Source organism: Paraburkholderia sp. BR10141, from assembly GCF_056155635.1.
The window spans coordinates 113,585-169,257 of sequence record NZ_JBMIQH010000010.1 but is presented as its reverse complement, the minus strand read 5'-3'; the positions used below and the strand labels follow the sequence as shown (position 1 = coordinate 169,257).

The following is a 55,673-nucleotide window of genomic DNA, read 5'->3' as shown; positions in this document are numbered from 1 at the left end:
CGCATCACCGTCGCTTACGCACCGTCCGGCGTCGCCGCCGTGGTCGACAGCCTCTTTCTCCCCGCATGCGCGCTCGTGCTGCTGCGCGTGCTCATCGGCGCCAGGAACAGCCACAACATCTTCTTGCCGGTCGCGCTCGGCATGCTCGCCGCGCTGAATGTGGCGTTCCATCTTTCGATGCTGGCGGGCCGCGCGGACTGGGCGCTGCACAGCGCGTATCTCGCCGTGGGCATGCTGGTGCTGTTCATCACGATCATCGGCGGGCGCATCATCCCGTCGTTCACGGCCAATGCCGTGCCCCGTTACGCGGCACAACGCTGGAACGCGGTCGAGCGCGCGGTGATGCCGCTCAGCGCGCTGGCGTTCGTGCTCGACGCCGCGCTCGGCTCCGGCGTGCTCGTTGCGATCGCCGCGCTCGCGGCGGCGTGCGCACAAGGTACGCGAATCTGGGGTTGGCGTTCGTGGCGCGTCGGCAACCGGCCGATCCTGACTATCCTGCACATCGCCTATGCCTGGATCCCCGTCGGCTTTGTGCTGCTCGCGCTCGCAGCAATGGGTTCGGTCGCGCATACGCTCGCCATTCACGCGTTCACGGTGGGCGCTATCGGCTGCGCGATCATGGCGATGATCACACGCACGGCGCGCGGACACACGGGTCGCAAACTGATGGTGGGCGGCTTCGATATCGCCTGTTATGTGTTGCTCGTGCTTGCCGCGCTGATTCGCGTGGCGGGACCCTGGCTCGCGCCGCAGTGGCTCGCGTTCTGGATCGAAGCGTCGGGTGCGTGCTGGGTCGTTGCGTTCGCAGCCTATTGTTATCGCTACGCAGGCTGGCTGGTGGCGCCGCGTGTCGATGGTAAGGAGGGCTGATTCATCGGCCTTGCACAAGGCGTATCGCGCGAGTATGTTGACTGGCAAGGGCTGCACGCGCGTAACGCCTTGGCCCGCCGATGAAGGAGGGTGTGCAATGCATCACTCTGTTCAGATCGCAGGCGCGGCCTGTCTCGTCTTTGTAACCTCGGTGCAGGCTCAAACGTCAGCTTCCGCACCGCCAGCGGCTGCCGTGCCCGAGCGCATGCCTTACGACATTCCTTACGGTTCGCCTATCGGGCTTGATGCAGCGAAGCATCTGCTTGGGCTTGCTGAAGCCGAGGCACGCAGGCACGACTGGAAAATGAACATCGCCGTGGTCGATCCGCATGGCGATCTCGTTGCCTTCGAGCGTATGGATGGCGCGCAATACGCCTCCGTCGAGGTTTCGCAGAACAAGGCGCGCACGTCCGCACGCTTTCGCCGCGAGACCCGCGTTTTCTATAACCAGTTCGAGAGCGGTCATGCCTACGTTGCCACGCTCGTGCCGGACCTCGTGGCTTCGCCCGGCGGCTTTCCGCTCGTCGAGGACGGCAAGGTGATCGGCGCGATCGGCTGCAGCGGCGGCACGGGCGAACAGGATGCCGTCACGTGCAAGGCGGCGGCTTCCACCGTGAAGTAAGCGCGCGGAACGCCGTAGCTTCTTCCGTCAATGCGGCGAGCCGTACCCCTGGACCTTCAGCAGATGCTCACGCATGCAACGCGCGGCGGTTTCGCCGTCGCGCGCGAGAATTGCCTCGACGATGGACTGGTGCTGCTGTGCGAAATGATGGCGCGTGGCCTGATCCGTGGTCTTTTCACGTTGGGTAGGCTTGACCCGCATGCCGTTGATCACTTCCATCAGGGCAATGATCGCGGGATTGCGCGAGGCCTGTGCGATCAGCAGATGAAAGCGCTGGTCCCATAGTTGCCACTCCTCATCGTTTTTTGCCGTCGCGTTCCGTTTCGCGCACTTCTCCAGTTCAGCCAGATCCTCGGGCGTGGCCTTGGCGGCGGCAAGCCCGGCTAATGCCGGCTCGAACATGAGGCGCATCTCCGCGATGTCGGCCGGGCTCGTACGCGAGCGCAGGCCGCGCAGCGTGGGCGCGAACTTCAGCGGCCGCGCGCCCAGATACGTGCCGCGGCCCACGCCGCGCCAGATCCGGCCCGATGCCTCCAGCGAGGCGAGCGCCGTGCGCAGTTCGCGGCGGCTCACGCCGAGGTCCTCGGCGAGCTTGCGTTCGGGAGGCAACGCGTCGCCGTCTTTCAAGCGGTGCTGTGCGATGTAGGCAAGCAGACTGTCGAGCACGGACCTTTCCATGATGTAGCGTGAACCAATATTAATTGGTTTGATTCTATCAGTTGTGCTGCGCCGCGCAACCGTGCGCTCGTCAAATCGACGTAATCCACGGTACTCCATAGATTTACAGGGTTAACACGGGGTGCAGCCAAAAATCTTCCTTCGTATGCTGATCGTGAAAGGTTTTGGAACCAATCTAGAAAGGTTCGACTACGGGCCGAACCTTTCACCCAGGGAGTGGAAGATGTCGTTTACAACGCGTCCGGAGCTGATCGGGACCTTCGGGATGGTGGCGTCCACGCATTGGCTCGCCAGCGCGTCGGCGATGGCGGTGCTCGAGAAGGGCGGTAACGCGTTTGATGCGGCTGCTGCTGCCGGCTTCGTGCTGCAGATCGTCGAGCCGCATCTCAACGGCCCCGGCGGCGAGTTGCCCGTCGTGTTCTACAGCGCAAGGGAAGACCGTGTGCGCGTGCTGTGCGGCCAGGGAGTGACGCCGGCGACCATGACGATCGAACGCATGCGCGCGCTCGGGCTCGAAGTCGTGCCGGGCACCGGCCTGCTGCCCGCCGTGGTGCCCGGCGCGTTCGGCGCATGGATGATGATGCTGCGCGACTACGGGCAACTGCCGCTCGAAGACGTGCTGAGCTACGCGATCGGCTACGCGGAGAACGGCTATCCGGTGCTGCCGCGCATGTGCGCGTCGATTCTCGCGATCAAGGACTTTTTCCTCAGCGAATGGACGACCTCCGCCGAGCAATGGCTGCGCGACGGCGACGCCCCCGCTCCGAACGCGTTGTTCGCCAATCCCGCCATTGCCGCCACGTACCGCCGCATCCTGCGGGAGGCGAGCGCGAAAAGCGACCGCGCGGAGCAGTGCGAACTCGCGCGCTCGGCGTTCTACCGCGGCTTCGTGGCCGACGCGATCGACCAGTATTTCCGCTCGACCGACGTGCTCGACACATCCGGTCTTCGCAATCGCGGCCTGCTCGATGCGGACGATCTCGCACGCTGGGAGCCCACCTACGAGGAAGCGCTCTCGTACGACTACGCGGGCCTGCGCGTGCACAAGACAGGACCGTGGGGCCAGGGGCCGATGTTCCTGCAACAACTCGCGCTGCTCAAGGGCTTCGATCTGGACGCGATGGATCCGTTCGGTGCGGATTTCGTGCACACGGTCATCGAAACGTCGAAGCTCGCGTTTGCCGACCGCGACGTGTTCTATGGCGACCCGCACTTTGCCGACGTGCCGATGCAAACGCTGCTGAGCGACGCGTACAACGACGCGCGCCGCCGTCTCGTCGATCCGCACAAGGCCTCGTTCGAATTCCGCCCCGGGCCGCTTCTCGACAGCGAAGCGCGCGCGGCGCGCATCCTCGCCAACGCAGGGCGCCAGCAGCCGGGCGGCTTCGGGCAGGGCGAGCCGACGTTCGCACCGCTGCCCGAATTGCGCGGCGATACCGTTCATCTCGACGTGGTCGATCGCTGGGGCAACATGGTCTCGGCCACGCCGTCGGGCGGCTGGCTGCAGGCGTCGCCGGCGGTCCCCGGCCTCGGTTTCAACATCACCACGCGCGCGCAGATGTTCTGGATGGAAGAGGGCTTGCCTTCGTCGCTCGGGCCGGCCCGGCGTCCACGCACGACACTCTCGCCCACGCTCGTCACGCGCGAGGGCGAGCCCTATGCGGCGTTCGGCACGCCGGGCGGCGATCAGCAGGATCAATGGTCGATGCAGCTGTTCTTGCGGCACGTGCATGCGGGCATGAACCTGCAGGCCGCCGTGGATTCCCCCTCGTTCCAGACCGCGCATTTCCCCGGCTCGTTTTATCCGCGCTCGATGCAGCTCGGCAAGATGTCGGCCGAGTCGCGCTTTCCCGAAGCCACGCTCGCCGAATTGCGCGCGCGCGGCCACGCTCTCACGGTGGCCGAGCCATGGGGGCTCGGGCGCGTGTGCGCGGTGGGCATGCGCAACGGGCTCATGCGCGGCGCGGCCACGCCGCGCCAGATGCAGGCCTATGCGATCGGCCGCTGACCACGCGCCACGCTCAACCGGAACCGACCCACCATGTCCACCGTCGCCGCCCGACTCGAACGACTGCCGCTCGCGGGCTTCCATCGCAAACTGCTGTTGATCGGCGGGCTCGGCTATATGTTCGACGGGCTGGACTCTTCGTCGCTCGCCTTTTTGCTGCCGGTCGTGAGCAAGCTATGGCATTTGACGAGCGCCGAAACGGGACTCGTCGCCAGCAGCACGTATATCGGCTATTTTTTCGGCGCGTTTCTCTCGGGCGTGCTGGCCGACGTAATTGGCCGCCGCCGCATCATGATGAGCGCGCTGGCCATCTACTGCGCCGCATCCATGGCGAGCGCCACGGCGCACGACTGGCATACGTTTTTCGCGCTGCGCATGCTCGCGGGGTTTGGTTCGGGCGCAGAAACGGTCGTCATCGCACCGTTCCTAGCGGAATTCGTGCCGCGACGCTATCGCGGCATGTTCTGCGGCGCGCTGGTCGGATTCATGTCGTTCGGATATCTAAGCTCGTCGATTCTTGGCTATACCGTCGTGCGCAATTTCGCGGACGGCTGGCGCTATCTCGCCGTGCTGACCTCGCTGCCGGTCGTGATGCTGCTCTGGTGGCGCAGGACGTTGCCAGAGTCGCCGCGCTGGCTCGAAAGCCGCGGACGCTCCGCCGAAGCCGACAGCATCGTGCGGGCGATCGAGTCGCGCTACGAGCAGGAGGGCATTGCGCTGGCGCCGCTCGGCTCGGTGGGCGCGATTCCCGCCGCCGCGCAGGGCAGCGGCAGTGCGCTGCAAAACGTGCTGACACTGTTTTCGCGCCGGCTCGTGGGCACGACGGCGGTGAGCTGGCTGATGTGGTTCTCCGTGGCCTTCGCGTATTACTCGTTCTTCTCGTGGATTCCTGGCCTGCTCGTCAAAGAAGGCCTAACGCTCACCAGGAGCTTCGGCTATTCGATTGCCATCTACGGTGCGCAGATTCCTGGCTATTTCTCGGCGGCGTGGCTCAATGAGCGGATCGGGCGCAAGGGGGTCGTGGCCTCCTACATGACGCTTGGCGGGCTCGCCGCGATTGCGCTGGCTTTCTCGCATACGGGCGTGCAGATCACGGTGGCGGGCGTGTGCCTCTCGTTCTTCATGAATGGCGCATTTGCGGGCGTCTATGCCTATACGCCGGAGGTATTCCCGACGGCCGTACGCACGACCGGCACGGGATCTTCGTCTTCGTTCGGTCGCATCGGCTCGGTAAGCGCGCCCATTCTGGTGGGTCTCGTGTATCCGGCGTTCGGCTTCTTCGGCGTGTTCGCCATGACGACCGCCGTGCTGCTGGCGGGCGCTTGCGTCGTGTATTTCCTCGGCATCGAAACCCGCAATCGCTCGCTCGAAGACATCGAGGCGAGCGGCGCGCAGGCGGAGTTCGATGCGCACAAGCCGCTTGCCCGCGACGGGCTGCGAGGCTGAGCACGCGCCACTCTCACTCTCGTACGCCCCATGCAAACGCCCCTTTCCCTCGCGAACGAACCCTACGCACTCCAACGCGAACTTGCCGCGCTCGCGCGCCTTTCGCACGTCATGCGCCAGCCCGGGCAACCGGACGCGATTTTCCGCGAAGTGTGCGCCGTCGCCGCCGAAGCCATCGGCTTTCGCCTCTTCACGATCATGGCCTACGACGCCAGGAACCAGGAGGTGGAGCGCATGTTCACGAACATGCCCGACGTCTACCCGCCGGGCGGACGCAAGCGGAAAAGCGGCACGCCCTGGGCGCAGCGCATTCTTTCGGATCTCGAACCGTTTCGCGCCACGACGCCAGAGGGCCTGCGCGAAGCCTTCGACGATCACGCGGTAATGACGGCGATGGGGCTAGGCTCGATACTGAACATACCGGTTGCCTATGACGGCCGCTGCGTCGGGACGATGAACCTCACGCACGTGGAGGGCTGGTACACCGCGCAACATGAAGAAACGGGCCTGCTGCTCGGCGCGTTTCTCGCGCCCGCGCTCGTCGCAGATGGCATGTCTTTTGCGGCCCATGCAAGTCTCTGAACGCAGGACCCTTGTCGATGAACACAACGACATCCACCGGAACCGCCAATCGCTGGCTACTCGTCTTCGCGCTCGGCTATCTCGCGCTGCTCGTCGACGGTGCCGACGTCATGATGTACGGCCTCACGCTTTCGCGTATCAAGAGTGAATTCGGCTTGACCAATGTCGAGGCGGGTGCGCTCGGCAGCCTGACGCTGCTCGGCATGGCGATTGGCGGCATTCTTGGCGGCTGGGCGAGCGACTCGCTCGGGCGCGTGCGCGTGGTGGTCTGGGCGATGGTGCTGTTCTCGGTGGGCGCGGGGCTGCTCGGTTTCACGCACAGCTTCCTGGAATTCGCGGTCGTGCGCTTCATCAGCTCGATGGGCATTGGCTGCATGGTGCTGGTGAGTACGCTCGTGGCCGAATACGTACCCATGGCGCGACGCTCGCTGATACTCGGCGTGCTCCAAACGGCGATCTCCGCAGGCTATATCACAGTGATCGCGCTCAGCACGTGGATCCTGCCGCATTACGGCTGGCGCACGTTGTTTTATGTGGCGGCGGCGCCCGTGCTGCTCGCGTTGGCGATTCACTTCTTCGTGCCCGAGCCGCCGAGCTGGCGCATGAGCGAGGCCGCGGCTCGCCCGAGCGGCCGCCGCTGGCACGACAACCGCTACGCGTTGATTTTCGCGGACCGCGAGGCACGCAGGATGTTCATTTTCTGGTCGCTCGCGTCCGTGTTTGCGCTTTCAGGGTTCTATGGCTTGAACAACTGGTTGCCCACGTATCTGGAAAGCGAATTGCATATCAAATTCAGCTCGATGACGGGGTATATGACCGCGACGTGGGTTGTGGCGTTCATCGGCAAGATCGTGGCGGGCTGGCTGGGTGACATCTGGAGCCGGCGCGGCGTGTATGTGCTGGGCTGTATCGGTGCTGCTGTCTTTCTTCCCGTGATCGTGCTGTTCCATACCCGCGAGAACATTGCGTGGCTGATGCTCGTATTCGGTTTTCTCTACGGCGTGCCGCTGGGCACGATCGGGACTTTCATGTCGGAGAGCTTCGAAACGCGCATTCGCGGCACGGCGGTGGGCGGCTCGTATAACGTGGGACGCTTCTGTTCGGGCGCGGCGCCTATTGTGATCGGCTATATCGCTACGCAGTTTTCGATCGGCATGGGTTTTCTTGTGGTCGGCGCGGTGTTTTTCCTGAGCGGCGTGATGGCGCTGTTCATCCCGGACCGCCTGCACGATACGAGCGAAGGCGATCCGGCGCAGGCGAGTGGGGAGGCTCGGCAGGGGACGTTGACGCCGGCGACTGGAAAAGGGTGACGCGTAGTGGGACACACATTGTATCGACTGCGATGCGTCGCTGCATTTACGCTACGCTAACACCGGCCTGAAAAAACTCCGCTCGTAACTCACGATACAACGCTCTTTTGGTCGTTGAAGTAGGGGCTTGGGCCGTGCTTAAAAGGGCAGCCTACGCTTGCGCCATCTCCAGAAGCTTCGCCACGGTATTCATGTTGCGCGCGGTTCCGGCCTTCGCCGCAGCGATCCTGAGCTTCGAGCGCCCGATACCGTCCTTGTAAAACACGTAGATTTCGCGCTCGCCCAGCTGGAATTCTTCCGCCTGCTGACCGCTCACGTTGTCGAACGCGTCCGAGGGCGGCGGCGTGTCGAGAAAGATCGCGACAGTGCGATCAGGCGCGCCAGCGGGAAAGGGGTTGTCATGCAATACGGCGGCCAATTCGGCAGCCGTACGCACCACCACGCCGACGGGTTTGCCTGCATAAGCCTCGAGGCTCTGCTCGAGCTTCTTTTTCACCGATGCTTCGGCCAGCCGGCTCTCGAACACCACGTTGCCGCTCGCGATATAGGTACGCACTTGCGCGAACCCGAGCGCTTCGCACATGCCCCGAAGTTCGGGCATGGGAAGCTTGCCGGTTCCGCCGACATTCACGGCGCGTAGCAGGGCGATATAGACGGGCATGGGTTCGATCGGGAAGCCAGGAGTTAGTCAGGGCGCCGCAAGTCGGTGACGGCGAGGGCCTCGTTTGCGACGACGGCAGGGCGCCTGCGTGCGTTGATCGTCACGAAGACCGTCATCAGCACCATGAAGGCGGCAAGCAGCAAGGCGCTGTTGACGAGCACATGTGCATAGCCGAGCTGAGCGACGTCGATGAATGGATAGGGGTAGAAGTCAGTCTCGCTGCCGCGCCAGAAGGTGACGGCAAGGTAGCCCAGCGGATAGACGAGCCAGGCGAGGCGGTCGCGAGCAGTCAGGGTGAAGCGCGGCACGAACAGGAGCCAATACGCGGCGCATAGCAGCGGGATCAGGCTATGCAGGCTCTCGTTGAGCAGCGCGCGATAACCGTGCGGCGTCCAGAGATGCCGCAGCAGCAGATTATAAGCAATGCCAACGAAGACGATATACACCGTAACCGCGCTCACGCTGCCCGGAGCGCGGAGCAAGCGTGCCGGCCACGTGCGCACGCGCAGTGCGATGCAGGTGAAGGTGAGCGCAACGAGCAGCACCGTGAGATTGGTGAGGTAGGCCGAAAGCCTGCCGATGGCCTCGAACGTGTCGAAACCGCGCAGCACCATGCGCTGGATCGTAATGTCGGTTTGCGCGGCGAGCGCCCCCCACGCGAGCAGCGCGATCACAGCCGCCAATGCGGTGGCATAGGGGCCTGGGGGCTGCGCCGTGTCGGCAAGCGGCACGGCAGCCGCGCGTGCGGGTAGCGGTGGTTCGGACATGCAGCGATGGTAGCGCACAAAGATCATGCGCGCCTGAAGCCGCTTTTCCCGGTGGCGGCTATTTGCCGTCGGCGCGCTCCGCAGCCGCAACGAGATACAGGCGCACGAGATCGCGCAGTTCGGCCATCAGCACGGCGCGCGCCGATGGCTCTTCGTTGGCGATGCTGGCGACGCCCTTGAGCATGTGAATCAGCACGATCGCCATGACTTTTGCCTTGGCCGGCTTCAGATGCGCGATCGCGCGGCTCAGGATGTCGGCAACGCCGCCGCGCATCGCTTCGCGAAAGCGCCTGCGATGGTCGTCGCTGCCGCTGCGGGCGTCGACGAGTGCAACGGCAAAGCTGCGTTGCGATTGCAACAGCAGCATGAAATCGACGAGCGCATCGGCGACGGCCTCGAGCGTCATCTCCGGAACCTGTTGCTCCAGTTCGGCGAGTCCGTTCTTCGCCTGCAGTGCGTAGCGCAGCAACAGCGCTTCGGCCAGCGCCTCCTTGGTCGGGAAGAAGCGGTACAGCGAACCGATCGCCGTCGACGCGCGCGCCGCAATTTCGGTCATGGTGGCGGCGTCGTAACCCTTCTCCGTGAAAACGGCGACAGCGGCGTCCTGGATCGCGGCCACGCGCTGGCGGCCCCTTTCGCGTTTGGGCTCGATGCCGCGAGCGGCTTGCGCAACGGGTGTGGATGACGTCATGGCGTTATCTTCAAATGCGAGGATATGAGAGGAATTCCTCGCATATTAGCACGCGGGATGCCTTTGTCGGCCAGACGCAAGAACACGCCGACATGAAAGGGTGCGTCCCGACCGCTCGCCGGTCAATTGACTTATGAGAGGCTACCCACTACCATGATTTGCGAGGCTGTCCTCGCATTTCGGCGCGGCGGCGATCGCCGCCGTTGCCGCCCGCCGTTGCCGCCATCACGCTGCCCCTTCCCGTTTGAACGTTCGAGGTTATGACATGCCGTACGTGTGGCTCTTTTTCGCTGGCGCGTTCTTTTGCAACGCGATTCCACATCTGGCTTCCGGCCTGCAGGGGCTGCCTTTTCCCACGCCCTTCGCCCGTCCCCGAGGGCGGGGCGACTCGTCGCCCATCGTGAACGTGGTTTGGGGCTTCGTGAATATCGCGATCGCAATCGCGCTGGGCGCTGGACGTCTCGAGCAACCTGCAACGCGCGAGGACGTCGCGGCGCTACTCGCGGGCGCGCTCGTCATCGGGCTTTTTCTTGCGTTCCATTTCGGCGCGGTTCAGCGGGAGAAGCGCGCCGATTGAGGTCGAAACAGGCCGCGGCAAGCTCGTGAAAAAAGCAGTTGCGCAGATTAGGGGAAAACCCTATACTTAACCCGTCTCCTCCATGTCTCCTCCTGATATGGATTCAGCCCGCTCTCTCAGCGGGCTTTTTCTTTTCTGGCGCCAATTCGCTCAGGCCGCCAGCCATCCTCGCCAGTCATTCCTTTACGAACACAAAGTCGCATTTGCGTGCGGTCGTGCGCGAGCCGCTGCCTGAAGTCGCGTCGAACTGTGCGCTGACCTCATACGAATAGGGCGCTCGATTGTTGGCGTGCGGCGATGTGGCAGTCAGGCCCTGGGCGACGAGTGTGGCAGAACCGTCCGGTTCGAGCTTGCCGTCCAGCGTGAGCCAGCCACTCGCGTCCCGTTCGCCGTGTTCTCCGTGGAGGACGTTTTGCTGGATTTCGACGGGGAATTGATATCGGTAAGCCGGTGTGTCGCCGGCGCCCTTGGGGCACGTGAGCGTCACGTTCCAGTCGCCGTCGAAGGTGCCGGCGGCGTGTGCCGCGGGCGTTCCAGCAAGGCCCGCGCAGACGGCGATGCAGCGCACGGCCAACGTTAATTTACCTACCCGCATTGCGGCTCCCGGTGTCGACTCATCTGACACTATTGTGACCGCAATTGGCGTGCCGGTATGGGCGCCGTCGCACAGTGTGTTTCGCGGCAGCTCGGCGCCTGGGTTGTGCTTTTTGTCAGTCCGGCCGCGCCTCATTTGCGCAACTAACTGTCAAGCCCGGCAACCGCAATCGAATTTGGCCCGCGTGGCCGCAAAAGAATCCGACCATTGCCATGAGCGACACCGGCCTCCAGGACGCGCGGCGCAGAAGCGCGGGCGGGCGTGCTGCGTCTTTTCAGACAGTAGACGACTTCCGCCCGGCCGCCACCCTCAACTCCGGGCCAGATTGCGCTGGAGCGCCGCGCAGCCCGCATCCGTGAGCGGCTCGACCATCTGGATCCGCTCGTCGGGCTTGAAGTCGCTGATCCAGACCACGCGGCAACGTTGGGGCGAATCGGATGAGTCCGGCATCACCTGAAGCGTCGCGTGATGATGCTCGAAGCGTCCGCCGCACACGGTGTAGGCGAGGCGCATGCGGGCATCGTCGACGCCGATCACGCGTTCCTCGATCACGGTGCCGTCGACGAACGTCACCCATCGCACGTCGTTTTCCATGCGCGCATCGGTCAGCACGCCGGCGAACACGCGGTCGACGTTGGCGGGATCGCGCAGCGCGGCCCAGACATCTTGCGCCGAGGCTTCAACGGGAACGTCCCGGTAGACGGTAGCCATCGCACTTGTCTCCTTCGTTTTGTGTGGCGAGTGCATCGTGCGCGTGCCACGCGCGGCGGTCCTGGGAAATCTTGACGTCGTTTGCGAGGGAAGCACCGCGACGCGTGCCGCCCTCAATGCGCGTGCCGATGGTGCACGTCGGGATAGTGCGCGTGACTATGCGTGATCGGCGCGTGACGGTGCGCATGCGTGTGCGGCTCCGAGCCGTCCCACGCGAAATCGTGCTCGTGCTGATGGTGTTCGTCGTGCCGGTGCGCGTGGGTGTGCTCGAGGGGTTCGTGCGTATGCGGGTGGTCGTGACGTTCGCGCACGTGCAGCCATACGCCGAACGCCATCAACGCGAGCGCGAGCCAGAAGGCGAGCGCCGGGCGCTCCGGCCACAGCAGCAGTGACAGCGCCACGCCGAAGAGCGGCGCCACGGAGAAATAGGCGCCGGTGCGCGCCGTGCCGAGATGGCGCAGCGAGACGACGAAGAGCACGAGGCTCACGCCATAGCCCGCGAAACCCACGGCCATGGCGCCGCTGACCGCCGGCCAGGCGGGCCAGTGCGCGCCCGCGGCGAGCGCAATGCCGATATTCACCGGCCCGGCCACGAGCCCCTTGGTGCAGGCCACGACCATCGCGTCGTTGGTGGAGACCTTGCGCGTGAGGTTGTTGTCGATGGCCCAGCACAGGCACGCGAGCGCGACGAGCAGCGCGCCGGGCGCGATGCCGGACACGGCGCCGGCATGCGCGCCGGGCCACGAGAGCAGCACGCCGCCCGCCACGATCGCCAGCATGCCTAGCGCGATCTGCGCGTCGAAGTTTTCGCGAAAACAGACCCAGGCGATGAGCGCCGTCAGCACGCCTTCGAGGTTCAGCAGCAGCGCGCTCGTGGCGGCGGGCGTGGTGTTCAGGCCGAGCATGAGCAGGGCGGGCGCCGCCACGCCGCCCGCGGCGATCGCACCGGCAAGCCATGGCAGTTCGGCCAGGCGCAGCGGGTCCTGTGCGGGCTCCTGCGTGGCGGCTGAATGGCTGCGGCGCGCCGACAAGCGGCGTAACACCAGGACGGCCGCGAGCCCCGAGCCGCTGCCGAGATAGAAGAGTCCCGCGAGCATGAACGGCGACACGCTGCCGAGCAGCGCCTTGGCGAGCGGGGTGGTGATGCCGAACAGGGCGGCCGCGAGGAGCGCCGTGAAGATGGTATGCCGATGGGACTTCATTGCAGGCCGGAAGCGGGAAGTGGAATAAAAAGCGTAGAAGGCGCGCGATGGGCGCGCAAGCGGGCCGCGCGCCGAGCGGGCCCTGGACCCATCAATCTTTAACCTGGGCAGGAGATAAGTGCCGATTCTGCCACTTGTGCGAGATGAGAGAAAACCCTGGATCTAAAAACATAGCGGAGTTCCTGCCTACTGGTATGATGACATCATGACGGCATAAGTGATGAGTGTTGAAAGGCAATCACGACCGTCAGCTGGTTGTAGTCAGACAAAGGCGTTTAACCAGACAGGAGACAGCATCATGAAGGCACCCAGGCGTTGGCTTGCGTCGACGTTGATGTCATTTGCGGTTCTCGGCACGGCGGGCGTCGCGCAAGCGGCCAATCTCATCGCCATCATCACCCCCTCTCACGACAATCCCTTCTTCAAGGCGGAAGCCGACACGGCGAACGCGCGCGCCAAGGCGCTCGGCTACGACACCATCGTGCTGGTCCACGACGACGACGCCAATAAGCAATCACAACTCATCGACACCGCCATCGCCCGCGGGGCGAAGGCGATCATTCTCGACAACGCCGGCTCGGAGGCGTCCATCGCCGCAGTCAAGAAGGCGAAGGACGCAAAAATTCCCGCGTTCCTGATCGATCGTGAAATCAACGCGACCGGCATCGCGATCTCGCAGATTGTTTCGAATAACTACCAGGGTGCGCAGCTCGGCGCGCGCGCCTTCGTCAAGGCGATGGGCGAGAAAGGCAACTACGTGGAGCTCGTCGGCCGCGAGGCGGATATCAATGCCGGCATCCGCTCGAAGGGCTATCACGATGTGATCGACCAGTTTTCGAACATGAAGATGGTCGAGCGTCAATCGGCGAACTGGAGTCAGACTGAAGCCTATTCGGTAATGGAATCGATCCTGCAGAGTCACCCCGACATCAAGGGCGTGATAGCCGGCAACGACACCATGGCGATGGGCGCAACAGCCGCGTTGAAAGCTGCGAAGCGCAACGACATCATCGTGGTGGGCTTCGACGGCAGCAATGATGTGCGTGACGCGATCAAGCGTGGCGAGATCCGCGCGACGGTGTTGCAGCCAGCGGCCGAAGCGGCCAACGACGCGGTCGATCAGGCCGACAAGTATCTGAAGACCGGCGCGACGGGCAAACCCGAAAAGCAGCTCATCAACTGCTCGCTCATCACGAAGACGAACGCCAGCAAGCTCGACATGTTCGCCTTGCGTTAAGGCGCGCATCGGTAGCACAAGCATTGCACGAGCGGGGCGCGGCGCGCTCCGCAAGGACATCCGTAACCAGATGGGGTTATGCATGGGAGTGCTTCGGTACGCGGTCATCGCCGTGGTGGCGAGCGGCGCGCTGCACGGCTGCAAGCTGGTGAAGAACAGTGACCTGCAGGGCTCGGGTGGATCGCACGACAACTATGCGTCGGCGGGCTACGACCCGAACGCCATGGTGGCGTCGATGTGGAGTACGAAGATCGTGCCCGACATCGAAAAGCGCGCAGTGGACTATCGGACGCTGCGCGATGCCATCAAGGCGGACCCCGACGCCGCCGGCCACAAGTACGGCTACCGCGGCAAGGACGATGGCGCGCCGTGGAACTTTCCGACCACGCTGCACGGCACGATCGTGGACGTGGACACACAGTCGAGTCAGGGCACCGTGGGCGTGGACGTCGACGGCAGCGGGCAGGCCAGCGTGATTGTCGACATCGGTCCGACGGTGCTCGGGACCACGCTGCGCGATTCGCTCGATTTCATTTCGTTCAGCAATTTCCGCAACCAGATCGAGTATGCGCAATTCGGCACGGCGCTCAATGCGTACGCGGCGAATCACGTCATGAAGCCGCTGCCGCGCAACGATCTCAAAGGCAAGCCGATTACGGTGACGGGTGCGTTCTCGTACGACTCGTCGAGCGACCAGCCGGAGATCGTACCGCTCGCGGTCACGGTCGGGGGCAAGTCATGACCGACGCCAGCAATGCCGACGTAATCCTCCAGGTCGAGGACGTCACCAAGGTCTATCCCGGCACGGTTGCACTGAAGGGTGTGAACTTCTCGGTGCGACGGGGCGCAGTCAATGTGCTCGTGGGCGAGAACGGCGCGGGAAAATCCACGCTCATGAAGATCATCGCGGGCGCGGAGCAGCCGACCAGCGGGAAGCTCGTGCTGGACGGCAAGCCAGTCGCACCGGCTAGCAGCGCAGAGGCACTACGCCTCGGCATCGGCATCGTCTTTCAGGAACTCAACCTGTTTCCGAACCTCACGATCGCCGAGAACATCTTCATCGCGCACGAAATCACGCGTGTCGGCATCGATATCGACGCCGACGCACAGCGCGAGAAAGTGCGCGAGTTGCTCGCGCGGCTCGAACTCGACCTCAGCCCCGACACGCTGGTCGAGGATCTGCGCATCGGGCAGCAGCAGCTCGTGGAGATCGCGAAGGCGCTCGCCCACGATGCGCGCGTGCTGATCCTCGACGAACCCACTTCGGCGCTCAGCGCGGCGGAAGTGGCCGTGCTGTTTCGCGTGATTGCGGAGCTGAAGGCGCAGGGCGTGTCGATCGTCTACATCTCGCACCGGCTCGAAGAACTGGTCAGGATCGGCGACTACATCACGGTGCTGCGCGACGGCCTCATCACGGGCCATCAGCCGATGGCGCAGATCGACGTGCCGTGGATCGTGCGGCAAATGGTGGGCCGCGAAACGAAGGACTTTTCGCGCCCCGTCGGCCACACGCGCGGCGCCGAGGTGCTGACGCTGCGCGACGTCACGCTGCCGCGCAAGGGCAGCGGCTTGCTCGTGGATCATGTCTCACTGTCGCTTCACGCGGGCGAGATCGTTGGCATCTACGGACTGATGGGGGCGGGGCGCTCCGAGCTGTTCGAATGCATTCTGGGTGTGCATGCGCACGCAACCGGCAGCGTGGTGCTCGGCGGCAAGGCGCTCGACGGCAAGCCGATCGCGGGACGCGTCGTGCAGGGCCTTGCGCTCATTCCCGAGGACCGCAAGGCCGACGCGCTGCTGCCCATCATGTCGATTGGCGAGAACATGACGCTCTCGAGTCTCGCGGCACATGCGCGAGGTTTCCACATCGATCCGCGGCGCGAGCAGCGCTCGGTGCTCGATTACATTCGCAACCTCGCGATCAAGGTCGCCGATTGGCGGCTGCCGGTCAGTTCGCTCTCCGGCGGCAACCAGCAGAAGGTGGTCATCGCGCGTGCGCTGATGACCACGCCAAAAGTGCTGCTGATGGACGAGCCCAGCCGCGGCATCGACGTCGGCGCGAAGGCGGACATTTTCAAGGTCATGCGCGACCTGGCCGGCCGGGGACTGGGCGTGCTGTTCGTGACGTCCGATCTCGAAGAGGTGATGGCCTTGTCCGATCGCATTCTCGTGATGTCGAATGGCCGTGTCACTGCTGAATTCGATGCCGCCGACGCTACGCAGGACGCGCTCGTCGCCGCCTCCGCAGTCGGGCACAGGACGGCGCATGCCACCCATGCTGCGCACGAACAGGCGGCCTGAGCAAGCGCGTTCAACGGTCGTCACGGTTCCAACGTTTAGCCTGCATTCATCTGGAGAGCATTCATGTCGCTGGCCATCAAGAGCACGGCACCCGGAGCGAGCTTCAGCGAAGCGCCGCTGCTCCTGCTGCTGAAGCTGCGTACGTTCATCGCATTGTTCGCGGTCGTGGTTTTCTTTTCGTTCGCTGCCCACAACTTTCTGAGCATCGAGAACCTGCTCATCATGTCGCGGCACGTCGCGCTCAACGCCTTCCTCGCAATCGGCATGACGTTCGTGATCGTGGCGGGCGGCATCGACCTTTCGGTGGGCTCGGTCGTGGGGCTCACGGGCATGGTGGCGGGCGGGCTCATCCTCAAGGGCATTCCCATCGGCAGCGAGTACACGCTCTTTCTGAGCGTGCCTGCCGTGATCGTCGTGGCGCTGGTCGTGGGCGTGCTGGTAGGCGCGATCAACGGCTTGCTCATCACCCGGCTGAACGTCGCGCCGTTCATCGCGACGCTCGGCACGCTCTATATCGCGCGAGGCGCAGCGTTGCTGTCCTCGGGCGGCGAGACCTTCCCGAACCTCACGGGCAATCCCGCCTACGGTACCAGCGGCTTTCCGGTTCTCGGCAGCGCGACGATACTCGGCATTCCGCTCACGGTATGGTTGCTGGTCGTGGTGGGCGTGGTCGCCGCGTACATTGCCGCGCGCACGCCGCTCGGCCGGCAGATCTACGCGGTTGGCGCCAACGAGCGCGCCGCCCAGCTCTCGGGCGTGCGCGTGAATCGCGTGAAGATGTTCGTGTATATGTTTTCCGGTTTCTGCGCGGCGATCGTCGGGTTGATCATTTCTTCCGAACTCGTCGCTTCGCACCCCATGAGCGGCGAGACGTTCGAACTCAACGCGATCGCGGCGGCCGTGCTGGGCGGCACGTCGATGTCGGGCGGACGCGGCAAGATCGGCGGCACCATCGTCGGTGCGTTCGTGATCGGCATGCTTTCGGACGGGCTCGTGATGATGGGCGTGAGTTCGTTCTGGCAAACGGTGATCAAGGGCGTCGTCATCGTGGCGGCGGTGGTCGTCGACCAGATCCAGCGGCGCGCGCAGCAGCGCTTTGCGCTGCAAAAGCAGGCCGCAACGGGGGCGTGACCGATGAGTGTGATCACGAGTGCGGCACCGGCGCAATTGAAGGGCGCGTTGATCGGCTGCGGATTCTTCTCGCTCAATCATCTGCATGCGTGGCAGGACATCGACGGCGCACGGATCGTCGCGCTGTGTGACGCGAACCGTACGCGCCTCGACGAAGTCGGCGACAGGTTTGGCATCGAACGGCGTTACACGGACGCGGCCACGATGCTGCGTGAAGAGCGGCTCGATTTCGTCGATATCGCGACCACCGTGCCGAGTCACCGCGCGCTCGTGGAGCTTGCGGCGGCGGCCGGCGTGGCGACGATTTGCCAGAAGCCGTTCGCTTCCTCGCTCACCGATGCGCGCGCTATGGTTCAAACGTGCCACGAGGCCGGCGTGCCACTGATGGTTCACGAAAACTTTCGCTGGCAGAGCGCGATCCAGGCCGTGGGAAGGGTGCTGCGCGAGGGGGCGATCGGGCAGCCGTTCTGGGGGCGCGTGTCGTTTCGTTCGGCATACGATGTGTTTAGCGGTCAGCCCTATCTGGCGCAGGGCGAGCGCTTTATCGTCGAAGATCTCGGCATCCACATTCTCGACGTCGCGCGCTGCCTGTTCGGCGACGTGGCGCGCGTGAGCGCCACGACCGCGCGCGTGAATCCCTCGATTCGCGGCGAGGACGTCGCGACGATCCTGCTCGCGCATGAAAACGGCATGAGCAGCGTGGTGGATTGCAGCTACGCGACGCGGTTGCCGCGCGAGCTCTTTCCGCAGACGCTCATCGAAGTCGACGGCGCCGAGGGTTCTCTGCGGCTCTTTGCGGACTACCAGCTGCAGATCCACACGCGAGCAGGTTCCGAGCTGCGCAACGTCGCACCGCGTGCGCTCTCGTGGACGAGCGAGCCCTGGGTGGCGATCCAGGGCAGCGTGTTCAGCATCCAGTCGCACTGGGTGGATTGCCTGCGGCGCGGCGTCGAGCCGGCCACGAGCGGTCGCGACAATCTGCGCACGCTGGAGCTTGTGGAGGCCACGTATCTTTCGGCGCGCGAGCGGCGCAGCGTCGTGCCGGGAGAGGCGGCGTCATGAGCAATGGGATGAGCAACGCGATCTACTACGGCACGCAGCAGCCGGTGACCCCGGGGCGCCGCCTCGAAGCGGGACCGTGGTCGGCGTGGCTGATCGACGGCGCATTGCATGACATCCGCTATCAAGGCACCGAAGTCATACGCGCCGTGTCATTTCTCGTGCGGGACAAGGACTGGGGCACGTGCCGCCCCGACATCGAACGCATCGATGTCGAAGAGACGGCGGGCGGCTTTCACGTTGCGTACGACGCGCGCTGTGCGAATCCGGAAGGACACGCACTCAGCTATGCGCTTGCCATGGCGTGTTCAGCCAACGGCGCCCTCACGTTTCGTTGTGACGTCACCGCGCATGCCGATTTTCTGGCGGCCCGCTGCGGATTTTGCGTGCTCCATCCCATCGACGGCGTAGCCGGTGCGCCCGCGCGCGTGGAGCACGGCGACGGCAGTCGTGAAAGCGCGGCCTTCCCGACACTGATCGATCCGTGGCAGCCCTTCAAGGACATCGCGGCAATCGAACATGATCTGTCGAATGGATTGACGGTGCGTTGCACCTTCACGGGCGACGTGTTCGAGATGGAAGACCAGCGCAACTGGTCCGATGCTTCGTTCAAGACCTATTCACGCCCGCTTGAACTGCCGTGGCCCTATACGCTGGAAAAGGGCGCAGCGTTCGCGCAGACGGTGACGCTAAGCGTGGCCGGTACGCGTCAGGCGACGGGGAAAGCAGAAGCCACACGAGAGGCGCGTGCCGACAAGATCGAAATCGCTTCTGGCAATCTCGGGCAGCACGAAACCATGCCGGCGATCGGCGTAGCCATTGCCACACACGATGCCGCAGCGGCGCTCGCGAATCTCGTGTTGCTTGCAGAGTTCGGGCCGCAGCAATTGACGCTGAGCTACGACCCGCTTGCGGGCGATGGCGTGGCCGAGCTTGGACGCTTTGCACAGTTGCAGCGCGAAAGCGGCGTGGCGGCCGTGCTGGAGTTTGCCTTGCCCGGTATCGAGGCGCCGCATGTGGAACTCTTGTGCCTCGCCGCCCAGATCGACCAGGCCGCCCTCGCGTTGACGGGCCTTATCGTGAGCCCGGCCGTGCATCGGCAGTCGAACCCGCCGGGCAGCGTGAGCCCGCCGTGTCCCGCGCTCGACGAAGTCTATCGTGAGGCGCGCCGTGCGTTCCCCACGCTACGGCTTGGCGGCGGCATGCTGAGCTACTTCACGGAGCTGAACCGCAAGCGGCCGCCGCTCGACCTGGTCGACTGGGTTACCCACGCGACGTGTCCCATCGTGCACGCCGCTGACGACCGCAGCGTGATGCAGACGCTCGAGGCCATTCCCCACATCACACGCTCTTGCCGCGCGCTGATCGGTGGGCAGCCCTACGCGATCGGGCCGGTCTCGATCGGCATGCGACAGAACCCATACGGTTCGCGCGTGATGCCGAATCCCGGAGGCGAACGCGTGGCCATGGCCGCCAACGATCCGCGCCAGCGCGCGTTATTCGGTGCCGCCTGGCTCGCCGGATATGCGGCCGCGCTCGAAGGCGCGGGAATCGAAACGCTCTCGCTCGGTGCCTTGACAGGGCCGCGCGGGCTTGCCGATGTGGAAGGCCACACGCCCGCGCGCTATCCGGTTCTCGATGTCGCGAAGGCATTGGCTCGTATGGCGGGAGCGTCGCGCCTGCACGTCACGCGAAGCGGCCATGCCGCCCGTATCGCGTGCCTCGCAGGACGCCACGCCGACGGCGCGATCGAACTCGTGCTGGCCAATCTGACGAGCGAGCCACGCGAGGTTCAGCTCGAATTCGACGAGGCGATACCCACATCGCTGCAGGCGACGAGCCTCGACGAATGCACGTTGGGCGGGGGCCCCGACGCACCCGGGCCATGGACGCTGTCGCCCGGTGTTGCGGTGACGCTGCGGCCGTTTGCCTGTGTGTTCGCCTCTTCGCGCGCGGTGTTGACGTAGCGTCCGGGGCGCATAAGCGCCGCGGCGTACAGACATGTCGGTGGAAATACCAGGTGTAGTCGTTCCGTCATGATGGTCTACTCATCATACCAGCACATATGATCTGTTAATCAGCATCGGATCACTCGCGGGAGCAAACGCATGCAAGCCGTTTCAGGTAAAGCCGAATCCGCTTTCGAACGTCCGACGATCCGCAAGGTCTCGCTGCGCCTCGTGCCGTTCGTCGCCTTGATGTTCTTCATCAACTTCCTTGACCGCACCGCGATCTCGTTTGCCGGCCCGAACGGCATGGCGCACGACCTCGGTCTCGACGCGGCGCAGTTCGGATTCGCGGCGGGCGTGTTCTTCATCGGCTACATCTTTCTCGAAGTGCCGAGCAACCTGGCGCTGCATCGCTACGGCGCGCGCCGCTGGCTCGCGCGCATCATGGTGACGTGGGGCGTGGTCGCGCTCCTGCTTGCGTGGGTCAACAGCGCGACCTCGCTCTATGTGCTGCGGTTCCTGCTGGGCGTGGCGGAAGCGGGTTTTTTCCCCGGCGCGATCCTCTTTCTCAGCAACTGGGTGCCGCAGCGCCATCGCAGCCATATCCTCGCGCTGTTCTATCTCGCGCAGCCGCTCACCATCGTGATCGGTGCGCCGTTCGCCGCGCTGCTCATCGGGGCGCATGGGTGGTTCGGGCTCGCGGGGTGGCGCGTGATGTTCATCGGCGTGGCCTTGCCGGCCATCGTGGTGGGCGTGATCGCATGGTTCTATCTGAGCGACCGTCCCTCGCAGGCGCGCTGGCTCACACGCGACGAACAGGCGTGGCTCAACGCTGAACTCGAAGCGGAGGCGCGCACGAAAGAAGCGGGCGCGATGCGTCACGGCGCGCATGCGGGGGCGGCCCTGCTGAGCCCTCGCGTGTGGATGTTTTCGCTGATGTACTTCGGGCTCGTCTACGGCCTCTATGCGCTCGCGTTTTTCCTGCCGACCATCATCGGCGGATTCGAAGGGCAGTTCGGCACGCACTTCAACGTGTTCCAGAAGGGGCTCATTACGGCCATTCCGTATCTGCCCGCGGCCATCGCGCTCTTCGTCTGGAGCCGCGACGCCACGCGTCGCGGCGTGCGCGGCTGGCACGTCGGGATTCCCGCGCTGCTCGGCGCGCTGAGCATTCCGGTCGCGCTCTACATGAAGTCGCCGGCAGCAAGCATTGCCGTCATCACGGTGACGGCCTGCGCCGTGTTCGCCGCGCTGCCGTGCTTCTGGACGCTGCCGGCCCGCTCGCTCTCGGGCGCGGGCGCCGCTGCGGGCATCGCGCTCATCAATACGGTCGGCAATGTGGCGGGCTTCGTCGCGCCTTACGTGACGGGCGCCATGCACGATGCAACCGGCTCTTACCACGCGCCGATGTTCGTCGTCGGCGCCTTGATGCTGCTGAGCGCCGTGCTCGCGCTGGCCTTTGCCCGCGAGCCGCGCGCATCGCGTGAGCGCGAGCACGCGCTCGCCGCGAATTGATCGAAGCTGGACTCACGGACCTGGCAAGGAGGATGAACATGAAAGAGAAAATTGCGCTCTTTGGCGCCGGCGGAAAGATGGGCTTTCGCCTTTCGGGCAACTTGCAGAAGTCGGACTATCGCGTGGCGCACGTGGAAGTCGGCGAAGCGGGGCGCAAGCGCCTCAAGGATGAACTGAACATAGAGTGCGTGTCGGTCGAAGCGGCGCTCGACGGCGCGCAGGTCGTCATCCTCGCCGTGCCCGATACGCTGATCGGCAAGCTGAGCCACGAAATCTCGCCCATGCTGAAGGCCGGCACGATGGTGATGACGCTCGACGCCGCCGCGCCGTTCGCGGGTCATCTGCCGGAGCGGCCCGATCTCACGTACTTCGTTGCGCATCCGTGCCATCCGATCATCTTTAACTACGATGTCGATGAAAAGTCGCTTCACGATCATTTCGGTGGCGCATACGCCAAGCAGTCGATTACGAGCGCTCTGATGCAGGGACCGGACTCGGCGTTCGATCTCGGCGAGGATGTGGCGAAAACGATCTACGCGCCGATTCTGCGCTCGTATCGCCTGAGCGTGGATCAGATGGCCATGCTCGAGCCGGGTCTCTCCGAAACGGTCTGCGCGACGCTGCTGTACGTGATGCGCGAAGCGATGGACGAGACCATCCAGCGCGGTGTGCCCAGGGAAGCCGCGCGCGACTTCCTGCTCGGCCACATGAACATCCTGAGCGCGGTGATCTTCAACGAGATACCCGGCGCGTTCTCCGACGCCTGCAACAAGGCGATCGAATTCGGCAAGCCGCGCCTCATGCGCGACGACTGGAAGGGCGTATTCGACCGCGCCGAGATCGCCGAGAGCATTCGCCGCATCACCTGACCCGAAACAGGAATCGCACCGTGACCGAACGTATTCACGCGACTTACTGGCTGGAGACCGGCGATGATCCACGGCGTGCCGCCGACGTCATCGCCGGAGAGCAGTCGAGCGGCACTTTCGTCGCACTGCCAAACGAAACACCGGAGCTGAAGGCGCGCTCGGGCGCGCGGGTCGAGCGCCTCGACGTGCTGGAAACCGTGGACGCGCCGAGCCTGCCCGGCGGCATGCGCTCAGACGCATACACGCGCTGTACGCTCGAACTCTCGTGGCCGATGGAGAATTTCGGCGCGTCGCTGCCGAACCTGATGTCGACCGTTGCAGGCAACCTGTTCGAGCTGCGCCAGGTGTCGGGCCTGAGGCTCACCGGGCTGCGACTGCCTGAGTCGTTCGCGGCGGCCTATCCAGGGCCGGCGTTCGGCATCGAAGGCACGCGGCGGCTCACGGGCGTGGCGCACGGTCCGCTGATCGGCACGATCATCAAGCCGAGCGTGGGGCTTTCGCCCGAGGAAACCGCGCAGCAGGTGCGCGAGCTCGTGGAGGGCGGCATCGACTTTATCAAGGATGACGAACTACAGGCCGACGGCTCCCATTGTCCCTTCGACGAACGCGTGAAGGCCGTGATGCGCGTCGTGAACGACCATGCTGATCGCACCGGCAAGAAGGCGATGGTGGCGTTCAATCTCACGGGCGACCTCGACCAGATGCGCGGGCGCCACGATCTCGTGCTCGCGCATGGCGGAACGTGCGTGATGGCCGTGCTCAATTCCGTGGGTATCGTGGGCCTGCATGAATTGCGGCGGCATTCGCAGTTGCCCATCCACGCGCATCGGGCGGGCTGGGGCTACCTCTCGCGCAGTCCGGCGCTCGGTTGGGACTACGCGCCGTGGCAGATGATCTGGCGTCTCGCCGGAGCGGACCACATGCACGTGAACGGCCTGCGCAACAAGTTCAGCGAACCCGACGACAGCGTGATCGCTGCGGCGCGCGCCGTGCTCGCACCGGTGATGGCGAGCGCCCCCATGCCGGCCATGCCTGTTTTCAGCTCGGGGCAGACCGGCCTGCAGGCCGCCGATACCTACGCTGCACTCGGCTGCGCCGATCTCATCCATACGGCGGGCGGCGGCATTTTCGGTCACCCGCAGGGTGTGGCCGCAGGCGTCGATGCGTTGCGCGAAGCCTGGTGCGCCGCTATCGAAGGCGTGCCGCTGGAGCAGCATGCGCAGAGGCATCCGTCATTGCGTGCGGCGCTCGGCTTCTGGAAGTGAGCAACGGGATGGCTGAAACAAACAACGCGTCCCTGCCCGAGGGCCTGCTACTCGCGTATTACGGCGACGACTTCACGGGCTCGACCGATGCGATGGAGGCCATGACGGCCGCGGGCATCCCCACCATCCTGTTTCTCGACACGCCAACGCCCGAGGCGCTCGCGCGCTTTCCCGAGGCGCGCTGCGTGGGTATCGCGGGATCGTCGCGCGGGCGCAGTGCCGCGTGGATGCGCGAAGCGCTGCCGCTGGCGTTCGCGAGCCTCGCCGCGCTCGGCGCGCCGGTGCTGCAGTACAAGGTGTGTTCCACGTTCGATTCGTCGCCCGAGGTGGGTTCGATTGGCGCCGCGGTCGACATCGGCACGCAGTACATGCCGGGAAACTGGTCGCCGATGGTGATCGGCGCACCGCGCCTGAAACGCTATCAAGTGTTCGGCAACCTCTTCGCAGCCGTCGATGGCGTCGGCTATCGCCTCGACCGTCATCCGACGATGTCGCGCCACCCCGTGACGCCGATGGACGAAGCGGATCTACGCCGCCATCTCGCGCGGCAGACGTCGCGCCGCATCGAACTCATCGACATGCTTCAGTTGCGCGCCGGGGACGGTGCCTCACGCGTGGGCATGCTATCGGCGGAGGATACCCCCGTCGTGCTGATCGATGTGCTCGACGACGAAACGTTGGCAGAAGCGGGCCGCCTCGTTTGGGATGCGCGCGGCGAAGGGGTGTTCACGGCTTCGTCATCGGGCCTCCAGTACGCGCTTGTCGCGTACTGGCGCTCGCGAGGCTGGCTGCCCGCTGCGCCGTCGTTGCCGGCGGCGAGTCCCGTCGATGCGATCGGCGTGGTGAGCGGCAGTTGTTCGCCGGTCACCGCGGCGCAGATTGGCTGGGCGCGTCAGCACGGTTTTCACGTGGATCGGCTCGACCTCGCGCGTGCCCTCGATCCGCAAGCGGGACCCGCTGAAATCGAACGGGCCGCAGGGGCCGCTACGCAAGCCATCATCAGCGGAAGCAGCGCCGTCGTCCACAGCGCGGAGGGCCCGGACGACCCGGTCGTGCGCGGCTTCGACGAGATCGCGCGGCGCTGCGGACGCACGCGTCAGGACGCCGCCCGCGAAGTAGGCCGCGCGCTCGCGGCGGTGATGCGGCGCATGCTCGATCGCACCGGCGTCACGCGCGTGGTCGTTGCGGGTGGTGACAGTTCGGGCGAGGTCGCCGGCGCGCTGGGCATCGACGCGCTCAGCGTGACGGCGGGCGTGGCGCCCGGTGCGCCGCTGTGCAGAGCATGGTCGAGCGCTGCTGCGCGCGACGGCCTCGAAATCGTGCTCAAGGGCGGACAGATCGGCCAGGCCGACTTCTTTGGCGCCGTGCGCGAAGGGCAGGCGAAGTGATCCAGCGGTGACGTGGTGGCCGGCGGCGTGGTGTGGTATTGTCATTACACCAGACGTTTACAGTACCACTGCAATGGGCGAGATCATTCCACGTCGCAAGCTATATCAGGAAGTCGTCGATCGACTCATGGAACGCATTCGTGCGGGCGAGATCGCGCCCGGCGCGCAGTTACCGTCCGAGCGCGAGCTGATGGAGATATACGGCGTCGGGCGGCCGGCGGTGCGCGAAGCACTGCAGGCGCTGGAGCGTTCCGGCATCGTCGAGATCGTGCATGGGGAGCGCGCCCGCGTGGTCGTGCCGACCGCAGACCGCCTGATTGCCCAGATCGCTGGCGGCGCGCTGCATCTGCTGCGCACCCAACCGGACATGCTCGAGCACCTCAAGCACGCGCGGCTTTTTCTCGAAACCGGCACCGCACGCATGGCGGCCGAGCGCGCCACGGAAGAAGATGTTGCGCGGCTTCAGTTGAGCGTGGCGCAGCATCGCGCGTCCATGGTCAATCTCGCGGAATTCATCGAGAGGGACATGGCGTTCCACCGCGAAATTGCGAAGATCAGCGGCAACCCGATTTTTCCCTCGATCGTGGAGTCGCTGTTCCGCTGGGCGGGCGAATACTACCAGCCGCTCGTGCGCGCGCCGGGCGTCGAGGAACTCACACTCACCGAGCATCAACGCATCGTCGATGCGATCGCCGCCCGTGACGGCGACGCCGCCGAGGCGGCGATGCGCGCCCATCTTACGCGCGCCAACGAACTCTACCGTACGCAAGGCCGCAACTAGAATACGCTGGCGGTGTTCGCCTGGCGGCGTACGCTAACTACGCAAGCGGCAGGTGATGCCTCGGCTGCGTCAGCATCGTGGGCTTGAGAATGTCTTCGAGTTGCGCCCGCGTGAGCAAGCCTCTCTCGATGACAATATCGGCGACTCTCCTTCCCGATACGAGCGCTTCCTGGGCTACCTGGGTCGCATTCGTATAGCCGATGTACGGATTCAGCGCAGTCACGATGCCGATGGAATTTTCAACGAGCGAACGAAGCCGCTCGCGATTGGCCGTGATCCCGTCGACACACCTCGATGCCAGGGTCAGACATCCCGCACGCAGGTGCGCAACGCTCTTGAACAGGCTGTGCGCAATGACCGGCTCGAACGCATTCAACTGCAATTGACCGGCCTCCGCAGCAAAGCTGACCGTCACGTCATTGCCGATGACTTCGAAAGCGATCTGGTTCACGACCTCCGGAATGACCGGATTGACCTTGCCCGGCATGATGCTGGAGCCCGCCTGAACCGGCGGCAGGTTGATTTCACCAAGGCCTGCGCGCGGGCCGCTCGAAAGCAGGCGAAGGTCATTGCAGGTCTTCGAGAGCTTGACCGCCACGCGCTTGAGCACGCCCGACAGTTGCACGAACGAGCCGACGTCCTGCGTCGCCTCCACGAGATTGGGCGACGTCGTCACAGGGATACCGGTGACACTGGCCAAATGGCGGCAGACGAGCGGCGCATAGTCGGGCGACGTATTGATGCCCGTGCCGATCGCCGTGGCGCCCAGGTTGATTTCGCAAATCAGTTTCGACGCTTCCCGCAGACGTTCCTGATCTTCTTCGAGCATGACCGCAAAGGTGCTGAACTCTTGTCCCAGGGTCATGGGGACCGCGTCCTGCAACTGGGTTCGCCCCATCTTCAGATCGTCGTGAAACTCCACTGCCTTCCGTTCGAACGACGCGCGCAGGACACCCATCGCATCGACCAGTTGCGCGATGCCCATATACGTGGCGATTTTCAGTGCAGTCGGGTAAACGTCGTTGGTGCTTTGCCCCAGATTCACATCTTCGTTTGGGTGCAGTACCGCGTAGTCTCCTCGTTCGTGGCCAAGATGTTCGAGCGCGAGATTGGCGATCACCTCGTTCGCGTTCATGTTGGTCGACGTGCCGGCGCCGCCCTGAATCACGTCGACGACGAATTGGTCGTGCGCAACCCCCTCACGAATCTGCTGGCATGCGTGAACGATGGCCTTCATCTTGTGCTCGGGGAGCAGCCGTAATTCGCAGTTCGCAATCGCCGCGGCTTCTTTCACAAACGCCAGGGCGTTGACCAGATTCGGACAAGTCGAGATTGGAATGCCGGTAATCGGGAAATTGGCGAGCGCACGAAGCGTATGGACTCCGTAATAGACTTCATTGGGCACGGCGAGGTCGCCGAGAAGATCGTGTTCGATGCGTTCAGAACGATTGGACATTGCTTTGCTCCGTTGGAGAGTATTCGGGTCAAGCGAGGGTCGCGTCGGCCGACAATGCGTACGCGATGCATCGTCGCGCGAGAACGTCGGTGGGATCAACCAGCCTGACGCGCGCGCCGCCGCTGCCCACGAATTCACTCCCGGTCAAAAGGAGCGGGAGTTCGGTGCACCCAAGGACGACGACTTCAACGCCTTCGGCAATCAGTCCTTCCATCGCGGCGGCGATGTCCTGCTGACACTGCCCCGTCGTCAATCCCGCCTTGACGCCATGTTTGCCGTAGATGGCTTCCATCACGCGCTCCTGTAGCGCAGGGGAGGGCACGACCTGACGAAGATCCTGCGATTCCAGCGCCTTTCGATAGACCCCGCTCTCGATCGTGCCCGATGTCGCTAGCACACCGACATCACGAAGCGCCGGATACGTCGTGCGCAGATAGCCAACCGTGACCGTCAACATGTTCACAATCGGAATGTTGAGGTACGGCTGGATCCGCTCGACGAATGCATGCGCGGTGTTGCACGGAATCGCGATGATGTCCGCGCCGCCGTCCTCGAGCCGCTTGCACGTCGCGTACAGCGAGACCGTTGGGTCCGCGCCGTCACCAATCAGATTATCGGTGCGATCCGGAATCTGCGGGTTTTGTTCGACCAGCAGCTTGATGTGGTCCTGGTCGCGCGTGGCGCGTGTATTGCGGACAATCTTCTGCAGAAAATCGACCGTCGCCGCGGGGCCCACGCCGCCCACGACCCCAACCTTGAAGGCGTGCGACGGCGAACCGTAACCGCCAGAGACGACGTACTGCGCATACGCGAGGTTGGCATCGACGAGCGGTACGCCCAGCGGGCCGATTTCGTCCGCGACCAGGGCGATTTCCGTCATGCCGGGCACGATCACCTGGGCGCCTTGCGCGATCAGATCGCGGCAAGCCTCGCGCAGCAGTTCGACCGGACGCCCGCGCAGGTTGCCACTCTTGATGCCGTCCGATCCATATACCGCTTCCGTGACCGGATCGAATTCTTCGTGGCATCGGGGGTGGATGACTTCGAACTCGGGGGGCGCAAAGTACCGTTCAAACAAGCGCTTTTCCCGCGTGTAGTCGGAGGCGAGTATGCCGATACGGCTTGCGCCCGGAAACTTGCGCCGAACATGGCTGCGAACCGCCTCGATCATGTCCACGATCTGCAAGCGCGTGTTCGCGCGCAGTTCGTCGATGAAGGTGTGACTGAGAAAGCACGGCAGCACGACCGTTGTTACGCCGCGCTTCTCGAAGTCCCGGATCATCTCGAAGATATAGAGCTTGCGTTCCGTCGTCGCGGTGCTTCCGGAGCCCGAGTTGGGAAAAGGCGACTGCTGAAAGATTGCGTCGAAGTGCTCGGCATCAGTCGATGCGGGCGTCGCCTTCACCAGTTTGAAGAAGACATCTGCGCTTGCCAGCGGTCCCAGGCCGCCGACAATACCGAACTTGGGCTTGTGACCGGCGACATCCGAAGTCATTTCGCTCCACCTTGCGCCGGACCGAAAATCTGTTCGCCATCCTTAATGAAATCGGAAGCGTTGCTCTCTCTCGCGCCTTCCCACTTCGCGATCACGGCGGTCGCCACGCTGTTGCCGATCACATTGGTCATCGTGCGGCCCATGTCGAGGATCTGGTCGATCGCAAGCACCATGGCGACCCCTTCGACCGGCAAATGGAACATCGGCGCCACTGCCGCAACCACCACCACCGAGCCCCGCGGAACGCTGGCCATGCCCTTGCTGCTGAGCATCAGTACGAGCAGCATGAAGAATTGCTGCGAGATCGGCATGTCGACCCCGAACGCCTGGGCGATAAAGATGGCCGCAAACGCCTGATACATCATCGAGCCGTCCAGATTGAACGCATAGCCCAACGGCAGCGTGAAGCCGACGACTTTCTTGTCGACGCCAAAGCGCTCCAGCTGCTCGGTCAGCCGCGGATAGGCCGCCTCGCTGCTCGCCGTCGCAAACGCGATCATCGCGGGTTCACGCACTGCCTTGAGCAACGCGCCGACACGACGGCCGAGGAACAGATAGCCGACGAAAACCAGGATCGCCCACAGCACGACCAGCCCCAGATAGAAGGAGCCAATCAGCTTGCCATACGTGTAGATGACGTCGAGGCCGCGCAGCGTCACCGCCGAAGCGATCGCACCGAACACGCCGAACGGCGCCGCACGCATGACGTAGTTCGTCACGCGCAGCATGACGGGCACCATGCCTTCAATGATCTCGATCACGACCTTGACGCGCGCGTCACGCTTTGTTGCGCTCAGACCCAGGCCGAGGAAGACAGAGAAGACCAGGATCTGCAGGATATCGTTACGCGCCATGGCGTCGAGCAGGCTGGTCGGAAAGGCGTGGGTCAGGACGTCCCTGAAGTTCAGCGCCGAGGTATTCAGGCCGGTATCGACTTCACCTGTACCCGCCACCATGTGCAGGCCGGCCCCCGGCTGCAGGAGATTGGCGAAGACGAGGCCTACCGTAAGCGAAATCAGCGATGCGCAAACGAACCAGCCCACCGAACGCAAACCGATGCGGCCGACGTCCTGGCCACTGTCCATGCCGGCGAGGCCCGACACCAGCGTGACGAACACCAGTGGCGCGATGATCATCTTGATGAGACGCAGGAAGATGTCCGTGATGATCGAGAAGTATCCTGCAATGGCTTTGAGTGTCGCCGGGTCAGATGTGCTGGCGTGGCACGCGTAGCCCGCAATGACGCCCAGTATCATGCCAACGGCAATATAAACGGTGAGGCGATTTTTCATTTCCGTCTGTCCTTGAGTGACACAAGGTGGTCGAGACATGACCGGTGTACGTTGAGAGACGCCTGGAGCGAGATCGACTGCGACCTCGGTCAAGCGTTGGGAGGCATATTAGGGGTGCCAAAGGAAGCGATGATGCCGTTGTTGCATGTGCGTATGCGAATTTTGCATAACGCGGGAAAACCCTGGACGCCGGTCTGTAGAACCGCCCGAAGATGCTGCCAGAGCGTATCGAGAAACTCGCTGCGATTCGAAGCGTCGCGGTAGACGCGCAACTCGATATCCAGATTCCAGTGCGTCGGGCCTGCGGGGACCAGTTCACCCGCCTCCAGTTCCGCGGCTATCGCGCTCTTTGGCAGCCATGCCATCCCTTCGCCTTCCATGACCATTTTTTTGAGCACCTCGGCCATGTCCGATTCATAGTGAAGCAACAAGGAAGGCGCAGAGGGCGCTCGAGCGAGCAGCACCGCAAGGCAGCGGCCGAAATAACTCGTTTCCGTGTATGAAATGTGAGGCAATGGCTGTTTTGCTGTTCCGGGCAGTCGATACGTCGGCGCGGAACGCAGGTTTGGCCTGCTGGCAGGCATGAGCGTGTCGATACCCACAGTGAGATGCTGATACCTCGCGGGATCGAGATGCAAGGGCAGTTCAGGGTGGTGGTAGGCGAACATCAGTTCGCAGTTGCCATTCACGAGCGACAGGATCGAGTCGTGCACATTGGCCGGTACCACGCGCGCGCGCACGTCCCCGAAGTGGGCGGAAAGCGCCTTGAGCCACGCAGGCAGAAAATTCAGCGCGATGGTGTGGCCGGCGGCAATCTGGAGGCTCTTGCCGCCGATCCGTTTTTCAGTCCGGATGATGGCGCGTGTATCGAAGAGTTTGTTCAGGATATCTTCAGCGACTTCGCGGAAGAGTTGACCTGCGGGCGTCAGCACGGGAGGGAAGCTGCTGCGATCGATCAGTTCCGCCCCGACCCATTGCTCCAGCGATTGAATGCGCCGGCTGAACCCGGACTGGGTCACATTGCGGAACTCCGCTGCGCGTGAAAAGCTCTGGTATTGAGCAAGGGCGATGAAGTCCTCGACCCACTTGATTTCCATACGTATGGCCCGCCTTCTGGGACGTGAAATGGCGTTTTCGGGAAGTTCCGATCTTACGCCGGTACCGTTGCACCAGGTCGCGTCGAGGACTGCGTCTGACCTGGCGAAGGTCCGCGATGGTGTCGACGCGAATTGCGCCCGCACTGACCCAATGCAGACGCAATCCTCATCGGTTGCGATCAGTAAGTCGCAGAAAACGCTGCCTGTACCTGGTCGGGCGACGTGATCCCATTGGCGATCAGCAGTTGGGTCAGCAAACGGGCCTTCTCAGGATTGAGATCGAGCGACGCGACAAATCCGCTCTTGTCATCGTCGACTTCGACGTTGCGGTTCAACTGAACAAAGCGGGCGATCCCACGACTCCGAATTCGATTGGTAGCGGGATGGACCACGCGTCACACCAGAGTCAGAGCGGATGGTAGAAGCGGTCAAAAAAAGGACGATGCGGAGGTGGCATGTCCCTATGCGAGACTCGCATAACGTGGGAAAACCCTGGCCTCGCCGACGTGCGGTGCGAATCTCTTCGGTCTGCAGCAGGTAGTCACCTATCCGTAGTAGTCCAGATTAATTTGCGCGTGAGTGGAAGCGTTACTCATCTCCACAGGTCGGACCAGCGACTACTGGCCGGTCGACCTGGTGCCTGCATTCGGGAAAGCGCGCCAAGACCATCGCGCCGCCCCGCGAGCCCTACTGCCGAATCAATGCCATCATCGCGCCAAACCCGACGAACACCCCGCCCGTCACGCGGTTGAACGCCTTTGCCACGCGGCGGCTCTTGAGCGTCGCGCCGATGCGCGTGCCGAAACCCGCGTAGACGAGATACCAGCTCACTTCGCACACGGCGAAGGTTGCAACGAGCACGCCGAACTGCGGCAGCACCGGCCGGGTCGCGTCGATGAACTGCGGCAGGAGCGCCGCCGCGAAGAGGATCGCCTTCGGGTTGCTGCCGCCGACGAGAAAGCCGTTGCGATAGAGCGCGAGCGGCGAGCGCACGGGGCGCGCGGCCACACGTTCTGCAACATCGGCGGCGGCCTCGGGCACGGGTGCGCCCCACGCCTTGACGCCCAGGTAGACGAGGTACGCGGCGCCTATGAAGCGCAGCGCGTTGAACATGGTCGGCCACGCTTGCAGGAACACGCCGAGCCCGGCCGCCGAAACGGCGAGCATCAGAACCAGTGCGGAAAGGCAGCCGGCCATGGTCGCGCTCGTGCGGCGCAGTCCGTACTGCGCGCCGTGCGACATGATGAGCAACATGTTGGGACCGGGGATGGCGCAGACGACGAAGACGGTGACGAGGAACAGCCACCAGGTATGCAGATTCATTGCAGCGGCGAGATCAAAGAGGGCTGGAAAACGGCGAAGGGACGATTATGCCAGCGGAAGGCGCGAGCCTGGCCGCGGCCAGCAGGCCAGAGGCGATCCGGCGTGTGATGAGAATGCGGGGCGGGAAAAAGAAAAGCCCGCAGCGAATGCGGGCTTGAACCATGCCAATGGAGACATGGAGGAGACAACCTAACTATAGTCAAACAATTGACGCAGCGCAATATATGTTCGTGTATCACATCGTTAATTATTGTCAGATTAATGAGTTAGTGATTGATACGGCCATCGAGCAGGCACACAATGAAGCGGCGCGCTCGCTGGATGGAAGGTGCGGCGCACGGGAGGCGAGACATCGCCTCGTCAGCCCGGAGCGGGTTTCAACTGGAGGGATGAAATGGGCATTCTGGACAAGGTGGGTGAAATTGCCGGTGCGGTTGCCGCTGTGGAAGGCGCCGAGAAGCTCGATCCGAACGCAGGCTTTCTGACCAAGGCCGCCGCCGCGGTTGCCGGTTTCGAGGGCGCCAAGGAAGTCGAGCAGCTAGTCGAGAAGAAGGAAGACGAAAAGCCCGCCGACGACAACACCGCGCAACCCGCGGATGGGTCCGATCAGCAGACGTGAGCGTATCGCTGCGCGCATGACGGTTTGACACAGGCACAGGAAAGCCGCGGCCGGATCAGCCGCGGCTTTTTCGTTGGACCACCTGCCAGGCAGGCCGCTAGCGGGCAGAAGCCGGCGACGCGCGATAAACGAAGCCTAGCGCGATGACCGCAACCGTGAAGCCGAGGGCAACGAGGCACACGCCGCTCCAGCGCGCCGTGGCCCACGCCGCGCCGGCCATGAGCGCGCCCGCGGCGCCGCCGATGAAGAACATCCCCACGAAAATCGCATTGAGCCGGCCGCGCGCGGCGGGATTGAGCAGGTTGATCGCGCGCCGCCCGAGCGTCTGGTCGGCGATGACGCCGGCATCGAGCGCAGCCGCGCCCACGACGAGCAGGCCGAGCGCCAGCGCGGGATGCGCGGCGGGTGCAAAACCGCCCCAGCCCGCGCCCGCCACGCCTAACAGCAGGACTGCGCCGAGCATCGTCGCGTGCGCGGCGTATTGAACCGCGCGCCCCACGCCGTGATCGCCCAGCCGGCCCGCGAGCGGCGTGACGATCGCGCCGCTCGCGCCCGCTAGCGCGAACGCCGCAATGCCGTTCATGCCGAGCGAAAACGGCGGCTGCGACAGCAGCAGCGCGACGGCGGTCCAGAACGCCGAGAAGGCACCTAGTGCAAGTGCCGCGAGGAAGGCGCTGCGCCGCAGAACCCGCTCGGTGCGCAGCAACGTCCAGAGCGAATAAAGCAGATCGGCGTAGCGCGCCGTCACGCTCGGCATGCGGCGCGGCGTGCGCAGAAAGAGGACCACGGCGAGCAGGGCATCCGCCCCCGCTTCGATGCCGTAGAACGCACGCCAGCCCAGCGTTCCCGCAATCAGGCTCGCGAGCGGCCGTGAGAGCAGGATGCCCAGCATCAGGCCGCTCATCACGTTGCCGACGGCCCGCCCGCGCTGGCTTTCAGGCGCCATCGAGGCGGCCATCGGCACGAGCATCTGGATCACGCTGGAGGTCGCGCCCGCGAGGAATGCCGCGGCGAGAAAGAGCGGGCCCGAGCGCGCCAGTGCCGCGAGGGCCAGAAAGACCGAGCACGCAAGCAGCGTGCGGAAAATCAGGCGCCGGTTTTCCAGCAAATCGCAGAGCGGAACGAGCAGCAGCAGACCGGCAGCGTAGCCGAGCTGCGGCAGCATGGCGACCGCGCCGACGAATTCCGGGCGCAAACGCAGCGAATGGCTCACGAGCCCGGCGAGTGGCTGGGCCGCAGACAGATTGACGACGATTACGCCGACTGCGGCGGCGAAGAATAGCGTCATCGGTAGGGTGAGGGTGGTGTGCGTCGCCTGATTGGCGTGGCTCGTGGGGGCGGCCTCGCGCGCCATCGGACGCGTACAGGTTTCAGCAGGGTGCTCCATCGATTGGCTCCGCAACGTGGCAGGTCCAGCTATCGTAGGGAGCGTTACGTTATGCGACAATTGAATTATCGCGATAATCTTTATGCGGAGTCGTTGTGAACACTCGAGATCTGGAAGCCTTCGTGGCGGTGGTCGAAAGCGGCTCGCTCGTGCGGGCGTCGGAGCGGCTGTTCCTGACGCAGCCGGGCCTCACGCGCCGCGTGCAAAACCTTGAGACGACGCTCGGCATCGAGCTTCTGGATCGCCAGAGCAAGCCCCTCAAACCCACGGCCGCGGGTAACGAGGTATACGGCCTCGCGCGCTCGGTCCTGCGTGCGGTCGACGACCTGATGTCGGTCGCCTCGCCGGAGAGCGAGCCCGTCGGCGAGCTCAAGCTCGGTGTGCCGCCGTTTCTCTCGGAACTGGCGCTCGAACAGCCCGTTGATCAATTGCGCGGCGAGTTTCCCAAGCTGACGCTGCGCGTGAGGGCGGGCTGGTCGCCAGGCCTGCTCGACGAGGTCGAGCGCGCACGGCTCGATGCGGCCGTGATTCTGCTGCCCGCCGCGGTGATGCCGCCGGAGGGCGTGGTCGCGACCCAACTCGGCTACACGCCGACCCTCGTGGTCGCGGCGCGCTCGTTTGGTTTGCCCGACGAGCCCACCACGCTCGCGGCGCTCGCGCACCATCCGTGGGTACTGAATCAGGACGGCTGCGGGATGCGCTCGGCGCTGAGCCGGGCCATGGGCATGGCGGGTCTGCCGTTCAACGTCGCGGTCGAGGCCTTTGGTTCGGAACTGCAGCTTTCGCTGGTCGCGCGCGGCATGGGCGTCGGGCTCGCCGCGCCGCAGGCGCTCGCGCGCAGCCCGCTGCGCGACCAGTTGCAGATCATCGACGCGACCGACTTCCGCTCGGGCCTGAATGTCTGGCTCGTGCACGGGGCGCTGCCGGGGCGTCTCGTGCGGCCGGTCGCGCTGATCCGCGACGCGCTGGCGAACAGGCTGGAGATGGCCGAGGTGGCATGACGGCGTAGCGCCATATGGCTACTCCGAACGTTATGCGCTGAGCTGGTGGACATCGGAGTTCCAAACGAGCGGCACGCGTGTCACACAATTCACCATTCCCCCTTCAAAGCCAATCTGCCCTGCGGGATCAAGTTCGAAATCGGGAATGCGCCGGAACCATTCCTCAAGGAAAACGCGAATCTCGTTTCGGGCCAGCAGCGCCCCTGCACAGCGATGGGGGCCGTTGCCAAAGGCTGCATGTTGGGATGCATTCGCGCGCGCGAAATCGGCGTGCATTGGGCACTGGAACTTGCGTTCATCCATGCCATGCAACAGTGGGCGGACGTACACCCGGTCTCCCGCCTTGAAGCGGACACCCTTATATTCGAAGTCGCGAGTCATCACACGGCCTGTGCTGGATGGTGCAAACATGCGCAGCAGTTCCTCGACGGCGTTGCCCACCAGTTCCGGGTGCTCCGCCAGTTGGCGACGATGTGCTGGGTTGCGCGCGAGATAGAGCACGGCAAAACCCATGGTCGACGCGACAGTGTCGAGTCCGCCAAAGATGACGTTGACCATCATGCCGCGTATTTCCTGCTCAGTGAGAGGTCGTCCGAATACCGTTCCATTCACGATTGCACTGATCAGATCCGCTCCCGGCTCCTTTTGGCGATCGCGAATGATATTCTCAAGGTAGCCGAACAGCATGCGCTGCGACCACTCACGACGCTCTGGGTCATTCGCTCGAACGCTTGCCTCGGTCCACGCAAGCAGGTCGTCCAGATCGGTGAGCGGGAGATTCACGAGTCGCATGAAGATGGTGATCGGGAACTTCATTGCAAAATCGGACATGAATTCGCAACGGCCTTTCTTCTTGAAACCTTCGATCAGCAAGACCGCCAGTTCCCGGATTTCGCCCTCCATGTCACGGATAACCTTCGGCGCGAAGAAGCGGTTGATCAGCGCACGATAGTCTGCGTGCTCGGGAGGGTCGGCCGACAGAGGCAAGATCTGCATCGTCGTGCTGGTGGGAAGCGTGATCTCGTGCATCGAGAACGGGTCGTGATTGCGCTGCGCAAATTCGATATCCGCCGCTCGTGTGAGGATCCAGTGACCGCCGTTGTACGGCGTCCAGACAATGTCCGGACCATCGTGAAGGCGCTTCCACGCGCCGACAATGTCGGCTTCGCCGCCGGGAGGCTTGCTGAAATCCCAGTCTACGACGAGTTCTTGAGGTACATGATCGGGAACCGGTACGAGAGGGACAGCGATATGGGACATGTGAGTTCTCCGCGAACGAGTGTTCACCGGTTGCTTTGATCAGGTTTGCGAAGCGGGTAACCGGACGACTAATCCGTCGAGCTCATTGGTCACCTGAATCTGGCAACCGAGCCGGCTGTTGCTATTCGCATCGATGGCGCCGCTCAGCATATCCAGTTCGGCGTGCTTCGCGGGTGGAATCCTTGCGGCCCACATATCGTCGACATAGCAGTGACATGTCGCGCAATTGCAGTAGCCCCCGCAATCGGCGAGGATGCCAGGCACCGAGTTATCGATGGCTGCCTGCATCAACGACTGGCCGGCATTCGCCTCGACGGTATGCTCCGTGTCGTCATGCTCGATGAAAGTAATCCTTGGCATTTCAGTATCCTAAGTTTTTACTGCTGCGCGCACATCGTTGCGGCGGTTGCCTAGCTGACCGTGAAGCCGCCGTCCACAGCGATGATCTGGCCGGTGACGTAGCTCGCTGCGGAGCTTGCGAGAAAGAACACACTCTGGGCGACTTCGATTGGGGCGGCCATTCGCCCCATAGGAACGCGGCCAGCGCCCACGATCGGCCCGCGTATCCTGAACGTGGTGCTGATGTTTTTGCCGCCCTCGCTGGCCATACCGCCAGGCAGGATCGAATTGACGCGAATTCCATCGACCGCAAATTCGCTGGCCAGTGTTCGCGTAATGCTGTCCACGCCGGCCTTCGCGGCGTCGTAGTGGGCGTTGACGCCCCACAACGTCGGCCGAAGCGCACCGACGGAGGAGATGTTGACGATCGAGCCACCTTCGCCCTTTTCCTTCATGCGCGTAATCGCCTCGCGGCAACACAGGAAAGTGCCACGTAGCGTGACGTCCTGCATCTGGTCCCACTGCTCCACAGACATTTCGAAAAACTCAGCCTTCGAACGGTGGGCAGCGTTGTTGACGAGAATGTCGACGGCACCGAATTTTGCATCGATGGCTGCAAAGAGCGCCTTGACGGAAGCTTCGTCCGCAACGTCCACCTTGCAGGGCAATACAATGCCACCGTTTGCCTCGATATCCGCCGCAGTTGCGGACGCGACATCCGGGTTCAGGTCGGCGATCACGACGTTGGCGCCCGCCTCAGCAAGCAGTCGCGCTGTTTCGCGGCCTAGACCTTGCGCAGAGCCGGTAACGACGGCAGTCTTTCCCGTGAGATTGAAAATCTGCGCGAGGCGCGCGCCGATCTGGTTTTCGCTAAACATGGAATGCTCCGTGTGAGTAGTCGCTCAGAGTTGTGCTTCCTGGCGGACCTTCAGCTAATCAGAAATCCGCCGTCGAGCGTAATCGACTGGCCCGTCATATAGCGGCCCGACGGGCCCACAAGGTACAAGACCGCCGCCGCGATGTCGGCGGGATCTCCCCATCCAAGCGGCAAGCGTCGCTCTGCATCCGTGCCGGGGCCCGTGAGCTTTCCTTTCTTCAGGCGTGCCTGCATGTCGGGATGAAACTGAACCTTGCCGGGCACGGCGCCTGGAAGCACGCAGTTGACGAGGATCTGCTCGGAGGCATAGTCGAGCGCCGCGGAGCGAGCCAAGCCCGTTACGCCGGCTCGCGCGGCGCCGTAAGCGCCATTGCCGTTGAGGACTGCATGCATCGCTCCCATAGTGGTCACGTTCACGATGCGGCCACCCCTGCCCGCGGCGAGCATGTGCTTGATCGCTTCTCGCATGCAAAAGAAAACGGACTTCAGGTCGATCGACATGACTTCGTCCCATGCCGCTTCGGTGAAATCCGTGAGCGGTCCGTTATTGGTCATCGCGGCGCAATTGACCACGATGTCGGGGCTGCCCCAAGTCGCCTTCGCCTGTTCGAACAACGCGATCACGGAGGCTTCGCGCTCCACGTCCGTTTCGATCGCGACAGCATCCCCGCCTGCCAAAAGGATTCTGTCGACGACAGGCTGCATGTGTGCCGCGCTGCGATCCGCGATCACGACCTTCGCGCCGGCTTCGGCCAGCACAGGGGCAATATCGATACTGGAATTGCGTCCCTTGTCGGTCACGACAGCGACTTTTCCGCTGATGCCGAATAGCCGTTCAAGCACGGTCGTGGTCATCGGGTTGTCTCCTGAAGGATTGTCGATTTTTCTGCATTCTAGCGACAACCCACGACGCACAATGGTTACCGTATGGAACAATTAGAGTGAATAATTTTCATCAAATCTGAGCGCGCGAGACGGCGAGTCTTCAGGACGGCGAGGCGATTGCCAGGCCGGTACCGGAGTGAAAGTGTGTACGCAAACGTGTACGGTGTTCTATATTTAAAACAATGACGCCAGCCGGGATTTCCCCTGTTGCGAGCGTCTGGAGGTGCCGCGCAACATGCGCGAACTCACATGCACTGCTCAGGAGCGCGTCAACATGCTTGTTGCGAACATATCGAACCCGGCTCCCGAAAGGCTCCCCTTACACGTCGAGGAAATCACGACGTCGTGGCTGACGTCGGCGCTCGCGCGCGGTCATGCGGGCGTGACGGTCGAATCACTCGCAGTGAGCGATGTGATGTACGGAACCGCTACCAAAGTCAGGGTGCATCCTGGCTACAACGCAAGGGGGCGCGAGCTAGGCCTGCCGGAGTCGTTGATCGTGAAGGGCGGTTTCGTTCCGGAATATCGGAATCTGAACGCCTACATATACGAATACGAGGCGAGGTTCTTCAAGGAAGTCCATCCTCACATGCACGCGAACGTACCGGCCTGCTTTTACGCAGAGACGGACGCTCGAAGCGGGCAGTCTATCGTGATCCTCGAAGATCTACGCTCGCGGAACGTTGAATTCTGCCGCGTGCAAAAGCCGCTCACATTTGCGCAGGCCGCGGCGAATCTGGACGCGCAGGCACGTTGGCACGCCCAGTTCTGGCAATCGCCGGAACTCGATAGTGGTGGTGAACTGGCCTGGCTGGCGCCGCAGGACCCGCTCCCCGACGGCGAGTCAGGCACGTATCACTGGGGCCAGTTGAAACCCGATGTTTTCGCAAGCTATACGCAGTTGCCGCGCGGGGCTGCCGTGCCAAAGCGGTTTCACGATCGGGACTGGATGGAGCGCGCGTTGCTCGATCTGCGCGCTTTCGACCGAATCGGGCCGATGACGCTTCTCCACGGCGACGTTCACCTCGGAAATCTCTATTTCGACCGCGACGGCACGCCCGGTTTTCTCGACTGGCAGTCGTATCGACGCGGACCGTGGGCGCATGATGTCACGTATTTCCTGATCTCGGCATTGGACATTGCGGATCGACCGCGATGGGAACGTGCGTTGCTGGAGCACTATCTCGAGCGGCTTGCGTTTTACGGGGTGAAGGAGCCGCCGTCATTTGAAACCGCGCTCGAGGCGTATCGGCGGCACATCGTCTACGGGCTGTTCTTCTGGCTCGTGAACCCGGTGGAATGGCAGGTGGAAGTCAACAATTGCGCAGTTGCCCCGCGATTCGCAATGGCTGCGCTCGATCACGAGATTCATGACCTTATCGGCCGATAACAACCTTCGGGGCGTTGAATGACACGGCCAGGCGTGCCGCTATCGAAGCCGGCATTGCGTATTGCGCTTGACGTTGCCTCCTCAGCAGGGTACATTTTTTAGACCATCATTCACAAATGTGAATGGTGTGATGATGAGGAGGCAAGCATGTCGGAGATGGTCGCTCGGCGCAGTACGACCTGGCACAGGGTGTATGCGTGGGCTGCGCTCGGTGCGCTTTTCGCGTTTGCGCAAATCCATGCCTACGTGGCATGGATTCGTTCGGAGGACTTTCGCCCCGTCGATGTGGGCACGGACACGATTCCGGAATCCGTGAAGGCGACGATCGACCATTACCAATGGGTCAGCGTGTTGCTGTTGATTCCGGTGGCAATATGGTTCGTCTACGGAATCGTCAAAAGCCGCCGCATCGACGCGGTGCGTCTCATGATGATCGGCTGGCTCTCTGCCTACTGGCTTGATCCGTGGCTGGACTTTCTTCGTCCGATGTTCACCTATAACGCCTATGCATTGAATTATGGCTGTTGGTGCCGTTTCATTCCGTTCTGGCAATCGCCACATGCGCGCATTGCTGAGCCCATCCTGATAGACGCACCGAGCTATTTCTACACTTTCACGGGTACCGCAGTGGTCGCGCTATGGGCGATGCGTGCGGTCCGCAAGCGTTGGCCCCGTGCAGGTAACGTTGGACTCACGCTCGCGGGCTTTGCGGCCATCTGGATGACGATGGGTTTGCTCGATATCGCCGCCAGCCGCTTCATGGGATTCGACGCATGGCCGGGCGCGTTTCAGCGTGTTTCCTTCTGGGGCGGTCACTACTACCAGTTTCCGGTTTACGAGTTCCTGCTGTTTCCGTCCGCCTTCGTGGCTTCTGCGTTCCTACTGATGAGCGTCGACAACAACGGTTACACGGCGATCGAACGAGGCGTCGATCGTCTCGAGTGCCATCCTGCGGTTCGCACGGCGCTGCGCGTGCTGGCCTTCGTCGCGTTTTGCAATGTACTGAATCTTGCCTACACGACCGCAATGGGTGTGCACGCGGTATATGCGGATCCGTGGCCGACGGATATGCCGAGTTGGCTGGCGAACGATCGATGAACAACCGGAACGCTCAGCGCTTCGAGAACGTCGAGTATTACGTAGAAGACGACGTGGCCGTCGTCGCGATGGGCCACCCGCCGGTCAACGGGCTGGGCCTCGGAGTTCGTCGCGGGCTCGTCGCTGCGTTCGAAGTGGCGCGGCACGATCCGGAAGTTCGAGCGATCGTGCTCAAAGGCTGCGGTCGTGGCTTCTCGGCAGGCGGCGACATCCGCGAATTGGGCACGGCCGCTGCGGCGGCAGCCCCCGCGTTATCGCTGCACGTTCATCCGGTGATCGAGGCGAGCGAGAAGCCGGTTGTCGCCGCTATTCACGGATTCGCCATTGGCGGTGGGCTGGAAACGGCGCTGGTCTGCCATTACCGGCTTGTCGCGGGCAATGCGCAGATCGGACTGCCGGAGTGCAGGCTTGGTGTGATCCCGTTGTCCGGGACGCAGCGTTTGCCGCGTCTGCTGGGCCTCGCAGAATCGATCGAATTCATTCTTGGCGCGCAGATCGTGACCGCGAGTACGTTCGCCGGAACAGCACTATTCGACCGAATCGTCGAGGGCGATGAGCAGCACGTGTTGCGCCTGGCGATCGAACTGGCGCGAGAGAAGATCGGCAGCGCGGCGTTGCCATTGATAAGTCGGCTGCCATTGCCGGATCACGATCCGGTTCCCGTTATCGCTCAGGCGCGTGCACGTCTTGCCTGTGGCGATGCGATAGAGAGCAAGTGCCTGGATGCCATCGCTGCAGCCGCCGAGTCGACTGATTTCGAGGCGGGCCTGGCCGCCGCGCGTGCGATTTACGATCGACTCGCCGCGTCCGAAGAGGTGTCGCGGCAGCGAGATCGCTTTTTCAAGTCCCGCCAGGACAATCACGCGCGATAAGTGCCGACTGAACTGCTGTTACGTGGAAAGCTGCTTGCGCAGGTCGCCTTTACGCACTTTTCCCGATGGCGTGCGGGGCAGTTCTGCAACGATGCAAAGATGCTCGGGGGTCTTTTGCTTCGCCACACCCGCGGCGGCAAAGTGGGTCTGAACTGCGTTCAGGTCGAGTGCCGTGTGTTCGTGCAGGACGACTACGGCACAGACTCTTTCGCCGTACCGGGCGTCGGGTTGGGCCACGACGGCGACATCGCGCACTGCGGGATGAGCGGCAAGCACACGCTCCACTTCGAGCGACGAAATGTTTTCTCCCCCGCGAATCACGATGTCCTTCTTTCGGTCAGTAATGGTCAGGCAGCCGCTTTCGTCGAGATGGCCAATATCGCCAGTCCGGAACCATTCGTCGAGAGTGAATGCCGCCGCATTGAGTGCCGGGTCGGTGTAGCCGACGAACAACTCCGGTCCCTTGATGAGAATCTCGCCGTCGTGTCCCGCAGGCAGGTCGCGATCCAACTCGTCGACAACGCGCACCTGAGAGCCGGGCTGAACGCGCCCGTCCGTGTTGGCTCGAATCTCAAAAGGCGAATCGGCCCAGCCAACGCTCACCGTCGAGTGTTCGGTCAACCCATAAGCGCGTGTTCCCTTAAATCCGGCACGATCGACGAGGGCGACGTGCTCGGGCGTGACGCCCGTGCCGCCCAGACCGTAAGACACGAGCGACGCCAGGCTGCGGCCGTCACGATGAGCGGCATCAAGGAGTCCTTGAAGATGGAACGGCGTGCCGCCCGAAAGGCGTACCTGGTGCTGTTCAATGAGTCGCGCGGCGAGTGAGGCGTCCCATCGATCCATGAACACCATCTCCGTGCCGGTGACGAACGGGCGCAACAGAAAATTGAAGCCTGCGATATGCCCGGCAGGGAAGGGCGTGAGGTATGGCCCCGGCCCGTCGATGAACGGAATCTGCCACTCTGCGCCAACGGTTCGATGCGAGTGCTGTACGCCTTTGGGAGAAGCCGTCGTTCCCGAGGTGTACAGCAGCAGGCAGATGTCTTCCGACATGGGCGCATCCACAGAATGCCGATCGTGCGTTGTCGCCGCGAGTCGTTGCAGCGCATCGAACGTGATGCCATTCGCGGGCGCCCGATCGCCAACGACGATAACGCGCTCCAGATCGGGTGGGTCGCCCAGCGCGGCGACACGCTCCAGGTAGTCCGTGCCGCACCAGACGTCGGGTACGCAAAGAAATCGGGCGCGCGACTGCCGGAGGATGAAGCCGACTTCGGCTGGACCGTAGATGTGGACGATCGGTACGAGCACGGCGCCGATTTCGAGTGCAGCCAGATACAGAAGCGCAGTCTCGCGTTGCGTGGGGAGCTGTATCGCGATCACATCGCCTCGACGCAGGCCGATCGCTCGCAGCGCCTTGCCGATTTCTCTCGCGTCGTGCAGTAGGGACTGCGTGGTGCACGTATAGGCGCCGCCCTGGGTATGAAAATGGAGCGGCGTAGCGCCGTGCCGTTCGACGGCGCGCGCTATCAGCGCCGAGAGGGGCAACTCGCTCGACCAGGTTGCAGTTGCGTCGGGTTTCATGCCAGCAACGCCCGTAAGAGGTTCACCAGCGCAAGCGGCTGGTCTAGCATCATGTGATGGCCTGCGCGCGGCATCGTGATGGGTCCCTTCGCGCCGGGAATTGCCGCTACGATGTGGCGCGCGCGATCCGCGCTGACCACGCTGCTGCACTCGGCGTGAACGTAGCTGACGGGAACCGTGATGCGGGTCAGCAGGTCTTCCTCGCCTTCGACCGGCTGGAGATCCCGAAGCTTCGGGTCGAAGCGCCACACCCAGCCGTCGGCGGTTTGGCGAAGCGATGTCTGCGCGAGATGTTCGAGAAGCCACGGCCCGCAATCCTGCTCGGGGATGAGGCGAAACCGGCTGACGGCGGTTTGCCAGTCCGGATAGGGGCGTGGAGGCGGGCGTCGTTCCACGGCAGGCAAGCTGTCACCGCGTAGCATGAAATACGAATCGAGCACGATGGCATGCGAGAGACGATCGGGAAAAGTCGCGCACGCCTGCAGGAGACGCGATCCGCCGAAGCTGTGGCCGACCGCGACGCACGGACCGGAGCCGATTGCATCCACGACGGCTACGAGGTCGCACACGAAAATGTCTGCGCTGTATTCCTGCCTGTAGCCGCTCTCACCCATGCCGCTGAAATCCAGAGCGAACACACGAAAGCGGTCGGTGAAGAACGGCGCAATGAAGTCCCACCAGTGCGTGTGCCCTAGAAATCCATGCGCGAAGACGAGCGGAGGTTTGCCTGTGTCTGCGGCGTTCCAGGAGACATAGTGCACTGCGGCCCCGCCGGCTTCGGTGAAGTGAGAGCGGCGTGGCTGGCTCATGGCGAGATCGAACCAGGAGGGGGCACAGACATTCATTGCGGCTCTTCCATTGCTCAAGGATTGTTTCGCACACCTGTCACGCAAGCGGGATGTGCTGTCGATTTGCGTCGATCCAGTCTGTCATCGAGGTCAGCTGGATGCCACGTTCGGAGAGCGAATCGATGTCGACGCGATACCCGACCGCGTTGATCCATTCCTGCGCGTTCACCCACCCCGGTGCGAGGCCCTTTGCTCGCGCTTCGTCCGGCGGGACGTGCGAAACGCGAATCTGTGTGCCAAGGACCTGACCGAGGCGAGATCCCACTTCAGACATCGTGAGCTTCTCCGAAGCCAGCGGCACAGTCTCGCCATGCCAGCGTTGCGCGTCGTTGAGCGCGCTGGCTGCGAGCGCACCCACGTCGTCGGCGGCGACCCAGTCGAGCCGGGAGTCGGGCATCAACGCGCTGAGCAGCAAGCCCTCGCGCAGGTGCGGGAACATCGTGCCCGCTTTCGGCTCAGCAAGATTCTCCATCATGAATGCCGGTTGCAAGACCGTCCATGATTCGAAACCCGCAGAGCGAACGGCCTCTTCGACGTCCCATTTGTCCGTCCAGTATTTTTGATTCCAGCGCTTCTCGTGCCAGTCTGGAAACGTCAAATGATTGCCTGCCTGCGCCACGGAGGTATGAACGAATTGCGGGACGTCCGCGTTGCGCGCTGCGTTGATGAGCGCGAAACCCTGGCGGCGCTCCCTGTCGCTGCGATCGAAATCGGGGAGGAGAACGGAAAAGACGGAGCGGACGCCCTCCATCGCTTTGTCGAGCGACTCGCGGTCGTCCAGATCCCCCCTTAGGCCCTGCGCATTCATTTCGATGAGTGCCCGGGCAGCAGGCGAGTCTGGATCTCGCGTCAGGAAGCGCACTGTACGTCCAGCCGCAAGGAGGCGACGAGCGGTGGCCCCCCCTTGCGCGCCAGTAGCGCCGATGACGAGTATCACGTCGGATGAATCGGCCATGATTTTTCCGGTGGTCGAACTACAGAGAAATGCCAGCCGTGTCGTGGCCGGGCGCATAGCGCGCGAAGTCACTAGCCAGGCGACAGGTCATCCCAGAATGGCCTGGAATTGTGCCGTTATTCTAATATTAGCACGACGTTCAGAAAAATACGTTGGGTGAATGCCGGGCGCTGAAGGACGCGAAGCGGAAAGACGAAGCGTCGTCTTTCGGCTGTGATGGACGATCAATGCTGCGGCCGCAGCGTTTGAACGAGGCCGCCTTCGTGGGCGACGATCACTTCGCAGCCCGGCTGATAAACGTCGGCAATCTCGTCGCCGCGCACGCGGTTGCCCTGGAAACCGCGCAAATAGCTCGTTTCGTCGAGCCGCAAGACATGCTCGCCATCCGCGTCGCGCACAACGATCTGGTCAGACGCGATAGACGTCAGCGTGCCCACATAGGGCAGCCGCGGTGCGAACGGGAAACTGCCGCCTTGCGGCAGGATCCGCGTGTCGAGCGATAGGCGGAAGCGGTCGGAATGATTGCTGAGCCCGGAATGCGGCGTGCGCCGGCTCATCAACAGCACGTCGCCCAGGCGGTAGTTCGTGCGGCGCCATGCGTCCTCGGGCACGCTCGCGAGATCGATGGGAATGATCTTGTCGCCGTCCTTCTTATGGAGGCACGGAAGCTTGTGCAGCCCTTCCGCAACGGCCAGCCCACCGACTTGCGCATCGATATCGCTGAGTGGAATCCAGCAAATGATGAAGTCGAGGCGGTCGCTGTAGATCGCATCTTCGTGAATGAAGTCGAAGCGTGTGCGGCTTTTGTCGATGGCGGGCGGCGAAGTGCGGTATTCGGTAAACGGCACCCAATAAAGCGGTACGTCGAAGAGCCGCTGGAAGAATGCGCGCGTTGCGGGATCTTCCATCACGGTTCGCGCGGCGCGCTGCTCATTCATTTCCTTCACGGGAAAGAAGCTGAAATTTTCGCGCTCCTTGCCGGTCCATCGCACGTCCCGATCGTTACGGTCTACGAAACCGTTGCGATCGAGGTGGTCAACGAGCAGCGCGCGCATGCGTTCGAGCGGCTCGTGGTCCAGTACGTCGCGGAAGAACAGGTAGCCGTCTTCGTCCCAGCGTTTTTGCAGCGCGGCGTGATCGCCTAGCAGATCGTTCGAAACGTTGAACTCGCGCATCGTCGGCACGATATCCACGATTGGTGTGCTCACAAATTGTCTCCTCTGGTCGCAGGGGCGCTTTGCCGACGTCTCACAGCAATCCGCGTTCTTCCGAAGTGCGGGTGGTAGTGTCGATACCCAGTTCCCGCAGCGTCTCGAGTACGGCCGTGGTGGCGGAGGCGACAGCCGGGAAGCCTGCATACGGCAGCGCCTGGATAAGCACGCCTTCCAGTTCGCGTGCGCTCAGACCGTTGCGTACTGCAATGCGGACGTGGTTTTTCAGTTCGAGCGTCTGGCGGTTGGCAATCAGGATGCCGAGCGTCACGAGGCTGCGCTGTTTGCGCTCGAGCTTGTCGTCGCCCCATACGTCCGCGAATGCGTAATTGACGGCAAGGCGTGAAATATCGGCGCCGAAGCCGTTGGACTCGCTTGCGGCCCGCAGGCCGGCTGCCTTTTCCTCACCCATGATTTCGCCGAATACCTTTAAACCATAGGCGTGTTTCTCTTCCAGGCTCTTCATTTGCGTCTCCTGTTTTACCGCAGCGGCGCGGCTATGGGTGGCGGGTAGCGGCTCCGCTCTTCCCGCCATTCTTTTTGCTGACAATGGTGACGATGATGCGTGCTAAGATCGCCGCGAAAGAGGATCAAATTCTGCATATAAGGGGATCGAAATTCGCAGGCCCGCCACGCCGACTGAGCCAGTGAAAGACGTTGCCGCGCTCGTGCTGCCGGGCACCTATCTGTCGAGCGTAGGCGCGCTGGTGGATGGGTTCGCGCTTATTGCGCGACATGTATTTACGCAGTTCGCGCCGCCATACCGCCACACGATGAAGACGCAGGTGCGACTGTTGAGCGCCACCGCGGGCGCTCTGGAGTTCGCCGGCGGCCGGAAGATGGATAGTGACGGCGACTTGCTGGGCGACGCCGAGTACAGCATCGTCTACGTCCCGGCCTTTGCGGTGGCCAGCGAAGAGGCGCTCGTTACGCTGCTCGAACACGCACAGCCGGTGACGGAGTGGCTGCGTTGGCAACGTTCCCGGGGCGCGGTACTGGCCGCAAGCGGCACAGGGGTATTGCTGCTCGCTCAGGCAGGCCTTCTCGACGGTGGCCCTGCGGCTGTCCCGCGCGTGCTCAGGGGCTTGCTGCGCTCGCGCTATCCCAAGGTGCGCGTGGACACAGGCGCCACGATCGCGGAGCACGCAGGTGCGCACACCTGCAGCGTGCCGGCAAGCGAATGGCAACTCGTGGCGCGCCTCGTCGATCGTGCGATTTCATCGCATACCGCTCAATGGCTCGCCTCGACGACAGGCACGGATGGCGAGCGCGAGGAAGGCCGCCTGTCGAGCGACGATCCGCTCGTAAGCAGCGCGCAGTTCTGGCTCGCACAGCGTTTCGCCCAGGACTTCAGGATCAGCGAACTGGCGGACGTGCTGGCCGTCAGTCACGCTACGTTGCTGCGCCGCTTCACACGAAGCCTCGGCATGACGCCGCGGGCTTATGCAAGCTCATTGCGAATCGAGGCAGCAAAGCGCATGCTGCGCAACACTCAGGTCTCAATCGAGCAGATCGCCGTCATGGTGGGCTATTCAGATGTGCGCGCGTTTCGCAACATCTTCCACAAATACGTTGCGATGAGTCCTTCCGCGTATCGACGGCGCGGTGCTGGCCACGAATGAAGAATGAAGCTGCCCGGCATTCAGGCGGCAAAGGAGTCGAGTTCCGCTTTGCCGGTATCGGTCGAACGAAACCGTTCGAGCAGGTAATCCACAAAAACCCTGACTTTCGCGGGCAGATACTGGCGGTGGGGGTAGTGCACGTAAATGCTCGGCCCCGTGCCATCAGCCTCGTCGCCGCGCACCCGGTATTCGGGAAGCACGATCTTGAGTGCCCCGCTACGCAGATACGGTAGCACCACGGGCACGGAAGACGGCGTGATCCCTGCGCCACTGAGCGCTGCGACGAGGCTGGTGTCCGGCTGGCCTGCCACGGTTAGACGCCCGCGGGGATGGTGGACGAATGTCCTGTCCTTCCGGGCGCCGCGCTTTCGCGTACTTCCTGGCATGCGTTCGAGATGAAGCGCGGCGAGTCCGAACGGCATACGGATGCCGACGAATTCGTGTTCCGCCAGTTCCTCCGGTGTTTGAGGAACGCTCTTGCGTTCGAGATAGCCCGGGCTCGCGACCAGTACGATGGGGTAGTCGCACAGCGGACGGCAGACATGATTGGTTCCGCGTCCCCGCGCGTGCTGAATACTGACGTCGACGCCGTCGTTGACGAGGCTTGGCGCAATTTCGTCATAGCTGATATCGATTTCGACGAGCGGATAGCGTTGCAGAAATTCCGCGATCACCGGAGTCAGGCAATGCCTCCCGAACGTCGGCGTGACGGATACCTTGATCATGCCCTCCGGATGCTCGGGACTGCGCCGCACATCGGCGACGGCTTCGTCGAGCTGATTCAACAACGGCGCCACCCGTTGATAGAACTGCCGCCCCTCGCTCGTGAGGCTCAACTTGCGTGTGGTCCGGTTGAAAAGGCGCACGCCGAGTTCACGCTCCAGCGCCGCGATACTCTTGCTGATGGCAGGCGGCGTGACCTGTAGGCGGGTTGCCGCCGCGATGAAGCTGCCGCAACGGACGGCCTGAACGAAAGGCTGCAGATTGCGGATTTCTGGCATCGTCGATTAATGAAAAAAAGTCACTCTAAATGTTCCGTTTAGTAAGCAGTGTAGAGCATGAGCCGACGCTGGAATCGAATTTATCAGAGGCGGCCCGCGCTGCGCGCGCCAGGCCGACCACGAAAATGCTCAGGAGACGACACGACTGACATCGACGGCGCGTGACCGGCGCCGGTTCCTGCACGCGTCTCCTGCCTGTAGCAGTCAAACGCACAATGGAACGGCACACGGCACTTTCCCAATCGCACCGGCGCCCGCTCGACGTCCCCGGGCGCCTCTATATCGGCGGTGCATTCGTCGAAGCTGACGGCGCAGCCAGCGTCGAACATGTCAACCCTTCAACAGGGCGGCCTCAAGCCGTCGTGCCCCTCGGCAGCGTGAGCAATATCGACCGCGCCGTGAGGGCTGCCAGGGTGGCGCAACGCGTGTGGATGGAGATGGGGCCGCGCGCGCGGGCGCGAAGCTTTCGGCGCCTCGGGGATGCCGGACCAACGAACCGTCTTGCAGTTCGTATTCACGCTTCGAAATGTTCTCTTGCCCCATGCCTCTTCCAGATCATCCGGGCGGCCCGTTTTATTCATATTGTAGAACGATATTCAAAAATGTATGTTTAACGCAGGTCTACGTCAAGTCCGCATGCACCCGATACCACCTGCGTTCAACAATGTGACCAGGGTTCATCCGCGGTGCACCGCAATAGGACAAAGGCGATATGCTGGCGGCACCCTCGATATCGAAGTCATATCAAGCCATGGAATTGCGGCATCTCAGGCACTTTGTAGCGGTTGCGGAGACCCAGCACTTCGGGCGTGCGGCTGCACGCCTTGGCATGGCGCAGCCGCCGCTCAGCCAGTCGATCATGCGGCTGGAGGAACAGCTTGGCATCAAGCTGCTCGAACGCACGCCGCGCGGTGTGACCCTCACGCCCGCGGGATCCGCCTTGCTCGCGGAAGCCAAGCCGCTCATCGCGCAGGCGGAATTGGCCGAGCGGCGGGTGCGTCAGGCAGCCGATGAACTGGCGAGCTTGAGCGTGGCGTTCGTGCCGATGTGCGCCCTACGCATCATGCCGCTCGCCATTCAGGGGCTGCGCAAGCAATGGCCGGGTGTCGATGTCCGGTTGATCGAGCGTGGTAGTGCCCTGACTGTCGCGAGCGTGAAAAACGGCAGCATCGACCTGGGCGTGGTCGTAACCAGCGCGGCGGACGTCTCGGGTCTGGAAAGCGTGGTGATCGAGCGCCTGCGCGTGGTGGCTGCGGTTCCCGCTAAATGGCCGGTCGCGACGCAGCGTTCGATTCGCATCGCGGATCTCGCTCGATATCCCCTCATCATGTTCCCTCAGCAGATGTCGCAACCGCTGTTCGCCGCGTTCGAAGCAGCACGGCGCGAGGAGGGCTTGTCGCCGCGAGTGACCCAGCAGGCTCGCCACCCCTATACGATGCTCAACCTCGTCGCTCACGAGCTGGGTGTCGGTTTGATGCTGGACTCGGCGCGATACTTGCCTGTGGAAGGCGTTGCTTACGTCGATATAGAAGATGTCCCGGCATCTGGCGAAACGGAAGTGTCGCTGGTGTGGGCGGATAGACCCCACAAGCCCTGGCACCGCGCGATGCTCGACATCATGCGCGAGATCGCGTCGCCGCCCCCGGCGTGACACTCACAACAGCACCGTTGCACCGATTCGTTCTCGCTGCTCCTTGCGTCATTCGTTTCGTCGTTCACCTTGACACCCCAAGACGGGGTGTTTATGTTTACGAATGACGTTCACAAAACAACCCGCTCGCATGGCGAGCCAAAGGAGGAGCAGTGAGCACGAATGTGGCGAGTCTTTTCAGTCTCGATCAGAAAGTGGCGGTGGTGACAGGGGCAGGTTCGGGTATCGGCCGCGAGACGGCGCTGTTGCTGGCGTCGGCCGGCGCCGCTGTGGTCGCGGCGGACCTGAACGAGGAAGCGGCGCAGGAAACGGTCAAACAAATCGAAAGCGCTTCAGGTAAGGCGATCGCCGTCAAGGTGGACATCGGCAATGAATCTTCGATTCTTGCGATGTACGAAACCGTTCAGGCAAAGCTCGGGCGTCTCGACATTCTCGTCAACAATGCGGGTATCTATCCGAAGACGCAATTCGTCGAAACGTCGGCCGAGAAGTGGGACAAGGTTCTCGGCGTGAACCTGCGCGGCACCTTCCTTTGCATGCGCGAAGCGATCAAGCGCATGCAAGCGGCCAAGCGCGGCGGTTCCATCATCAATATCTCGTCGGTGGCTTCGCTGCAGCCCGTAATCTTCGACAACGGCGATTACGGCGCATCGAAGGCGGGTGTCAACAATCTCACCAAAGTGGCTGCTCTCGAATTTGCAGCAGACGCAATTCGTGTGAACGCAGTGTTGCCCGGCGGCGTGGCGACCGAGGGCGCAGCTGCATCGACCAAGGTCCATCAGGCAAGCGGCCCGATTACGCAGCCCGGCCGTATGCCCCTGGGCCGCATTGGCGTCGCCTCCGATATCGCGCGCGCCGTGCTGTTCTTTGCCTCGCCGGCATCGGACTATGTCACCGGCCAGCTCCTGGCTGTCGACGGCGGTTTCCAGGTTTCCTGATCGCCCCTCGGCGGCCCGTTTTTCGCGTTGCGAAGCCGCATCGGCGATGCGGCCTGGGCTGCCTTTTGCTTTGCCCAAATTGCATACGATCCGTTGCGCACAATTGACCGTGTGCGTAGCTTGCGCTCGCGCATACGCTGCACGCTACGCCCTGGCGGCTGGTGAAAACACCGACACAGTTAATTGAACGAATTGTTGCATAACGGAACTTCGTCACCTACGATGTCGACATAGAGGCGCCACGAATGCGCCCGCGTGGCACAAGCCTGATCGGAGACATGCGATGTACCTGCTCGACAGCGATTTACGTGGCCCTCTCGCGGACTACACGTTCCACCATCGGCGCCAGCCTGCTGGCAGCCATCCTCCCTCGTCGGAAGAATCGGATTGCACAAAACAATCGATTTGGGCGGCGCGTGCGCTAGGTGCAATGGCGCACCGTATCTTCGGCAAGCTGCGCATGGAGGGGGCGGCACGATGAAAACGATGGCTGGCGAGCGCGCTCGAGAAGCGCGCAGGGTATGGCTCCCGCTTATCCTCTTGTCGATTTCGGCGGCGGCGATCTGGCTGCTGCAACGCGACTTGCGCATGGAAGAGTTGGGCCGTTCGGCGCTGTTCGACGTTGTGATGACGATTGCCGTGCTCGGTGCAACGGCATTCGCGGGCCTCGTTGGGTGTGCGATTGCGAGTCGCGCGCAGGAAGAGGAAACCGATTTGTCGACAGGTGAAGGGTATTGCTTCATTGGCGCGGTGATCGGCGCGGTGGTCTTTTTCGTCGCTATGACTTACTAACGGTAGAAACCATGAACGAAGTGCTGAGCGCACGCGTGGAAGCGCTGTTGGACAAACAGGCCATACTCGAATGCGTGCACCGCTATTGCCGCGGGGTCGACCGCATGGACCGTGAGTTGACGCTGTCGGCGTACCATCCGGATGGGATCGATGACCACGGCGCATTCGTTGGTAATGCAAAGGAATTCGTAGATTGGGCCTTTGCGTACCATGCCGAGCATCAGCTCTCGCACCACCACATGGTCTTCAATCACAGTGTCGAGCTGAAGGGCAACGAAGCGCACGGGGAAACGTACTGGCTTTTCTTCGGCGAGAATCGCGTCAAGCCGGACACGCTTGCGGTGGGGCGCTATATCGACCGCTTCGAAAAGCGCAATGGCGTGTGGGCGATTGCCGCCCGCGTCTGTATCTCGGAGGCGATCAACGAGCTCACGCCGGCCGAAGTGCCAGCTGCCTGGCGCGAAATCTTGATGAGCAATGGCGTGAGTTCACGAAATCGCGAAGACGTCTCTTACGAGCGGCCTCTCACGACACGTCAGCCCAGCGAGGTTTAGGGGCTTGCGTAAGCGTCGCGCGAAGCTCGTCACGAATAACCAGCATCTCATGCAAGCCAACGTCGGCGTGGAGCCGACGTTGGCTTTTTAGCTATTGGGCAGCGGCATGATCGTGCTGTGGCCTACGATCGACAGAAACTCACGGCGCGTTGAGGGATCGTCGCGAAACGCACCCAGCATCCGGCTCGTCACCAGCGAAGCGCCGGGTTTATGCACGCCGCGCGTGCTCATGCACTGATGCGCGGCTTCGAGGATCACGGCAACTCCCTTGGGCTGTAGCACCGTGTTCAACGCATCGGCGATCTGAACGGTCATCTTCTCCTGAATCTGCAGACGCTTGGCATACACGTCGACGAGGCGAGCAAGCTTGGAGATGCCGACCACACGATGCTCGGGCAGGTAAGCAACGTGTGCGCGCCCGATAATGGGCACCATATGGTGCTCGCAATAGCTTTCGAAGCGGATGTCTTTTAGCACCACCATCTCGTCGTAGCCATCCACTTCGGAGAACGTCGTAGCAAGAATCTGCATCGGATCGGATTCGTATCCGCAGAAGAACTCGCGATACGCGCGCGCGACGCGTGCGGGTGTTTGAGTGAGACCTTCTCTTTGGGGGTCGTCGCCCGCCCATCGGATAAGCGTTCGCACGGCTTCTTCCGCCTGATCTCGCGTCGGGCGAACCGATGCTACCTCAGTGCCAATTTCTTTGTCTCGCGTGTTCATCAACTCTCCTGATCATTCATGCCTCGTGCAATCCGACGCGCGTGCGCGTGTGCTGCGCACCCGTATCGGCAACGTGAATAAAGTGTATATAATTGCACGACGTTCGTAAATACAAACGCTTGTACCTCGCTCGACGTGCCGCGCGCTGCAGAAGCAGGTTGCACTTACATCACAGGATCAGTACATGAAAACGCGCATTACAGAGTTGCTTGGGATTCGATATCCCATCGTTCAAGGCGGCATGATGTGGGTGGGCCGCGCGGAACTGGCCGCTGCCGTCTCGAACGCCGGTGCGCTCGGCACCATCACCGCGCTCACGCAACCCACGCCGGAGGCGCTGAGCAACGAGATTGGCCGCGTTCGATCGATGACGGACCAGCCGTTCGCGGTGAACCTGACGATTCTGCCGACGATCAAACCGGTTCCGTACGATGAGTACGTGCAAGCGATCGTGGAGAACGGCGTGAAGGTGGTCGAGACGGCGGGGCGTAATCCCGAGCCGCACCTGCCGGCGTTCAAGGCTGCGGGAATCAAGGTCATCCACAAATGCACCTCCGTGCGGCACGCGCTGAAAGCAGAGGCATTGGGGTGTGACGCCGTGAGCGTGGACGGCTTCGAATGTGCCGGCCACCCAGGCGAAGACGACGTGCCCAACCTCATTCTGTTGCCGGCGGCCGCCGCGAAGCTGCGTATTCCGATGCTGGCATCGGGCGGTATTGCCGACGCGCGCGGCATGGTCGCCGCACTCGCGCTCGGTGCGGACGGCATCAACATGGGCACGCGATTCATGGCCACGCAGGAAGCGCCGATTCATGAGAACGTCAAGCGCAGGCTGGTCGAGAACGACGAGCGCAACACGGCGCTGATTTTCCGCACGCTGAAGAACACCTCGCGCATTTTCAGAAATTCAGTTGCGGAGAAGGTGCTGGAACTCGAATACAAGGAAGGCGCGACGTTCGCGGATCTCAAACCACTCGTGAGTGGCGAGCGCGGAAAGCGTATGTACGAAACGGGGGATACGGAAGATGGGACGTTCCCTGCCGGTCTCGCGATCGGGCTGATCGAGGATATTCCCACCTGCGCGGAACTCGTGAGCCGGATGGTTGCTGAGGCGCGCGCACTCATTCACGGCCGGCTGGCCGCATTTGCAGAAGATAACTGAGCGTGCGCTAAGGCGCCTTTCGA

At 63.1% G+C, this 55,673-nt stretch carries 55 protein-coding genes and 1 pseudogene (1 of these 56 cut by a window edge); 31 read left to right on the top strand and 25 right to left on the bottom strand.

The genetic code is table 11. The features are described 5' to 3' along the window. Window positions 1-870, top strand: partial view of an NnrS family protein gene (locus ACOJB8_RS16565; RefSeq protein WP_475013394.1) — the 3' portion only. Its footprint begins 327 nt before the window's first position; 870 of the gene's 1,197 nt are visible here — the last part of the coding sequence; its start codon lies off the left edge, out of view; the stop codon is at window positions 868-870. 97 nt (window positions 871-967) lie between these two features. Further along, complete coding sequence (locus ACOJB8_RS16560) at window positions 968-1,492, top strand: heme-binding protein (protein WP_368726728.1); 525 nt, start codon at window positions 968-970, stop codon at window positions 1,490-1,492. A 27-nt stretch (window positions 1,493-1,519) separates the two neighbouring features. Here the strand turns inward: ACOJB8_RS16560 and ACOJB8_RS16555 are convergent, their stop codons facing one another. Beyond that, window positions 1,520-2,158: a FadR/GntR family transcriptional regulator gene (locus tag ACOJB8_RS16555; RefSeq protein ID WP_475013393.1), complete on the bottom strand. Its 639-nt coding sequence runs from the start codon at window positions 2,156-2,158 to the stop codon at window positions 1,520-1,522. Window positions 2,159-2,393: 235 nt separating this feature from the next. Here ACOJB8_RS16555 and ACOJB8_RS16550 point away from each other — a divergent pair, with 235 nt between their 5' ends. From ACOJB8_RS16550 to ACOJB8_RS16535, 4 genes are read left to right on the top strand one after another with little or no spacing between them, the layout of a single operon-like run. Next, complete coding sequence (locus tag ACOJB8_RS16550) at window positions 2,394-4,178, top strand: gamma-glutamyltransferase family protein (protein ID WP_475013392.1); 1,785 nt, start codon at window positions 2,394-2,396, stop codon at window positions 4,176-4,178. A 33-nt stretch (window positions 4,179-4,211) separates the two neighbouring features. Next, a complete protein-coding gene (locus ACOJB8_RS16545) occupies window positions 4,212-5,624 on the top strand; it encodes an MFS transporter (RefSeq protein ID WP_475013391.1) in 1,413 nt (470 codons plus the stop codon). 30 nt (window positions 5,625-5,654) lie between these two features. Beyond that, window positions 5,655-6,206 (top strand): GAF domain-containing protein, encoded by a 552-nt coding sequence (locus ACOJB8_RS16540; protein ID WP_475013390.1) that lies wholly within the window; start codon window positions 5,655-5,657, stop codon window positions 6,204-6,206. A gap of 17 nt (window positions 6,207-6,223) precedes the next feature. Beyond that, window positions 6,224-7,516 carry an MFS transporter gene (locus ACOJB8_RS16535; RefSeq protein ID WP_368726724.1) on the top strand — a complete coding sequence of 431 codons (1,293 nt, stop codon included), beginning with the start codon at window positions 6,224-6,226 and terminating at the stop codon, window positions 7,514-7,516. 151 nt (window positions 7,517-7,667) lie between these two features. Here the strand turns inward: ACOJB8_RS16535 and ACOJB8_RS16530 are convergent, their stop codons facing one another. Genes ACOJB8_RS16530 through ACOJB8_RS16520 form a run of 3 tightly spaced genes read right to left on the bottom strand, consistent with a single transcriptional unit; the run spans window position 7,668 to window position 9,635 of the window. Further along, the gene (locus ACOJB8_RS16530; RefSeq protein WP_069266458.1) at window positions 7,668-8,177 is read right to left on the bottom strand and encodes a DUF1697 domain-containing protein; all 510 of its coding nucleotides are present in this window, start codon (window positions 8,175-8,177) and stop codon (window positions 7,668-7,670) included. 23 nt (window positions 8,178-8,200) lie between these two features. Then, window positions 8,201-8,944 carry a Pr6Pr family membrane protein gene (locus tag ACOJB8_RS16525; protein ID WP_342947311.1) on the bottom strand — a complete coding sequence of 248 codons (744 nt, stop codon included), beginning with the start codon at window positions 8,942-8,944 and terminating at the stop codon, window positions 8,201-8,203. A 58-nt stretch (window positions 8,945-9,002) separates the two neighbouring features. Next, window positions 9,003-9,635 (bottom strand): TetR/AcrR family transcriptional regulator, encoded by a 633-nt coding sequence (locus ACOJB8_RS16520; protein WP_475013389.1) that lies wholly within the window; start codon window positions 9,633-9,635, stop codon window positions 9,003-9,005. A gap of 265 nt (window positions 9,636-9,900) precedes the next feature. Between ACOJB8_RS16520 and ACOJB8_RS16515 the strand changes: the two genes are divergently transcribed. Beyond that, a complete protein-coding gene (locus tag ACOJB8_RS16515; protein WP_342947313.1) occupies window positions 9,901-10,212 on the top strand; it encodes a hypothetical protein in 312 nt (103 codons plus the stop codon). 175 nt (window positions 10,213-10,387) lie between these two features. On the opposite strand, the gene ACOJB8_RS16510 is transcribed toward ACOJB8_RS16515, so the two are convergent. The 3 genes from ACOJB8_RS16510 to ACOJB8_RS16500 form a co-directional block, all read right to left on the bottom strand. Continuing rightward, entirely contained in the window at window positions 10,388-10,807 is a 420-nt protein-coding gene (locus tag ACOJB8_RS16510) for a hypothetical protein (protein WP_406953424.1), read from the bottom strand. Between the two features lie 309 nt (window positions 10,808-11,116). Beyond that, on the bottom strand, window positions 11,117-11,518 hold the full coding sequence (locus tag ACOJB8_RS16505) for an SRPBCC family protein (RefSeq protein WP_368685236.1): 402 nt from the start codon (window positions 11,516-11,518) through the stop codon (window positions 11,117-11,119). Window positions 11,519-11,631: 113 nt separating this feature from the next. Further along, window positions 11,632-12,720: a DMT family transporter gene (locus ACOJB8_RS16500; RefSeq protein WP_342947315.1), complete on the bottom strand. Its 1,089-nt coding sequence runs from the start codon at window positions 12,718-12,720 to the stop codon at window positions 11,632-11,634. A 298-nt stretch (window positions 12,721-13,018) separates the two neighbouring features. Between ACOJB8_RS16500 and ACOJB8_RS16495 the strand changes: the two genes are divergently transcribed. The 11 genes from ACOJB8_RS16495 to ACOJB8_RS16445 all read left to right on the top strand — a co-directional run bounded on the left by ACOJB8_RS16495 (window position 13,019) and on the right by ACOJB8_RS16445 (window position 26,215). Next, window positions 13,019-13,957, top strand: coding sequence for a D-ribose ABC transporter substrate-binding protein (locus ACOJB8_RS16495; protein WP_069266464.1), 939 nt, complete (start codon window positions 13,019-13,021; stop codon window positions 13,955-13,957). An 82-nt stretch (window positions 13,958-14,039) separates the two neighbouring features. Beyond that, complete coding sequence (locus ACOJB8_RS16490; protein ID WP_475013388.1) at window positions 14,040-14,699, top strand: DUF2291 family protein; 660 nt, start codon at window positions 14,040-14,042, stop codon at window positions 14,697-14,699. Further along, window positions 14,696-16,258: a sugar ABC transporter ATP-binding protein gene (locus tag ACOJB8_RS16485; RefSeq protein WP_475013387.1), complete on the top strand. Its 1,563-nt coding sequence runs from the start codon at window positions 14,696-14,698 to the stop codon at window positions 16,256-16,258. The genes ACOJB8_RS16490 and ACOJB8_RS16485 overlap by 4 nt, the downstream gene beginning before the upstream one ends. A gap of 63 nt (window positions 16,259-16,321) precedes the next feature. After that, window positions 16,322-17,389 carry an ABC transporter permease gene (locus ACOJB8_RS16480; RefSeq protein ID WP_342947318.1) on the top strand — a complete coding sequence of 356 codons (1,068 nt, stop codon included), beginning with the start codon at window positions 16,322-16,324 and terminating at the stop codon, window positions 17,387-17,389. A gap of 3 nt (window positions 17,390-17,392) precedes the next feature. Next, on the top strand, window positions 17,393-18,451 hold the full coding sequence (locus ACOJB8_RS16475) for a Gfo/Idh/MocA family protein (RefSeq protein WP_475013386.1): 1,059 nt from the start codon (window positions 17,393-17,395) through the stop codon (window positions 18,449-18,451). Continuing rightward, window positions 18,448-20,415, top strand: a complete 1,968-nt coding sequence (gene apnL / locus ACOJB8_RS16470; RefSeq protein ID WP_475013385.1) for a D-apionate lactonase — start codon at window positions 18,448-18,450, stop codon at window positions 20,413-20,415. The genes ACOJB8_RS16475 and apnL overlap by 4 nt, the downstream gene beginning before the upstream one ends. A 141-nt stretch (window positions 20,416-20,556) precedes the next feature. Then, window positions 20,557-21,912: an MFS transporter gene (locus ACOJB8_RS16465; protein ID WP_475013384.1), complete on the top strand. Its 1,356-nt coding sequence runs from the start codon at window positions 20,557-20,559 to the stop codon at window positions 21,910-21,912. A 38-nt stretch (window positions 21,913-21,950) separates the two neighbouring features. Continuing rightward, window positions 21,951-22,781 carry a phosphogluconate dehydrogenase C-terminal domain-containing protein gene (locus ACOJB8_RS16460; RefSeq protein WP_069266471.1) on the top strand — a complete coding sequence of 277 codons (831 nt, stop codon included), beginning with the start codon at window positions 21,951-21,953 and terminating at the stop codon, window positions 22,779-22,781. Window positions 22,782-22,801: 20 nt separating this feature from the next. Further along, window positions 22,802-24,046, top strand: coding sequence for a ribulose-bisphosphate carboxylase large subunit family protein (locus tag ACOJB8_RS16455; protein ID WP_475013383.1), 1,245 nt, complete (start codon window positions 22,802-22,804; stop codon window positions 24,044-24,046). Window positions 24,047-24,054: 8 nt separating this feature from the next. Then, a complete protein-coding gene (oiaK, locus tag ACOJB8_RS16450; RefSeq protein WP_475013382.1) occupies window positions 24,055-25,434 on the top strand; it encodes a 3-oxo-isoapionate kinase OiaK in 1,380 nt (459 codons plus the stop codon). A gap of 73 nt (window positions 25,435-25,507) precedes the next feature. Next, entirely contained in the window at window positions 25,508-26,215 is a 708-nt protein-coding gene (locus ACOJB8_RS16445; RefSeq protein ID WP_069266474.1) for a transcriptional regulator NanR, read from the top strand. Window positions 26,216-26,252: 37 nt separating this feature from the next. Here ACOJB8_RS16445 and aspA read toward each other — a convergent pair whose 3' ends face one another. From aspA to ACOJB8_RS16415, 6 genes and pseudogenes are all read right to left on the bottom strand, one after another. After that, entirely contained in the window at window positions 26,253-27,671 is a 1,419-nt protein-coding gene (gene aspA, locus ACOJB8_RS16440; RefSeq protein ID WP_475013381.1) for an aspartate ammonia-lyase, read from the bottom strand. 28 nt (window positions 27,672-27,699) lie between these two features. Further along, a complete protein-coding gene (cuyB, locus tag ACOJB8_RS16435; RefSeq protein ID WP_368685227.1) occupies window positions 27,700-29,166 on the bottom strand; it encodes a cysteate racemase in 1,467 nt (488 codons plus the stop codon). Then, on the bottom strand, window positions 29,163-30,458 hold the full coding sequence (locus tag ACOJB8_RS16430; RefSeq protein WP_475013380.1) for a dicarboxylate/amino acid:cation symporter: 1,296 nt from the start codon (window positions 30,456-30,458) through the stop codon (window positions 29,163-29,165). Before ACOJB8_RS16430 ends, cuyB begins: the two co-directional genes overlap by 4 nt. An 89-nt stretch (window positions 30,459-30,547) precedes the next feature. Continuing rightward, the gene (locus tag ACOJB8_RS16425; protein WP_475013379.1) at window positions 30,548-31,555 is read right to left on the bottom strand and encodes a LysR substrate-binding domain-containing protein; all 1,008 of its coding nucleotides are present in this window, start codon (window positions 31,553-31,555) and stop codon (window positions 30,548-30,550) included. A 179-nt stretch (window positions 31,556-31,734) separates the two neighbouring features. Further along, window positions 31,735-31,890, bottom strand: a pseudogene (gene ansB / locus ACOJB8_RS16420) (L-asparaginase 2); the annotation flags it as partial. 352 nt (window positions 31,891-32,242) lie between these two features. Further along, window positions 32,243-32,878, bottom strand: a complete 636-nt coding sequence (locus ACOJB8_RS16415) for a LysE family translocator (RefSeq protein WP_069266479.1) — start codon at window positions 32,876-32,878, stop codon at window positions 32,243-32,245. A gap of 394 nt (window positions 32,879-33,272) precedes the next feature. Between ACOJB8_RS16415 and ACOJB8_RS16410 the strand changes: the two genes are divergently transcribed. Beyond that, window positions 33,273-33,497, top strand: a complete 225-nt coding sequence (locus ACOJB8_RS16410; RefSeq protein WP_028205419.1) for a hypothetical protein — start codon at window positions 33,273-33,275, stop codon at window positions 33,495-33,497. A gap of 97 nt (window positions 33,498-33,594) precedes the next feature. Here the strand turns inward: ACOJB8_RS16410 and ACOJB8_RS16405 are convergent, their stop codons facing one another. Next, window positions 33,595-34,884 carry an MFS transporter gene (locus tag ACOJB8_RS16405; protein WP_069266480.1) on the bottom strand — a complete coding sequence of 430 codons (1,290 nt, stop codon included), beginning with the start codon at window positions 34,882-34,884 and terminating at the stop codon, window positions 33,595-33,597. 95 nt (window positions 34,885-34,979) lie between these two features. Between ACOJB8_RS16405 and ACOJB8_RS16400 the strand changes: the two genes are divergently transcribed. Continuing rightward, a complete protein-coding gene (locus ACOJB8_RS16400) occupies window positions 34,980-35,885 on the top strand; it encodes a LysR family transcriptional regulator (protein ID WP_069266481.1) in 906 nt (301 codons plus the stop codon). 30 nt (window positions 35,886-35,915) lie between these two features. Here ACOJB8_RS16400 and ACOJB8_RS16395 read toward each other — a convergent pair whose 3' ends face one another. The 4 genes from ACOJB8_RS16395 to ACOJB8_RS16380 are packed head-to-tail and all read right to left on the bottom strand — an operon-like array spanning window position 35,916 to window position 39,216. Next, window positions 35,916-37,145 (bottom strand): cytochrome P450, encoded by a 1,230-nt coding sequence (locus tag ACOJB8_RS16395; protein ID WP_475013378.1) that lies wholly within the window; start codon window positions 37,143-37,145, stop codon window positions 35,916-35,918. Window positions 37,146-37,184: 39 nt separating this feature from the next. Next, entirely contained in the window at window positions 37,185-37,505 is a 321-nt protein-coding gene (locus ACOJB8_RS16390; protein WP_475013377.1) for a 2Fe-2S iron-sulfur cluster-binding protein, read from the bottom strand. A gap of 50 nt (window positions 37,506-37,555) precedes the next feature. Then, window positions 37,556-38,362, bottom strand: coding sequence for an SDR family NAD(P)-dependent oxidoreductase (locus tag ACOJB8_RS16385; protein WP_475013376.1), 807 nt, complete (start codon window positions 38,360-38,362; stop codon window positions 37,556-37,558). A gap of 50 nt (window positions 38,363-38,412) precedes the next feature. Further along, complete coding sequence (locus ACOJB8_RS16380; RefSeq protein ID WP_368685224.1) at window positions 38,413-39,216, bottom strand: SDR family NAD(P)-dependent oxidoreductase; 804 nt, start codon at window positions 39,214-39,216, stop codon at window positions 38,413-38,415. A 304-nt stretch (window positions 39,217-39,520) separates the two neighbouring features. Here ACOJB8_RS16380 and ACOJB8_RS16375 point away from each other — a divergent pair, with 304 nt between their 5' ends. The 3 genes from ACOJB8_RS16375 to ACOJB8_RS16365 all read left to right on the top strand — a co-directional run bounded on the left by ACOJB8_RS16375 (window position 39,521) and on the right by ACOJB8_RS16365 (window position 42,606). Next, entirely contained in the window at window positions 39,521-40,636 is a 1,116-nt protein-coding gene (locus tag ACOJB8_RS16375) for a phosphotransferase (RefSeq protein WP_475013375.1), read from the top strand. Between the two features lie 147 nt (window positions 40,637-40,783). After that, window positions 40,784-41,734 (top strand): spirocyclase AveC family protein, encoded by a 951-nt coding sequence (locus ACOJB8_RS16370; protein ID WP_475013374.1) that lies wholly within the window; start codon window positions 40,784-40,786, stop codon window positions 41,732-41,734. Continuing rightward, on the top strand, window positions 41,731-42,606 hold the full coding sequence (locus tag ACOJB8_RS16365) for an enoyl-CoA hydratase-related protein (RefSeq protein ID WP_342947333.1): 876 nt from the start codon (window positions 41,731-41,733) through the stop codon (window positions 42,604-42,606). The genes ACOJB8_RS16370 and ACOJB8_RS16365 overlap by 4 nt, the downstream gene beginning before the upstream one ends. Window positions 42,607-42,624: 18 nt before the next feature. Here the strand turns inward: ACOJB8_RS16365 and ACOJB8_RS16360 are convergent, their stop codons facing one another. From ACOJB8_RS16360 to ACOJB8_RS16340, 5 genes are all read right to left on the bottom strand, one after another. Beyond that, the gene (locus tag ACOJB8_RS16360; protein ID WP_475013425.1) at window positions 42,625-44,193 is read right to left on the bottom strand and encodes an AMP-binding protein; all 1,569 of its coding nucleotides are present in this window, start codon (window positions 44,191-44,193) and stop codon (window positions 42,625-42,627) included. Next, entirely contained in the window at window positions 44,190-45,038 is an 849-nt protein-coding gene (locus ACOJB8_RS16355) for an alpha/beta fold hydrolase (protein ID WP_475013373.1), read from the bottom strand. Before ACOJB8_RS16355 ends, ACOJB8_RS16360 begins: the two co-directional genes overlap by 4 nt. Window positions 45,039-45,078: 40 nt before the next feature. Continuing rightward, on the bottom strand, window positions 45,079-46,053 hold the full coding sequence (locus ACOJB8_RS16350; protein WP_475013372.1) for an NmrA/HSCARG family protein: 975 nt from the start codon (window positions 46,051-46,053) through the stop codon (window positions 45,079-45,081). A 167-nt stretch (window positions 46,054-46,220) separates the two neighbouring features. Then, entirely contained in the window at window positions 46,221-47,204 is a 984-nt protein-coding gene (locus ACOJB8_RS16345) for a phytanoyl-CoA dioxygenase family protein (protein WP_069266492.1), read from the bottom strand. Between the two features lie 40 nt (window positions 47,205-47,244). Next, a complete protein-coding gene (locus ACOJB8_RS16340; protein WP_069266493.1) occupies window positions 47,245-47,673 on the bottom strand; it encodes a carboxymuconolactone decarboxylase family protein in 429 nt (142 codons plus the stop codon). Window positions 47,674-47,854: 181 nt separating this feature from the next. Here ACOJB8_RS16340 and ACOJB8_RS16335 point away from each other — a divergent pair, with 181 nt between their 5' ends. Next, complete coding sequence (locus ACOJB8_RS16335) at window positions 47,855-48,829, top strand: GlxA family transcriptional regulator (protein WP_475013371.1); 975 nt, start codon at window positions 47,855-47,857, stop codon at window positions 48,827-48,829. A 20-nt stretch (window positions 48,830-48,849) separates the two neighbouring features. Here the strand turns inward: ACOJB8_RS16335 and ACOJB8_RS16330 are convergent, their stop codons facing one another. Next, window positions 48,850-49,830: a LysR family transcriptional regulator gene (locus tag ACOJB8_RS16330; RefSeq protein WP_475013370.1), complete on the bottom strand. Its 981-nt coding sequence runs from the start codon at window positions 49,828-49,830 to the stop codon at window positions 48,850-48,852. A 215-nt stretch (window positions 49,831-50,045) separates the two neighbouring features. On the opposite strand from ACOJB8_RS16330, the gene ACOJB8_RS16325 reads away from it, so the two are divergent. The 6 genes from ACOJB8_RS16325 to ACOJB8_RS16300 all read left to right on the top strand — a co-directional run bounded on the left by ACOJB8_RS16325 (window position 50,046) and on the right by ACOJB8_RS16300 (window position 53,765). Beyond that, a complete protein-coding gene (locus ACOJB8_RS16325) occupies window positions 50,046-50,444 on the top strand; it encodes an aldehyde dehydrogenase family protein (protein ID WP_475013369.1) in 399 nt (132 codons plus the stop codon). Window positions 50,445-50,542: 98 nt separating this feature from the next. After that, window positions 50,543-51,481 carry a LysR family transcriptional regulator gene (locus ACOJB8_RS16320; protein WP_475013368.1) on the top strand — a complete coding sequence of 313 codons (939 nt, stop codon included), beginning with the start codon at window positions 50,543-50,545 and terminating at the stop codon, window positions 51,479-51,481. Between the two features lie 152 nt (window positions 51,482-51,633). Beyond that, the gene (locus ACOJB8_RS16315) at window positions 51,634-52,419 is read left to right on the top strand and encodes an SDR family NAD(P)-dependent oxidoreductase (RefSeq protein ID WP_254353343.1); all 786 of its coding nucleotides are present in this window, start codon (window positions 51,634-51,636) and stop codon (window positions 52,417-52,419) included. Window positions 52,420-52,702: 283 nt separating this feature from the next. Beyond that, on the top strand, window positions 52,703-52,900 hold the full coding sequence (locus ACOJB8_RS16310; protein ID WP_475013367.1) for a hypothetical protein: 198 nt from the start codon (window positions 52,703-52,705) through the stop codon (window positions 52,898-52,900). Next, on the top strand, window positions 52,897-53,211 hold the full coding sequence (locus tag ACOJB8_RS16305) for a hypothetical protein (protein WP_368726703.1): 315 nt from the start codon (window positions 52,897-52,899) through the stop codon (window positions 53,209-53,211). The genes ACOJB8_RS16310 and ACOJB8_RS16305 overlap by 4 nt, the downstream gene beginning before the upstream one ends. An 11-nt stretch (window positions 53,212-53,222) precedes the next feature. Next, on the top strand, window positions 53,223-53,765 hold the full coding sequence (locus ACOJB8_RS16300; RefSeq protein ID WP_475013366.1) for a nuclear transport factor 2 family protein: 543 nt from the start codon (window positions 53,223-53,225) through the stop codon (window positions 53,763-53,765). Window positions 53,766-53,852: 87 nt separating this feature from the next. Here the strand turns inward: ACOJB8_RS16300 and folE are convergent, their stop codons facing one another. Then, window positions 53,853-54,488, bottom strand: a complete 636-nt coding sequence (gene folE, locus ACOJB8_RS16295; protein ID WP_368617182.1) for a GTP cyclohydrolase I FolE — start codon at window positions 54,486-54,488, stop codon at window positions 53,853-53,855. A 145-nt stretch (window positions 54,489-54,633) separates the two neighbouring features. Between folE and ACOJB8_RS16290 the strand changes: the two genes are divergently transcribed. Continuing rightward, the gene (locus ACOJB8_RS16290; protein WP_475013424.1) at window positions 54,634-55,650 is read left to right on the top strand and encodes an NAD(P)H-dependent flavin oxidoreductase; all 1,017 of its coding nucleotides are present in this window, start codon (window positions 54,634-54,636) and stop codon (window positions 55,648-55,650) included. Window positions 55,651-55,673 lie beyond the last annotated feature (23 nt).

Bases quoted from the DNA above. Each gene is read 5' to 3' on its own strand.
- ACOJB8_RS16560 (WP_368726728.1), top strand. From the start codon at position 968: ATGCATCACTCTGTTCAGATCGCAGGCGCGGCCTGTCTCGTCTTTGTA.
- ACOJB8_RS16550 (WP_475013392.1), top strand. From the start codon at position 2,394: ATGTCGTTTACAACGCGTCCGGAGCTGATCGGGACCTTCGGGATGGTG.
- ACOJB8_RS16545 (WP_475013391.1), top strand. From the start codon at position 4,212: ATGTCCACCGTCGCCGCCCGACTCGAACGACTGCCGCTCGCGGGCTTC.
- ACOJB8_RS16540 (WP_475013390.1), top strand. From the start codon at position 5,655: ATGCAAACGCCCCTTTCCCTCGCGAACGAACCCTACGCACTCCAACGC.
- ACOJB8_RS16535 (WP_368726724.1), top strand. From the start codon at position 6,224: ATGAACACAACGACATCCACCGGAACCGCCAATCGCTGGCTACTCGTC.
- ACOJB8_RS16530 (WP_069266458.1), bottom strand. From the start codon at position 8,177: ATGCCCGTCTATATCGCCCTGCTACGCGCCGTGAATGTCGGCGGAACC.
- ACOJB8_RS16525 (WP_342947311.1), bottom strand. From the start codon at position 8,944: ATGTCCGAACCACCGCTACCCGCACGCGCGGCTGCCGTGCCGCTTGCC.
- ACOJB8_RS16520 (WP_475013389.1), bottom strand. From the start codon at position 9,635: ATGACGTCATCCACACCCGTTGCGCAAGCCGCTCGCGGCATCGAGCCC.
- ACOJB8_RS16515 (WP_342947313.1), top strand. From the start codon at position 9,901: ATGCCGTACGTGTGGCTCTTTTTCGCTGGCGCGTTCTTTTGCAACGCG.
- ACOJB8_RS16510 (WP_406953424.1), bottom strand. From the start codon at position 10,807: ATGCGGGTAGGTAAATTAACGTTGGCCGTGCGCTGCATCGCCGTCTGC.
- ACOJB8_RS16505 (WP_368685236.1), bottom strand. From the start codon at position 11,518: ATGGCTACCGTCTACCGGGACGTTCCCGTTGAAGCCTCGGCGCAAGAT.
- ACOJB8_RS16500 (WP_342947315.1), bottom strand. From the start codon at position 12,720: ATGAAGTCCCATCGGCATACCATCTTCACGGCGCTCCTCGCGGCCGCC.
- ACOJB8_RS16495 (WP_069266464.1), top strand. From the start codon at position 13,019: ATGAAGGCACCCAGGCGTTGGCTTGCGTCGACGTTGATGTCATTTGCG.
- ACOJB8_RS16490 (WP_475013388.1), top strand. From the start codon at position 14,040: ATGGGAGTGCTTCGGTACGCGGTCATCGCCGTGGTGGCGAGCGGCGCG.
- ACOJB8_RS16485 (WP_475013387.1), top strand. From the start codon at position 14,696: ATGACCGACGCCAGCAATGCCGACGTAATCCTCCAGGTCGAGGACGTC.
- ACOJB8_RS16480 (WP_342947318.1), top strand. From the start codon at position 16,322: ATGTCGCTGGCCATCAAGAGCACGGCACCCGGAGCGAGCTTCAGCGAA.
- ACOJB8_RS16475 (WP_475013386.1), top strand. From the start codon at position 17,393: ATGAGTGTGATCACGAGTGCGGCACCGGCGCAATTGAAGGGCGCGTTG.
- apnL (WP_475013385.1), top strand. From the start codon at position 18,448: ATGAGCAATGGGATGAGCAACGCGATCTACTACGGCACGCAGCAGCCG.
- ACOJB8_RS16465 (WP_475013384.1), top strand. From the start codon at position 20,557: ATGCAAGCCGTTTCAGGTAAAGCCGAATCCGCTTTCGAACGTCCGACG.
- ACOJB8_RS16460 (WP_069266471.1), top strand. From the start codon at position 21,951: ATGAAAGAGAAAATTGCGCTCTTTGGCGCCGGCGGAAAGATGGGCTTT.
- oiaK (WP_475013382.1), top strand. From the start codon at position 24,055: ATGGCTGAAACAAACAACGCGTCCCTGCCCGAGGGCCTGCTACTCGCG.
- ACOJB8_RS16445 (WP_069266474.1), top strand. From the start codon at position 25,508: ATGGGCGAGATCATTCCACGTCGCAAGCTATATCAGGAAGTCGTCGAT.
- aspA (WP_475013381.1), bottom strand. From the start codon at position 27,671: ATGTCCAATCGTTCTGAACGCATCGAACACGATCTTCTCGGCGACCTC.
- cuyB (WP_368685227.1), bottom strand. From the start codon at position 29,166: ATGACTTCGGATGTCGCCGGTCACAAGCCCAAGTTCGGTATTGTCGGC.
- ACOJB8_RS16430 (WP_475013380.1), bottom strand. From the start codon at position 30,458: ATGAAAAATCGCCTCACCGTTTATATTGCCGTTGGCATGATACTGGGC.
- ACOJB8_RS16425 (WP_475013379.1), bottom strand. From the start codon at position 31,555: ATGGAAATCAAGTGGGTCGAGGACTTCATCGCCCTTGCTCAATACCAG.
- ACOJB8_RS16415 (WP_069266479.1), bottom strand. From the start codon at position 32,878: ATGAATCTGCATACCTGGTGGCTGTTCCTCGTCACCGTCTTCGTCGTC.
- ACOJB8_RS16410 (WP_028205419.1), top strand. From the start codon at position 33,273: ATGGGCATTCTGGACAAGGTGGGTGAAATTGCCGGTGCGGTTGCCGCT.
- ACOJB8_RS16405 (WP_069266480.1), bottom strand. From the start codon at position 34,884: ATGGAGCACCCTGCTGAAACCTGTACGCGTCCGATGGCGCGCGAGGCC.
- ACOJB8_RS16395 (WP_475013378.1), bottom strand. From the start codon at position 37,145: ATGTCCCATATCGCTGTCCCTCTCGTACCGGTTCCCGATCATGTACCT.
- ACOJB8_RS16390 (WP_475013377.1), bottom strand. From the start codon at position 37,505: ATGCCAAGGATTACTTTCATCGAGCATGACGACACGGAGCATACCGTC.
- ACOJB8_RS16385 (WP_475013376.1), bottom strand. From the start codon at position 38,362: ATGTTTAGCGAAAACCAGATCGGCGCGCGCCTCGCGCAGATTTTCAAT.
- ACOJB8_RS16380 (WP_368685224.1), bottom strand. From the start codon at position 39,216: ATGACCACGACCGTGCTTGAACGGCTATTCGGCATCAGCGGAAAAGTC.
- ACOJB8_RS16375 (WP_475013375.1), top strand. From the start codon at position 39,521: ATGCTTGTTGCGAACATATCGAACCCGGCTCCCGAAAGGCTCCCCTTA.
- ACOJB8_RS16370 (WP_475013374.1), top strand. From the start codon at position 40,784: ATGTCGGAGATGGTCGCTCGGCGCAGTACGACCTGGCACAGGGTGTAT.
- ACOJB8_RS16365 (WP_342947333.1), top strand. From the start codon at position 41,731: ATGAACAACCGGAACGCTCAGCGCTTCGAGAACGTCGAGTATTACGTA.
- ACOJB8_RS16360 (WP_475013425.1), bottom strand. From the start codon at position 44,193: ATGAAACCCGACGCAACTGCAACCTGGTCGAGCGAGTTGCCCCTCTCG.
- ACOJB8_RS16355 (WP_475013373.1), bottom strand. From the start codon at position 45,038: ATGAATGTCTGTGCCCCCTCCTGGTTCGATCTCGCCATGAGCCAGCCA.
- ACOJB8_RS16350 (WP_475013372.1), bottom strand. From the start codon at position 46,053: ATGCGCCCGGCCACGACACGGCTGGCATTTCTCTGTAGTTCGACCACC.
- ACOJB8_RS16340 (WP_069266493.1), bottom strand. From the start codon at position 47,673: ATGAAGAGCCTGGAAGAGAAACACGCCTATGGTTTAAAGGTATTCGGC.
- ACOJB8_RS16330 (WP_475013370.1), bottom strand. From the start codon at position 49,830: ATGCCAGAAATCCGCAATCTGCAGCCTTTCGTTCAGGCCGTCCGTTGC.
- ACOJB8_RS16325 (WP_475013369.1), top strand. From the start codon at position 50,046: ATGGAACGGCACACGGCACTTTCCCAATCGCACCGGCGCCCGCTCGAC.
- ACOJB8_RS16320 (WP_475013368.1), top strand. From the start codon at position 50,543: ATGCTGGCGGCACCCTCGATATCGAAGTCATATCAAGCCATGGAATTG.
- ACOJB8_RS16310 (WP_475013367.1), top strand. From the start codon at position 52,703: ATGTACCTGCTCGACAGCGATTTACGTGGCCCTCTCGCGGACTACACG.
- ACOJB8_RS16305 (WP_368726703.1), top strand. From the start codon at position 52,897: ATGAAAACGATGGCTGGCGAGCGCGCTCGAGAAGCGCGCAGGGTATGG.
- ACOJB8_RS16300 (WP_475013366.1), top strand. From the start codon at position 53,223: ATGAACGAAGTGCTGAGCGCACGCGTGGAAGCGCTGTTGGACAAACAG.
- folE (WP_368617182.1), bottom strand. From the start codon at position 54,488: ATGAACACGCGAGACAAAGAAATTGGCACTGAGGTAGCATCGGTTCGC.